The sequence below is a fragment of the Peribacillus sp. P4_B1 genome, assembly GCF_056402395.1.
Window position 1 is genome coordinate 1 of record NZ_JBFUHM010000011.1, and the last position, 57671, is coordinate 57671.

Annotated in this window: 59 protein-coding genes, 2 pseudogenes and 2 riboswitches (1 of these 63 running past the window's edge); of the genes and pseudogenes, 46 read left to right on the forward strand and 15 right to left on the reverse strand. The window is 39.1% G+C overall.

Annotated elements, in window-relative coordinates; all coding sequences use genetic code 11:
* Nucleotides 1-235: 235 nt before the first annotated feature.
* Together AC1DVK_RS08375 and AC1DVK_RS08380 are read left to right on the forward strand one after the other, a co-directional pair.
* Nucleotides 236-481, forward strand: coding sequence for a hypothetical protein (locus AC1DVK_RS08375; RefSeq protein ID WP_477626242.1), 246 nt, complete (start codon nucleotides 236-238; stop codon nucleotides 479-481).
* A 36-nt stretch (nucleotides 482-517) separates the two neighbouring features.
* Nucleotides 518-886, forward strand: coding sequence for a nuclear transport factor 2 family protein (locus AC1DVK_RS08380; protein WP_477626243.1), 369 nt, complete (start codon nucleotides 518-520; stop codon nucleotides 884-886).
* A gap of 181 nt (nucleotides 887-1067) precedes the next feature.
* Here AC1DVK_RS08380 and AC1DVK_RS08385 read toward each other — a convergent pair whose 3' ends face one another.
* Together AC1DVK_RS08385 and AC1DVK_RS08390 are read right to left on the reverse strand one after the other, a co-directional pair.
* Entirely contained in the window at nucleotides 1068-1658 is a 591-nt protein-coding gene (locus tag AC1DVK_RS08385; protein ID WP_477626244.1) for a hypothetical protein, read from the reverse strand.
* Between the two features lie 53 nt (nucleotides 1659-1711).
* A complete protein-coding gene (locus tag AC1DVK_RS08390) occupies nucleotides 1712-2239 on the reverse strand; it encodes a hypothetical protein (protein ID WP_477626245.1) in 528 nt (175 codons plus the stop codon).
* Nucleotides 2240-2603: 364 nt separating this feature from the next.
* A riboswitch (SAM riboswitch) is annotated at nucleotides 2604-2715 on the forward strand.
* A gap of 102 nt (nucleotides 2716-2817) precedes the next feature.
* On the opposite strand from AC1DVK_RS08390, the gene AC1DVK_RS08395 reads away from it, so the two are divergent.
* The 7 genes from AC1DVK_RS08395 to AC1DVK_RS08425 all read left to right on the forward strand — a co-directional run bounded on the left by AC1DVK_RS08395 (nucleotide 2818) and on the right by AC1DVK_RS08425 (nucleotide 7626).
* Complete coding sequence (locus AC1DVK_RS08395) at nucleotides 2818-2952, forward strand: hypothetical protein (RefSeq protein ID WP_477626246.1); 135 nt, start codon at nucleotides 2818-2820, stop codon at nucleotides 2950-2952.
* A gap of 40 nt (nucleotides 2953-2992) precedes the next feature.
* Nucleotides 2993-4015 carry a methionine ABC transporter ATP-binding protein gene (locus AC1DVK_RS08400; RefSeq protein ID WP_477626247.1) on the forward strand — a complete coding sequence of 341 codons (1023 nt, stop codon included), beginning with the start codon at nucleotides 2993-2995 and terminating at the stop codon, nucleotides 4013-4015.
* A gap of 13 nt (nucleotides 4016-4028) precedes the next feature.
* The gene (locus AC1DVK_RS08405; protein ID WP_410861586.1) at nucleotides 4029-4679 is read left to right on the forward strand and encodes a methionine ABC transporter permease; all 651 of its coding nucleotides are present in this window, start codon (nucleotides 4029-4031) and stop codon (nucleotides 4677-4679) included.
* A gap of 21 nt (nucleotides 4680-4700) precedes the next feature.
* Nucleotides 4701-5573 carry a MetQ/NlpA family ABC transporter substrate-binding protein gene (locus AC1DVK_RS08410; RefSeq protein WP_410861533.1) on the forward strand — a complete coding sequence of 291 codons (873 nt, stop codon included), beginning with the start codon at nucleotides 4701-4703 and terminating at the stop codon, nucleotides 5571-5573.
* A gap of 88 nt (nucleotides 5574-5661) precedes the next feature.
* Nucleotides 5662-6870: a M20 family metallopeptidase gene (locus AC1DVK_RS08415; RefSeq protein WP_477626248.1), complete on the forward strand. Its 1209-nt coding sequence runs from the start codon at nucleotides 5662-5664 to the stop codon at nucleotides 6868-6870.
* Nucleotides 6871-7149: 279 nt separating this feature from the next.
* Nucleotides 7150-7353, forward strand: coding sequence for a Fur-regulated basic protein FbpA (locus AC1DVK_RS08420; protein WP_410861531.1), 204 nt, complete (start codon nucleotides 7150-7152; stop codon nucleotides 7351-7353).
* A 78-nt stretch (nucleotides 7354-7431) separates the two neighbouring features.
* Nucleotides 7432-7626 (forward strand): hypothetical protein, encoded by a 195-nt coding sequence (locus AC1DVK_RS08425; protein WP_089363010.1) that lies wholly within the window; start codon nucleotides 7432-7434, stop codon nucleotides 7624-7626.
* 22 nt (nucleotides 7627-7648) lie between these two features.
* Here the strand turns inward: AC1DVK_RS08425 and AC1DVK_RS08430 are convergent, their stop codons facing one another.
* Nucleotides 7649-8242 carry a dienelactone hydrolase family protein gene (locus AC1DVK_RS08430; RefSeq protein WP_477626249.1) on the reverse strand — a complete coding sequence of 198 codons (594 nt, stop codon included), beginning with the start codon at nucleotides 8240-8242 and terminating at the stop codon, nucleotides 7649-7651.
* A gap of 513 nt (nucleotides 8243-8755) precedes the next feature.
* Between AC1DVK_RS08430 and AC1DVK_RS08435 the strand changes: the two genes are divergently transcribed.
* On the forward strand, nucleotides 8756-9370 hold the full coding sequence (locus AC1DVK_RS08435; RefSeq protein ID WP_477626250.1) for an undecaprenyl-diphosphatase: 615 nt from the start codon (nucleotides 8756-8758) through the stop codon (nucleotides 9368-9370).
* A gap of 139 nt (nucleotides 9371-9509) precedes the next feature.
* Entirely contained in the window at nucleotides 9510-9935 is a 426-nt protein-coding gene (fabZ, locus tag AC1DVK_RS08440) for a 3-hydroxyacyl-ACP dehydratase FabZ (RefSeq protein ID WP_477626251.1), read from the forward strand.
* A gap of 58 nt (nucleotides 9936-9993) precedes the next feature.
* Here fabZ and AC1DVK_RS08445 read toward each other — a convergent pair whose 3' ends face one another.
* A complete protein-coding gene (locus tag AC1DVK_RS08445) occupies nucleotides 9994-10575 on the reverse strand; it encodes an LOG family protein (RefSeq protein ID WP_477626252.1) in 582 nt (193 codons plus the stop codon).
* 97 nt (nucleotides 10576-10672) lie between these two features.
* Between AC1DVK_RS08445 and AC1DVK_RS08450 the strand changes: the two genes are divergently transcribed.
* The 3 genes from AC1DVK_RS08450 to AC1DVK_RS08460 all read left to right on the forward strand — a co-directional run bounded on the left by AC1DVK_RS08450 (nucleotide 10673) and on the right by AC1DVK_RS08460 (nucleotide 14804).
* On the forward strand, nucleotides 10673-10993 hold the full coding sequence (locus AC1DVK_RS08450; RefSeq protein ID WP_477626329.1) for a MazG nucleotide pyrophosphohydrolase domain-containing protein: 321 nt from the start codon (nucleotides 10673-10675) through the stop codon (nucleotides 10991-10993).
* A gap of 401 nt (nucleotides 10994-11394) precedes the next feature.
* Nucleotides 11395-11562 (forward strand): TetR family transcriptional regulator C-terminal domain-containing protein, encoded by a 168-nt coding sequence (locus tag AC1DVK_RS08455; RefSeq protein ID WP_477626253.1) that lies wholly within the window; start codon nucleotides 11395-11397, stop codon nucleotides 11560-11562.
* A 71-nt stretch (nucleotides 11563-11633) separates the two neighbouring features.
* Nucleotides 11634-14804 carry a bifunctional cytochrome P450/NADPH--P450 reductase gene (locus AC1DVK_RS08460; protein ID WP_477626254.1) on the forward strand — a complete coding sequence of 1057 codons (3171 nt, stop codon included), beginning with the start codon at nucleotides 11634-11636 and terminating at the stop codon, nucleotides 14802-14804.
* A gap of 88 nt (nucleotides 14805-14892) precedes the next feature.
* Here the strand turns inward: AC1DVK_RS08460 and AC1DVK_RS08465 are convergent, their stop codons facing one another.
* Together AC1DVK_RS08465 and AC1DVK_RS08470 are read right to left on the reverse strand one after the other, a co-directional pair.
* Nucleotides 14893-15075 (reverse strand): hypothetical protein, encoded by a 183-nt coding sequence (locus AC1DVK_RS08465; protein WP_477626255.1) that lies wholly within the window; start codon nucleotides 15073-15075, stop codon nucleotides 14893-14895.
* Complete coding sequence (locus tag AC1DVK_RS08470) at nucleotides 15075-15347, reverse strand: hypothetical protein (protein ID WP_477626256.1); 273 nt, start codon at nucleotides 15345-15347, stop codon at nucleotides 15075-15077. Before AC1DVK_RS08470 ends, AC1DVK_RS08465 begins: the two co-directional genes overlap by 1 nt.
* A 372-nt stretch (nucleotides 15348-15719) precedes the next feature.
* Here AC1DVK_RS08470 and AC1DVK_RS08475 point away from each other — a divergent pair, with 372 nt between their 5' ends.
* From AC1DVK_RS08475 to AC1DVK_RS08515, 9 genes are all read left to right on the forward strand, one after another.
* Complete coding sequence (locus tag AC1DVK_RS08475; protein WP_477626257.1) at nucleotides 15720-16175, forward strand: NUDIX hydrolase; 456 nt, start codon at nucleotides 15720-15722, stop codon at nucleotides 16173-16175.
* Between the two features lie 218 nt (nucleotides 16176-16393).
* Nucleotides 16394-16624, forward strand: a complete 231-nt coding sequence (locus AC1DVK_RS08480; protein WP_477626258.1) for a DUF3953 domain-containing protein — start codon at nucleotides 16394-16396, stop codon at nucleotides 16622-16624.
* A gap of 172 nt (nucleotides 16625-16796) precedes the next feature.
* A complete protein-coding gene (locus AC1DVK_RS08485; protein ID WP_477626259.1) occupies nucleotides 16797-17066 on the forward strand; it encodes an EamA family transporter in 270 nt (89 codons plus the stop codon).
* Between the two features lie 167 nt (nucleotides 17067-17233).
* Nucleotides 17234-18115 (forward strand): PhzF family phenazine biosynthesis protein, encoded by an 882-nt coding sequence (locus tag AC1DVK_RS08490; RefSeq protein ID WP_430153114.1) that lies wholly within the window; start codon nucleotides 17234-17236, stop codon nucleotides 18113-18115.
* A 182-nt stretch (nucleotides 18116-18297) separates the two neighbouring features.
* Nucleotides 18298-18999, forward strand: a complete 702-nt coding sequence (locus AC1DVK_RS08495; RefSeq protein ID WP_477626260.1) for a response regulator transcription factor — start codon at nucleotides 18298-18300, stop codon at nucleotides 18997-18999.
* A gap of 59 nt (nucleotides 19000-19058) precedes the next feature.
* Nucleotides 19059-20363, forward strand: a complete 1305-nt coding sequence (locus AC1DVK_RS08500) for a sensor histidine kinase (protein ID WP_477626261.1) — start codon at nucleotides 19059-19061, stop codon at nucleotides 20361-20363.
* A gap of 127 nt (nucleotides 20364-20490) precedes the next feature.
* The gene (locus tag AC1DVK_RS08505; protein ID WP_410861518.1) at nucleotides 20491-21234 is read left to right on the forward strand and encodes a PepSY domain-containing protein; all 744 of its coding nucleotides are present in this window, start codon (nucleotides 20491-20493) and stop codon (nucleotides 21232-21234) included.
* A gap of 359 nt (nucleotides 21235-21593) precedes the next feature.
* Nucleotides 21594-22172: a beta-class carbonic anhydrase gene (locus AC1DVK_RS08510; RefSeq protein WP_477626262.1), complete on the forward strand. Its 579-nt coding sequence runs from the start codon at nucleotides 21594-21596 to the stop codon at nucleotides 22170-22172.
* 31 nt (nucleotides 22173-22203) lie between these two features.
* Entirely contained in the window at nucleotides 22204-23961 is a 1758-nt protein-coding gene (locus tag AC1DVK_RS08515) for a SulP family inorganic anion transporter (protein WP_477626263.1), read from the forward strand.
* Between the two features lie 352 nt (nucleotides 23962-24313).
* Here AC1DVK_RS08515 and AC1DVK_RS08520 read toward each other — a convergent pair whose 3' ends face one another.
* Together AC1DVK_RS08520 and blaOXA are read right to left on the reverse strand one after the other, a co-directional pair.
* Nucleotides 24314-24964: a DUF1796 family putative cysteine peptidase gene (locus AC1DVK_RS08520; RefSeq protein ID WP_477626264.1), complete on the reverse strand. Its 651-nt coding sequence runs from the start codon at nucleotides 24962-24964 to the stop codon at nucleotides 24314-24316.
* Nucleotides 24965-25194: 230 nt separating this feature from the next.
* A complete protein-coding gene (gene blaOXA / locus AC1DVK_RS08525; RefSeq protein WP_477626265.1) occupies nucleotides 25195-25986 on the reverse strand; it encodes a class D beta-lactamase in 792 nt (263 codons plus the stop codon).
* A gap of 226 nt (nucleotides 25987-26212) precedes the next feature.
* On the opposite strand from blaOXA, the gene AC1DVK_RS08530 reads away from it, so the two are divergent.
* The 4 genes from AC1DVK_RS08530 to AC1DVK_RS08545 all read left to right on the forward strand — a co-directional run bounded on the left by AC1DVK_RS08530 (nucleotide 26213) and on the right by AC1DVK_RS08545 (nucleotide 28640).
* Entirely contained in the window at nucleotides 26213-26860 is a 648-nt protein-coding gene (locus tag AC1DVK_RS08530) for an alpha/beta hydrolase (RefSeq protein ID WP_477626266.1), read from the forward strand.
* Nucleotides 26861-26995: 135 nt separating this feature from the next.
* Nucleotides 26996-27421 carry an iron chaperone gene (locus tag AC1DVK_RS08535; RefSeq protein WP_477626267.1) on the forward strand — a complete coding sequence of 142 codons (426 nt, stop codon included), beginning with the start codon at nucleotides 26996-26998 and terminating at the stop codon, nucleotides 27419-27421.
* Between the two features lie 61 nt (nucleotides 27422-27482).
* Complete coding sequence (locus AC1DVK_RS08540) at nucleotides 27483-27974, forward strand: PTS sugar transporter subunit IIA (RefSeq protein WP_477626268.1); 492 nt, start codon at nucleotides 27483-27485, stop codon at nucleotides 27972-27974.
* 249 nt (nucleotides 27975-28223) lie between these two features.
* Nucleotides 28224-28640, forward strand: coding sequence for a VOC family protein (locus AC1DVK_RS08545; RefSeq protein WP_089362993.1), 417 nt, complete (start codon nucleotides 28224-28226; stop codon nucleotides 28638-28640).
* 348 nt (nucleotides 28641-28988) lie between these two features.
* Here the strand turns inward: AC1DVK_RS08545 and AC1DVK_RS08550 are convergent, their stop codons facing one another.
* Together AC1DVK_RS08550 and AC1DVK_RS08555 are read right to left on the reverse strand one after the other, a co-directional pair.
* Nucleotides 28989-29504 (reverse strand): N-acetyltransferase family protein, encoded by a 516-nt coding sequence (locus AC1DVK_RS08550; protein ID WP_477626269.1) that lies wholly within the window; start codon nucleotides 29502-29504, stop codon nucleotides 28989-28991.
* A gap of 39 nt (nucleotides 29505-29543) precedes the next feature.
* Nucleotides 29544-30322 (reverse strand): annotated as a pseudogene (locus AC1DVK_RS08555) (VOC family protein).
* A 189-nt stretch (nucleotides 30323-30511) separates the two neighbouring features.
* On the opposite strand from AC1DVK_RS08555, the gene AC1DVK_RS08560 reads away from it, so the two are divergent.
* The 3 genes from AC1DVK_RS08560 to AC1DVK_RS08570 all read left to right on the forward strand — a co-directional run bounded on the left by AC1DVK_RS08560 (nucleotide 30512) and on the right by AC1DVK_RS08570 (nucleotide 33762).
* Nucleotides 30512-30949, forward strand: coding sequence for an ATP-dependent metallopeptidase FtsH/Yme1/Tma family protein (locus AC1DVK_RS08560; RefSeq protein ID WP_477626270.1), 438 nt, complete (start codon nucleotides 30512-30514; stop codon nucleotides 30947-30949).
* 196 nt (nucleotides 30950-31145) lie between these two features.
* Nucleotides 31146-31224, forward strand: a riboswitch (ZMP/ZTP riboswitch).
* A gap of 142 nt (nucleotides 31225-31366) precedes the next feature.
* Nucleotides 31367-32566, forward strand: a complete 1200-nt coding sequence (locus tag AC1DVK_RS08565; RefSeq protein ID WP_089362989.1) for a phosphoglycerate dehydrogenase — start codon at nucleotides 31367-31369, stop codon at nucleotides 32564-32566.
* Between the two features lie 293 nt (nucleotides 32567-32859).
* A complete protein-coding gene (locus AC1DVK_RS08570) occupies nucleotides 32860-33762 on the forward strand; it encodes a DUF4405 domain-containing protein (protein ID WP_477626271.1) in 903 nt (300 codons plus the stop codon).
* Between the two features lie 457 nt (nucleotides 33763-34219).
* On the opposite strand, the gene AC1DVK_RS08575 is transcribed toward AC1DVK_RS08570, so the two are convergent.
* Entirely contained in the window at nucleotides 34220-34690 is a 471-nt protein-coding gene (locus AC1DVK_RS08575) for a FixH family protein (RefSeq protein ID WP_477626272.1), read from the reverse strand.
* Between the two features lie 27 nt (nucleotides 34691-34717).
* Nucleotides 34718-36085 (reverse strand): PepSY-associated TM helix domain-containing protein, encoded by a 1368-nt coding sequence (locus AC1DVK_RS08580; protein ID WP_289337092.1) that lies wholly within the window; start codon nucleotides 36083-36085, stop codon nucleotides 34718-34720.
* A 502-nt stretch (nucleotides 36086-36587) separates the two neighbouring features.
* Between AC1DVK_RS08580 and AC1DVK_RS08585 the strand changes: the two genes are divergently transcribed.
* The 10 genes and pseudogenes from AC1DVK_RS08585 to AC1DVK_RS08630 form a co-directional block, all read left to right on the forward strand.
* Nucleotides 36588-37646 (forward strand): M4 family metallopeptidase, encoded by a 1059-nt coding sequence (locus AC1DVK_RS08585; protein ID WP_410861507.1) that lies wholly within the window; start codon nucleotides 36588-36590, stop codon nucleotides 37644-37646.
* A 32-nt stretch (nucleotides 37647-37678) separates the two neighbouring features.
* On the forward strand, nucleotides 37679-37996 hold the full coding sequence (locus AC1DVK_RS08590) for a protealysin inhibitor emfourin (protein ID WP_061464759.1): 318 nt from the start codon (nucleotides 37679-37681) through the stop codon (nucleotides 37994-37996).
* A gap of 342 nt (nucleotides 37997-38338) precedes the next feature.
* The gene (locus AC1DVK_RS08595) at nucleotides 38339-39445 is read left to right on the forward strand and encodes a DNA sulfur modification protein DndB (protein ID WP_477626273.1); all 1107 of its coding nucleotides are present in this window, start codon (nucleotides 38339-38341) and stop codon (nucleotides 39443-39445) included.
* Nucleotides 39432-40463, forward strand: a complete 1032-nt coding sequence (locus AC1DVK_RS08600) for a DNA sulfur modification protein DndB (RefSeq protein WP_477626274.1) — start codon at nucleotides 39432-39434, stop codon at nucleotides 40461-40463. The genes AC1DVK_RS08595 and AC1DVK_RS08600 overlap by 14 nt, the downstream gene beginning before the upstream one ends.
* 155 nt (nucleotides 40464-40618) lie before the next feature.
* Nucleotides 40619-41176, forward strand: coding sequence for a competence protein ComK (locus tag AC1DVK_RS08605; protein ID WP_061464751.1), 558 nt, complete (start codon nucleotides 40619-40621; stop codon nucleotides 41174-41176).
* 393 nt (nucleotides 41177-41569) lie between these two features.
* The gene (locus AC1DVK_RS08610) at nucleotides 41570-43318 is read left to right on the forward strand and encodes a LytS/YhcK type 5TM receptor domain-containing protein (protein WP_410861584.1); all 1749 of its coding nucleotides are present in this window, start codon (nucleotides 41570-41572) and stop codon (nucleotides 43316-43318) included.
* 4 nt (nucleotides 43319-43322) lie between these two features.
* On the forward strand, nucleotides 43323-44054 hold the full coding sequence (locus AC1DVK_RS08615; protein WP_477626275.1) for a LytR/AlgR family response regulator transcription factor: 732 nt from the start codon (nucleotides 43323-43325) through the stop codon (nucleotides 44052-44054).
* A 150-nt stretch (nucleotides 44055-44204) separates the two neighbouring features.
* Nucleotides 44205-45656, forward strand: a complete 1452-nt coding sequence (locus AC1DVK_RS08620) for a carbon starvation CstA family protein (RefSeq protein ID WP_477626276.1) — start codon at nucleotides 44205-44207, stop codon at nucleotides 45654-45656.
* Between the two features lie 205 nt (nucleotides 45657-45861).
* Nucleotides 45862-46131, forward strand: coding sequence for an excalibur calcium-binding domain-containing protein (locus AC1DVK_RS08625; RefSeq protein ID WP_089362980.1), 270 nt, complete (start codon nucleotides 45862-45864; stop codon nucleotides 46129-46131).
* Between the two features lie 709 nt (nucleotides 46132-46840).
* A pseudogene (locus AC1DVK_RS08630) lies at nucleotides 46841-47002 on the forward strand (winged helix-turn-helix transcriptional regulator); the annotation flags it as partial.
* Nucleotides 47003-47061: 59 nt separating this feature from the next.
* Here the strand turns inward: AC1DVK_RS08630 and AC1DVK_RS08635 are convergent.
* Entirely contained in the window at nucleotides 47062-47376 is a 315-nt protein-coding gene (locus AC1DVK_RS08635) for a hypothetical protein (protein ID WP_477626277.1), read from the reverse strand.
* 434 nt (nucleotides 47377-47810) lie between these two features.
* Between AC1DVK_RS08635 and AC1DVK_RS08640 the strand changes: the two genes are divergently transcribed.
* The 4 genes from AC1DVK_RS08640 (at nucleotide 47811) to AC1DVK_RS08655 (ending at nucleotide 53218) form a co-directional block, all read left to right on the forward strand.
* Nucleotides 47811-49133 (forward strand): Nramp family divalent metal transporter, encoded by a 1323-nt coding sequence (locus AC1DVK_RS08640; protein ID WP_477626278.1) that lies wholly within the window; start codon nucleotides 47811-47813, stop codon nucleotides 49131-49133.
* Between the two features lie 95 nt (nucleotides 49134-49228).
* A complete protein-coding gene (locus AC1DVK_RS08645; protein ID WP_477626279.1) occupies nucleotides 49229-50206 on the forward strand; it encodes a 2-hydroxyacid dehydrogenase in 978 nt (325 codons plus the stop codon).
* Nucleotides 50207-50586: 380 nt separating this feature from the next.
* Nucleotides 50587-52923 (forward strand): RNA polymerase recycling motor HelD, encoded by a 2337-nt coding sequence (gene helD / locus AC1DVK_RS08650; RefSeq protein WP_477626280.1) that lies wholly within the window; start codon nucleotides 50587-50589, stop codon nucleotides 52921-52923.
* A 79-nt stretch (nucleotides 52924-53002) separates the two neighbouring features.
* Nucleotides 53003-53218, forward strand: a complete 216-nt coding sequence (locus AC1DVK_RS08655; RefSeq protein WP_089362975.1) for a hypothetical protein — start codon at nucleotides 53003-53005, stop codon at nucleotides 53216-53218.
* Between the two features lie 592 nt (nucleotides 53219-53810).
* Here the strand turns inward: AC1DVK_RS08655 and AC1DVK_RS08660 are convergent.
* Nucleotides 53811-55082, reverse strand: a complete 1272-nt coding sequence (locus AC1DVK_RS08660) for a cation:dicarboxylate symporter family transporter (RefSeq protein WP_477626281.1) — start codon at nucleotides 55080-55082, stop codon at nucleotides 53811-53813.
* Nucleotides 55083-55282: 200 nt separating this feature from the next.
* Here AC1DVK_RS08660 and AC1DVK_RS08665 point away from each other — a divergent pair, with 200 nt between their 5' ends.
* Together AC1DVK_RS08665 and AC1DVK_RS08670 are read left to right on the forward strand one after the other, a co-directional pair.
* A complete protein-coding gene (locus tag AC1DVK_RS08665; protein ID WP_477626282.1) occupies nucleotides 55283-56554 on the forward strand; it encodes a sensor histidine kinase in 1272 nt (423 codons plus the stop codon).
* Complete coding sequence (locus AC1DVK_RS08670) at nucleotides 56551-57468, forward strand: response regulator (protein ID WP_477626283.1); 918 nt, start codon at nucleotides 56551-56553, stop codon at nucleotides 57466-57468. Before AC1DVK_RS08665 ends, AC1DVK_RS08670 begins: the two co-directional genes overlap by 4 nt.
* A gap of 105 nt (nucleotides 57469-57573) precedes the next feature.
* On the opposite strand, the gene AC1DVK_RS08675 is transcribed toward AC1DVK_RS08670, so the two are convergent.
* A protein-coding gene (locus AC1DVK_RS08675) for a DUF3951 domain-containing protein (protein ID WP_477626284.1) crosses the window boundary here: on the reverse strand, nucleotides 57574-57671 show its 3' portion. It continues 118 nt past the right edge of the window; 98 of the gene's 216 nt are visible here — the last part of the coding sequence; the start codon falls outside the window, past its right edge — the gene reads right to left on this strand; its stop codon occupies nucleotides 57574-57576.

Below are 57671 nucleotides of genomic sequence, written 5' to 3' on the forward strand. Positions count from 1 at the left end.
CGTTTTGGAGGGTCGTTTTGGAGGGTTTGTACTACAACCGTTCCAATCCACTGCAGGCGCTCGCTTCGACCAAATTTAAATTAATTCGACCTCCAGTTTCGACCTATTCCTGTATAATTCGGCCAACCAAGATCTAAAACCACTGGATCATAGTAAAAAGACTGTAGGCATTAACAACTTAACGTAAAGTATTCTAATCCCTTTTTAGTTTGAGGTCTGTCTCCAGTCCAGTTTCTTGGAAATAGAGAAGCAAAGTAACCCTGTTAAAAATAACAAGAGAAATATAGGTATGGCAAAGATGGTTAAAAAAGAAAAAATGAAAAAAATGCTGCTGACCGCAAATATAAGCCAGCTGATAATTAACAATGAACTGGATAAAAAATCTTTGATAGCATCGATCATTAATTTCACCACCATCTGGGATATATTGTTAGTATGTATTATATATGATTTTACAATTAGCTTGGGAAGTAGTTCATAGTCCATGCACATATAAGTGTAAAAGGGGATGGAATGAATGGAAAACGAATGGTCTTCGTTAAAAGCGCATGTGCAGCAGCTGGAGGAGAAATTATTAAAATCTGAAATCCGTACATCTCCAGAAGAGCTTTCATCATTATTGAAAGATGATTTCTTTGAGTTCGGCAGTTCGGGTCGAATATGGACTAAAAGTGATTGTATCGGAGAAGAAGGAATAGGAGCGGTGACCATGATCTTAAGCGATTTTGACATGCACCAATTGTCCGAAGATACCGTATTAACGACATATCGGATTTTTGATGAAGGTAGAGGGGAGCATACCTTAAGAAGTTCAATCTGGAAATATGCGAATGGCAGATGGCAAATGTTTTTTCATCAAGGAACGAAAACGAAAGGGCCTCTTTAAGCCTACCCATGACATCCTATTTATCATAAATAGGTAAAAAAAAGGCTCCAGAATAACTGGAGCAAGGGGATGTCAACGTAGTAATTAACAAATGGGGATTAACAACTAAATTCTGATGATCTCTGCATGTAATACTTCAATTTATTAGCTTATGTAATTCATTAGGGCCTATGTTAGAGTATTAGTTTTTAGTTGTATCATCTATATGAGTAGAATTTGAAGTATCAGGATCAAAGGTATTAAAACCATTTAAATCAATAAAATGAGCAATTGCATCCTTATCTTTGTCAGCTATTATAAGGTTAAAGCCAGATAAGTTATTTTTTATTTTCTCTAATTCTTTTGTCGTTAAATCGATGCTTATTTTGAATTGAGTTTGATATTTAGTTTTATAGCCTTTAGGTTGCTCTGCTAACAATAATTCACTATTTTTATTATGAAAAATATCGTACACTGCTTCAGGGTACTCAAGTGAAAAGTAAATTTTTTGAGTGTTTTCTTGTAAGATTTCGTATATGTCTACATCGATTTCGTAATTCATAAGAAAAGTTAATTCCTTATTCTTAGGAATATAATTCATTTCGAAATTTGTTATGCTAAATTTAGGGGGGCGCAACTTGTTTTCTAATGATTTGTTTTTCTGAATAGATGAATTATTCTGTTCAGATTCAATTGGATTATTGGCACTTCTTTCACTTGTCTTTTCTGAAGAATTACACCCCATTAGAAGGGACATACAAATGATAAAAGGACAAATATATTTTAAAAGCATATTTTAACACCTCTGTTTATTAGTAAAAAAAATCTTCAAATCTCGAAATATCATTATTGTTTAACTTTATCGCTCCATGTTGCATAAGTATAATTAGCAGTTGTAGTAGTTCCGTTTGTTAAATTACAAGGTGCAACAACTTTATAACGAGTTCCAGTGGCTTTTACCCATTTACTTCCTGCAGTTAATTTCCATTTTCCCTTCGGAATAGACCAAGTTGTAGAAAGAGTTTTTGTACTATTATATCCATACCCAACATTAGCTGTTATTTTTGCCCCTGTTTGTAGTACTTTAAATGATGCTTCTCCTCCTATACTTACTGTAGCAGCATGAGAAATTTGAACAGATCTAGTAACACTATCAGTAACACTACTATTATTTGTTGCATAATGTGTAAATTCAGTTTTTGTTGAAGTTGTTTTAGATTTATAAGATGTTGTGTAAGTCCCTACTTCTGTACAAGCAAATGGTTCTATTGCAATAGGGTCTTCACTTGTTTCTGCTTTTGCCTCTGATAATGAAAAACCTGAAAATAACGTGAAGCATAGACTTGTTGATAATAATATTTTTGAAAATCCCAAGAATCCCACCTCATTTTATGTATTTAACTTCTTTGTTAATGATATTTTGAATTATATGAATAATCAATATTTAATTAACATTTTTTTCATAATTAGTTAATTAAAGTTGAGGCTCTCCAGAGATATTATCCCCTCTAAGTAGACAGTGTAAAAGGCTACAGATAATCTGTAGCTGTTATAACTGAGCGACTTCTATGTTGTGGAGAATGAGCAAATCATTATAAAATAGAGAAAGAATTATATTTATATAATAAAAAAAACGTCAATTGACTATACTGTGAAAATGTTTAGAATGATGGAAAATATGGTTGACTTTAGGGAAATTAGAATATATAGTGAAGGACATAATTAAATATAACGTTAATTCTTATCAAGAGATGTGGAGGGACTTGGCCCTATGATACCTCGGCAGCGGGTTTTTACTTTTGTAAAAATACTGTGCTAATTCCAACGGACGAAAGTTTGAAAGATAAGAAGGAGCTTTTCTTAGATAATTAATTTAAGAGTTTACTCTTTTTTATGTCTAAAAGAGGCCTCTTCTGTCTGATGACGGAGGAGGCCTCTTTTGTTTATTCAGAATGTATATGGTTATTTGGAGAATTGGTGCATTTACTCGTGAGTTTCGTGCATTTACTCGTGAGTTTCGTGCATTTACTCGTGAGTTTCGAAAATTTAACCCGATCATTATGAAACTTTGCAAAGCTCTTTTCTGATAATGAATTTGTACAAATAAACAGCATGGGGGGAGATTGGATGATAGAGTTTCAAAATGTTAAAAAGGTTTATCAAACAAAGAAACAGACTGTCGAGGCTTTGAAGGGCATTAATTTGACAGTGGAAAAGGGGGATATATTCGGTGTAGTCGGTTATAGCGGAGCCGGGAAGAGTACATTGATCAGGTTGGTCAATTTGCTGGAACACCCTTCAGATGGTCAGGTGATTGTTGGCGGCAAGGATTTAACCAAATTGAACCCAAAGGAATTACGGGCTGAAAAGAAAAAAATCGGGATGATCTTTCAGCATTTCAATTTGCTTAACTCAAAGACCGTTTTTGATAATATCGCCATGCCGCTCGTTTTGTCCGGAACCCCTGGTAAAGAAATCAAAAAGCGGGTAGGCGAGCTGTTAGAGTTCGTTGGCTTATCAAGCAAGTCAAAGAGTTATCCGGAACAATTATCCGGCGGTCAAAAGCAGCGGATCGGAATTGCGAGGGCATTGGCTACCAATCCATCGATCTTATTGTGTGATGAAGCTACATCTGCATTAGATCCACAAACAACGAGTGCAGTACTGCAGCTCTTAAAAAAAATTAATAAAGAATACAATATTACCATTCTGCTAATCACTCATGAAATGTCTGTCATCAGGGAAATTTGCAATAAGGTAGCGGTCATGGAGGGCGGATGCGTCGTTGAACAAGGTTCGGTTTTCGAAGTTTTTGCGAAGCCGCAAACGGATATTTCAAAAAACTTCGTGAGAACGGTCATACATGACGAGATTCCACAAAGTTTCCTGAAAAGTATAGGGTCCCATATCCCGATTATTTGGAAAATTAATTTTATTGAGACTACTTCGGGTACTCCTTTACTTTCAACCATCTCGAAGAAATATGATGTTCATTTAAGTGTATTATCAGCCAATATTTCTGAAATTCAAGAAACGCCTTTTGGGAATTTGATCATCGAAGTGACAGGTGACAAAAAAGAGGTGGGCAAGGCTTATCAATATATTAAAGATGAGGGGATTCTCGTCCAGGAGGTGCAGGTAAATGGGTAATACGCTTTGGGGAATGGAAATAACGGCAGAGCAGCTGTCGACCGCTTTCGGTGACACACTTTATATGGTAGCCATCTCATTGGTATTTTCCGGATTGATTGGGCTCCCGCTAGGTATCCTGCTTGTCATTACTAGAAAGGGTCATATCCTGGAGAATAAATGGATCTTTAATGTATTGAATCCGATCATCAATATATTGCGGTCGGTTCCTTTCATCATCTTGCTTGTAGCACTGATTCCGTTTACTAGAATGATTGTAGGCAGTGCGATCGGAACGAATGCAGCCATTGTTCCGCTTATCTTTTACGCGGCTCCTTATATTGCCCGGCTTGTGGAGAACTCCCTGTTGGAAGTGGACAAAGGGATCATCGAGGCAGCTCAGGCAATGGGGGCGACGACATGGCAAATCATTTATCGCTTTTTGATTCCCGAGGGACTTAGTTCGTTGATCCTTACATTTACAACAGCGACAATCGGGCTGGTTGGTTCTACAGCCATGGCAGGTGCTGTCGGTGCAGGCGGGGTAGGAGATTTAGCCTTGGCTTACGGTTATCAAAGGTTCGATACGATGACGATGGTCGTCACAGTGGCGGCGCTCGTGATCATCGTTCAATTATTGCAAACCACCGGGAATTTCGTTTCAAAAAAAATCAGAAGAAGATAAAAATAACAGGAGGTTGGGGAAATGAAGAAAATCTTATTAACGATCATAGTATTGGCATTGGCCATCGTGTCAGCAGCATGTGGGAACGAAGAGGGTGCATCAGGCAGTTCGGATGATGTGAAAACAGTGAAAGTGGGTGTCAGCAACGGGGATACGAGAACGTGGGAATACATTGTCAGCTTAGCGAAAAAGAAGGGGCTGAATATCGAACTGGTCACGTTTAATGATTATATCCAACCGAACCTTGCGTTAAGTGAAGGTGAAATTGATGCGAATTCATTCCAAACGGTCGCCTACTTCGATGAATTCATCCAAGATCAAAATTTGAAATTAGAGGCCATCGGGTCGACTGTAATTGCACCAATGGGCCTTTATTCGAAAAAACATAAAAGTCTTAAAAGTCTTCCAGATGGCGCGACTATAGCCGTTCCTAATGAAGCAACAAACTTTGGCCGTTCCTTACTCCTTCTTCAAGAAGCTGGATTGATTACATTGAAAGAGGAATTCAATGGATCGGGCTCTTTGGAAGTCATTAAGGATAATCCGAAAAAATTGAAAATCCAACCTGTTGCTGCCGGCAATACACCGCGTCTTTTGGATGATGCCGATGCTTCAGCCATTAATAATAACTTTGCCGTCGAAGCAGGACTTACATTAAAAGATTCTTTATTCCATGAAAGTAAAACGGCGAAACCATATATTAATATCATTGCAGTTAAAAAGGGAAATGCCGATCGTCCTGAGCTGAAAAAATTAGTGGAACTTTATCACTCGAAAGAAGTGGAGGCATTCATTAAAAAAACGTTTAAAGGAAACACCATTCCTGCATATGTTTCTGTAGATGAATTATTGAATTACCAGGATGCTTGGACAAAACCAGCCATTGAAAAATGATGATGAGGACAAAGTGAAGGGATGCCGGATGGATTGAAGGATGCCTATCCGGCTCTTTAAACCAATAAATGAAAAGGGAGATAAGAATATGGCGAGAGAATTAGTACGGGAGCAGCATCAGAAAATCATTGAAGATCAAATCGACCTTCATTCCGAATTATATATCGGAACGAGTCAAGCCATTCATTCCAAACCCGAAATTGGGAATCAGGAGTTCTTCGCTTCCGACACGTTAACCGGAATACTCCAACATGAAGGATTTGAAGTGACTCGCAATATAGCTGGACATGAAACAGGATTCATCGCCAAAAAAACCTCTTCAAAGGAAGGACCCACAATTGCCTTTTTAGCCGAGTATGATGCATTGCCGGGTTTAGGTCATGCTTGCGGTCATAATATCATCGGCACAACGAGTGTTGCAGCAGGCATTTCCCTGGCTCAAGTGCTGGAGGAAACAGGCGGAGAGGTGATTGTTTTCGGTACACCGGCTGAAGAGGGAGGACCGAATGGAAGCGCAAAAGGCAGCTTTGTGAAGCACGGTCTATTTGATGGTGTGGATGCAGCCATCATCATCCATCCTGCAGGAAAAACGGGTATAACCAGTCCATTTTTGGCTGTCGATCCCCTTGATTTTCATTTTTACGGAAAATCAGCACATGCAGCTGCTGCTCCTGAACAAGGCGTGAATGCGCTTGACGGGGTGATTCAGCTGTTCAATGGCATTAATGCTTTGCGTCAGCAGCTTCCAAGCGAGGTCAAAATCCACGGAATCATCACCAATGGCGGGGAAGCGCCTAACATCATTCCTGAATATGCATCTGCCAGATTTTACATTAGAGCAACAACTTGGAAACTATGCCAAGAAGTATCCCGTAAAATACGTACTGTTGCTGAAGGGGCAGCACTTGCCACAGGAAGCACGGTTAAAGTCGAACGTTTCCAAAATGAAGTACTTGATTTTGTCATTAATCCAGTCCTGGATGAATTGTTAAAAGAAGAACTGGCTCAATTGGGGGAAACGGTGGCTCCACGAAAAGAGAGTGGTTTTGGCTCGACGGATGCGGGTAATGTAAGCCATGTAGTGCCGACAGCCCATCCTTATATAAAAATTGGACCGGATGAGTTGATTGCCCATACGAATGAATTCCGCGACTGTGCTAAGTCTCAAGCTGGGGACAAAGCCATCCTGACTGGTGCAAAAGCACTTGCGCTTACAGGTTATCGATTGATTTCGGATAAAGATCTGTTGGATAAGGTGAAAACTGCTTTTGATGAAGCGAAACAAACAGAAAAATAAAAAAGTGCTTACCCAAAAGCAGAATCAAAAAATATTAAATTCAAGAAAATCAAAACTTTGTGTTGACTACGGAGCACAGAGTTTGTAGTATAGGTAACAACAATACTTAGTAATTCAATAGGAATTATAGGTTAATTGACCGGAAAACCGGAGACTTTTCTTTAATGTAAAGAGATGTCACCGGTTTTTTTGTGAATGAGCCAGCCGGCAAATTCCGATTGAACTTATTTCAAGGCTGTTCCAATCCGTAGAAGTTCATATAATAAAGGAGGATTTATTATGGGGATTTTATTACGTAATGCAATTGAGAAGAAAAGAGACTTCCTAATCAACAAGTTGATTAACGAGGGTGTCTATAAAAAGAATGACATACATCTATTTGAATTAACCTTAACCGATTTAGAGAAGGAATATATTAAAATACGTAAAATTGAAGAGAAGGAATCCTCTTCCGATGACAGTTCCCCCTGTCTGAAGATATAAATCATTTCAGTTAACTTCAGAAAATGCGGGTGAGGCGGTTATTCCTCTAATACCAAGTAATTAAAAGGAGAGGGTGCAATGAGAAAAGGTGTGGAAGAAAGACGGAAGGAATTAATCCATAAGCTTATGGTCCATCATGTAAATATGACTGTGGAAAAGCTTATGAAGTTATCCTTAAAAGAATTGGAAATAGAGTACAAAAAGGTTCAAACGGACTGTCATCCCCATAGTGATGCTGGTTCGATACATTGGATCAATACAAAACGATGTTAGGTTGAACGTTCAGTTCATTCATTTACTGTTCCAGAATATATTTCATCATTTTGCTAAATGCCTTATGCGCTGATTCTACATGATATTTTGAATTGTAAGGGTCACTGAATCCATGTTTTCCGTTGAATTTATGCACTTCGATATTCTTTATTTCTAAAGCTGAAATTAACTCGTCCACATCAAACGATGGCTCGTCTTGCGGAAAGAATAGCAGTGCAGGGCATTGTGGCGTTAATTCTACATAATTTCTAATACGGGAACCGTAGTATCCAACTATTCCATCGACGCATTCTTCCTCACTGCACAGCCAAGCTACAGTTGCCCCTGCACTAAATCCAATGATGAATATTTTTTTGTATTCATCTTTAACATCCGATATTATATCCCTTATTTTATGTAAAGCTTCTTTAAAACCTACGTTCTCCATAAAATGACGATATGCAGCTTCCTCTTGGGAATAATCAAAAGGCGTTTCGCGACCTAACAAATTCGGACAGATGACATCAAAGTCCTGTTTTGATAATGCCTCACAAAAGCCCTGCATATGTTCGTTCAATCCATAAATTTCGTGAATGACCATGATTACAGTATCTGAATTGTTCTCTATGTGCAGCATTTTTTACCCCCGTATACAAGTGTGCTAGAGTTTTCAATATATCACATCTCTCATTGAGAATCCTATCGCGCAAGGCACTAACGTAAGATAACCATCTTCTCCATCAGAAGCTGTCGCTACAACAAAGCCCTCTTTTGTTAGAAAGCTTTTTACTTTAACATATATTTACACACGTAATTATTCCCCCAAGATAGATTTTATAGGAAAAAGAGGTGGAATCTCTTTTTTCTGGTACAAAGGATAAGTAAAATCCTAACCTCCAAAAATCTTTGATAAAAGGGGGTGCTTGCCGGCAGCTCTTTTTTGTATGAAGAAAAGAAGTCAGATTTAAGAAGTTAATACAGACTTAATATGGATCATGGGATAATTTTTACAGTTTTCGAAATTCTTGATCTGTTAGTACGACCACGTGACAATATTGTAAGATGACAGCTTAAACTGTTAGGGAAATCGATGGAGATTTACCCCCTTTCTCTTTTAATATGAAAGAAAAAGAGGAAAGGCGGGTATGAAATGAGTTTTTTTGAACTGAATATTCATGTATTTAGAATGATAAATGACTTAGGGAAACAATACACTTATTTAAATCCTTCTGCCATTTTCATTGCCGAGTACATGGTATTTTTTTTGGCTTTAGGAGTCATCGTAATTTGGTTCACTCGAAATGAACAGAGTAGAATGATGGTTGTTTGTGGGATGATTACGTTTGTAATTGCTGAAGTGATGGGGAAAATGGYAGGGGGATTGCATTCGAATAATCAACCATTCGCTGAGCTGGCAAATGTTAATAAGTTAATTGAAAAAGCAGTGGATAATTCATTTCCAAGCGATCATACCATTTTGTTTTTCTCGTTTTGTGTATCCTTTTGGCTTTTCAAAAGAGGATGGTGGTTGTTATGGATCATGCTGGCTTTCCTTGTTGGCATTTCCCGTATTTGGGTAGGTGTCCACTTTCCGGCGGATGTGCTGGCAGGAGCTATTATAAGTACCATTTCAGGCTTGGTGGTTTACCTTGTTGTTCCGAAAATAAGCTTGATTCATAAATTTTTAGGTGGTTATGAGAGGTATGAACAATTGGTTCTATCCCCGTTAACTAAATCGAAGGAAAAAAAATCAAAGGATTTGTAAGAGAAATCAACAAACAGGGTTGCTCAGGCAGCCTTTTTTTGTTGAACGAAGAGCAGTGAGATAGATACAAAAATATCCATATGATGATACTGATGGTAAAATAAAGTGAAAACAATTCATCGCAATGGGGGACTTACTATTGATTGATATACAAAAAATCAAAGATATTATCATGCATCGCTATCCATTTCTTTTAGTTGATAGGGTTTTGGAATTGGAAGAAGGAAAGAGAGCGGTGGCCATTAAAAATGTAACAGCAAATGAAGAGTTTTTTAATGGGCATTTTCCAAATCACCCAGTGATGCCAGGTGTATTGATCGTTGAGGCTTTAGCACAAGTAAGTGCTGTTATTATGCTTACAAAAGAAGAAAATCAAGGGCGTATGGGGCTATTGGCTGGGATCGATAATTGTCGCTTTAAAAAGCAAGTAAGACCAGGGGACCAATTACGTTTAGAAGTGGAGATTACTCGCTTAAAAGGTCCTATCGGCAAAGGACAAGGAAGGGCTACTGTTGATGGAGAAACTGTATGCGAGACAGAGCTCATATTTGCTTTTGGCGATTGATCTTTCAATAGGAGAAAAGCCAAGGCACTATTGACCTTGGCCTGTTGCTTTTGAACGATCAGGTCTGTTTTTCAGTAATGAAGGTTTTTACGGTTGGCGGTTCATATGTATTGAATTGATCAAGGAGTCCATTTGGTTCAACATCTACCAGCGCCATGGAACGGAATTTTTCATGAAGGAACTTTTCGTCGGACATATGATTGAATAAAGCGACCAAAGGATCATAATAATGATTAATATTTAAGAGCCCGCAAGGTTTTTGATGAAGTCCCAGCTGAGCCCAAGTGAAGATCTCAAAGAATTCTTCTAATGTTCCTGGTCCGCCTGGCAAAGCCATAAACCCATCTGCAAGCTCAGCCATTTTTGCTTTTCTTTCATGCATGGATTCCACGACAATCAGTTCGGTCAGGCTCTTATGCGCTATTTCTTTTTTTTCTAGAAAATCTGGCATGACTCCAATTACATTTCCGCCTGCTTCCAAAACGGAATCTGCAACTGCACCCATGATTCCTACACTTGAGCCCCCATAAACAAGGGTAATATTACGTTTTGCCAGTTCCGCACCCAGGTTTTTAGCCTCTTCTACATAGACAGCAGATGCACCAATGCTTGATCCACAAAATACAGCTAGACTTTTCAAAATATCACAGCTCCCATTCAGTAATCTTCCTTTCTTATCATACAAAATTCAGGGGGATTTGTTAAACTTGAATCATCTGAATGAAAGGTGGATGAATATGGACGTCACTGAATTTCAACAATGGGTAAAAGATTATTATGAAGCACGAGGATGGTCAAAATTGGACATCTTCATTCGCATTGGCTTTTTGGCAGAAGAAACTGGCGAGGTTGCACGCGCCATTCGCTCCCTTGAGATTGGCAGGGATAGACCTGATGAAGTAAGCGGTACGTTTGAAGAGAATAAACAGGAGTTAACAGAAGAATTGGGAGATGTACTAGGTAACTTGATTGTGATTGCGAATAAGTACGATATCCCATTGGAAGAAGTGTTTAATGCACATAAAAAGAAACTATCTGAACGCTATAATCATGCGTAAGCTCTTTTCATTTAATGGGTAAACATGAAGTTTAACTTAATAAAGGGCATGAGCCTTACTTTAGCTAACCAATACAAGAGCTGTGGCGATCAGCTCTTTTTTTTATGAGTCAAAAGATGTTGTTTAGTGACAGTTTGAATCGTTTAAATAAGATGAATAGGTCTTTTGTCTCTGTTTGTTTATAAAGAATTCACAAAATATGGGTACTATGCGCGATTGAGATGGAATTTTAATGAGTATACACTTACATTAACAGAAATGAACATTCATTCCGCATCTAAAAAGGGTGAATCATGATGATTCGATTCCCAATCAGTTCCACCATATTTTCAAATCAATGGTTCATTCTACGACAGGGCAGGATCTAGCTCTTTATAAAGATTCATAGTGGAGCCCATTTTTTGAATATATTTAAAACTTTCTTTGATTCAGGAAAAGAGAAAAAAGAAATTAAGGAGCATTTTCTTGAGCTTGCGCAGCTTGTCCGCATTGGGGAGCTAGAACCTGAATCAAAGCTTTTGGCAGATGTGGAAGAAAGTTTTTGGGATTCTGTCCGGTTGCACGTTTGAGACATTTTCAATAATTAAGCGGAATGAACGTTCATTTCGCATTTTAATCTAATAAAAGAGGTGCTAATAAAATGGAAAATACAACTCAGTTTCCACAGCCAAAGTCATATGGCCCCCTAGGCAGCCTGCCTATAATAGATAAGGATAAACCGCTTCAGTCATATATGAAGCTGGCACGAGAACTTGGACCGGTTTTTCAATTCCAATTTCCTGGTCGCATCTCTACATTCGTATCCAGTGCTGCCCTCGCTAAAGAAATTTGTGATGAAACAAGGTTTGATAAGAAAGTCGGTCCTTCACTGCAAAAAGTGCGAGCATTTGGTGGCGATGGTCTCTTCACAAGTGAAACGGCCGAGCCGAATTGGAAAAAGGCCCATAACATCCTGCTGCCCAGCTTTAGCCAGCAGGCAATGAAGGGGTATCATGCTAAAATGGTGGATCTTGCAACCCAACTCATTCAGAAATGGGCTCGCGTGAATCCGGCTGATGTGATTGATGTTCCTGAAGATATGACACGTTTGACCTTGGATACGATCGGTCTCTGCGGGTTCAATTACCGCTTTAACAGTTTTTATCGGGAGACCACCCATCCTTTTGTCACCAGTATGGTGCGTGCGTTGGATGAAGCGATGAGCCAAACGCAGCGACTTGGCATTCAAGATAAACTGATGGTCAAGTCTAAAAAACAATTCAGGGAAGACATTCAATATATGTTCTCTCTAGTGGATGAAATGATTACTGACCGAAAACAAAATGGTGATCAGGGAGAAGATGACCTTCTTTCACATATGTTGAAAGGAGTCGATCCTGAAACGGGCGTATCACTGGATGATGAAAATATTCGTTTTCAAATCATTACCTTTTTAATAGCTGGACATGAAACGACGAGCGGCCTCCTATCGTTCGCCATCTATTTCCTCATGAATAATAGAGACAAGTTAAAAAAAGCACAGCAGGAAGTCGATGAAGTGCTGGGTGATGATGTTCCTGATTACAAACAAGTGAAAAAGCTGAAATATGTCCGTATGGTGCTGAATGAAGTGCTTCGTCTGTGGCCGACAGCTCCGGCGTTTTCCGTTTATGCGAAAGAAGATACCATTTTGGCCGAAAAATACACCGTGAATAAAGGGGATGTGTTCACGCTGCTTATTCCTGAGCTTCACCGTGATCCATCCGTTTGGGGTGATGACGTTGAATCATTCATTCCTGAGCGGTTCGAGAATTTGGATTCCATCCCTTATCATGCTTATAAACCGTTTGGAAACGGGCAGCGAGCCTGTATCGGACAGCAGTTTGCCCTTCATGAAGCGACATTGGTGCTCGGAATGGTTTTACAGCACTTTGACTTGATTGATCATGAAGATTATCAATTGGATGTTAAAGAAACCTTGACTCTCAAACCGGACGGGTTGACCATGCGCGTTTCACCTAGAAAGCCGGCGATGTCGTTTACCGTTGCTTCTCCAGAACCAAAGTCTGCGGACAAAGGAGCCACGGCATCTTCCATCGAATCTGCGCATGGCACACCATTACTCGTCCTGTTTGGATCAAACATGGGAACTGCTGAAGGGATTGCTCGTGATCTTGCTGAAACAGGGAAGCTACAAGGCTTCAATGCCAGGGTTGCCCCTTTGAATGATTACACCAATCGACTTCCTCAAGAAGGGGCCGTTCTCATAGTTTCGGCATCTTATAATGGAAATCCCACTGATAATGCGGATGACTTTGTTTCATGGCTGAAGGAAAGTCATGATGCCACTTTGGATGGTGTTCACTATGCGGTCTTTGGCTGCGGAGACCGCAATTGGGCCAATACGTACCAACGCATTCCGATTTTCATTGATGAACGGCTGGAACAAAAAGGAGCAGTGAGGCTGTCAGAAACAGGCTATGGAGATGCAAGCGATGATTTTGAAGGGGATTATGAGAAATGGACAGAAGCACTTTGGCCAAATCTTGCCGAAACCCTGAACATCGAAGTGAATATGAATGATCGGGTAGTCAGCTCGATTACGATGAACTTCGTAAGTAATGTGAGCGGCACGCCACTCGCCCGCACCCATCATGCATTTACATCGATTGTAAAAAGGAATCTCGAATTACAACATGTAGAAAGCGGAAGAAGTACACGGCATATAGAGCTAACTGTGCCAGAGGGCATTCACTATCAGGAAGGTGACCATCTCGGGGTTCTTCCTCAAAATCCATCTGAACTTGTCGAGCGAGTGCTCAGTCGATTCAACCTGAATGGCCAGGATTATGTCAATCTGACTGGAGATTCGGGAAAAGCTGCCCATCTTCCTACAGGAAAACCTATAAAACTCGAGGAGTTACTATCCAATCATGTGGAGTTCCAAGAACCAGCCACCCGGTCTCAGATTCGGGCGCTTGCCACTCACACGGTATGTCCTCCACATGTAAAAGAACTTGAAAATCTTCTTGAGGACAACAGTACCTATAAACGAGAAATCCTGAACAAGCGCATGACCATGCTTGATCTGACAGAAAAGTACCTTGCATGTGAAATCCCATTTGAACGTTTCCTGGCTTTACTGCCACCTTTAAAAGCAAGATACTACTCTATTTCAAGCTCACCGCTCCACAAGGAAGGAGAAGCAAGCATCACGGTCAGCGTCGTCCGTGGGAATGCTTTAAGCGGCAACGGGGAATACAAAGGAATTGCATCGAATTATTTGGCAGAACGCTCCGAGGGCGACAAGGTAGCCTGCTTTATCAATACGCCGCAATCCAATTTTCAGCTTCCGGAGCAAACAGAGAAACCAATCATCATGATTGGCCCAGGAACAGGAATTGCACCATTCAGAGGCTTCATTCAGGCCCGTCGCGCTCTTAAGAAAAAAGGTGAAACCCTAGGGTCGGCCCACCTTTACTTTGGATGCCGTAATCCTGAACACGATTTCCTCTATCAAGAAGAACTCGTGGAAGCCGAACAAGAGGGACTTGTAACACTGCACACCGCTTTCTCAAGATGTCCCGGTCAAGAAAAAACATATGTCCAAAACCGGTTAGCGGAAAACGCTCAAGACATTCTTCCTTTATTAAAAGAAGGAGGACACCTATACATCTGCGGAGACGGAAGCAAAATGGCACCCGATGTTGAACGAACATTAATCGACAGCTATATGCATTTCTATCAAACTACTAAAGAAGAAGCCACAGAATGGCTGCAATCCTTAGAGGAGAATGGCAGATATGCCAAGGATGTTTGGGCAGGAGCATAAATAACAGGGAGCAGCGATTCCAAGAGGATCGCTGCTTTTTTTGCACAAGTAATGATTAAGATACGAATTCACGAGTAAAGTGCATATTTCATGAGTAAAGCACGAATTCACGAGTAAAACAGCAAAACTCACGAGTAAAGAGCGGAAACTCACGAGTAAAACAACAAAACTCACGAGTAAAGTGCGGAAACTCACGAGTAAAACAGAAAAACTCACGAGTAAAGTGCGGAAACTCACGAGTAAAACAACAAAACTCACGAGTAAAGAGCATTAATTCACGAGTAAACAGTAAATTTCATGAGTAAAGCACGAATTCACGAGTAAAACAGCAAAATTCACGAGTAAAACAGCAAAACTCACGAGTAAAACAACAAAACTCACGAGTAAAGAGCGGAAACTCACGAGTAAAACAGGAAAACTCACGAGTAAACAGCAAATTTCATGAGTAAAGCACGAATTCACGAGTAAAACAGCAAAATTCACGAGTAAACAGCGGAAACTCACGAGTAAACAGCAAATTTCATGAGTAAAGCACGAATTCACGAGTAAAACAGCGGAAATTCACGAGTAAAGAGCAAATTTCATGAGTAAACAGCAAACCTCACGAGTAAACAGCGGAAACTCACGAGTAAAGAGCATTAATTCACGAGTAAACAGCAAGTTTCATGAATAAATAGCGCAACCTCACCAGTAAACAGCGAAATATAGGATTAAATAGCGAAATATACGAGTTAAATAACTATTTTGCGCAAAAATAGAAGCCATGAAACTTATATCTAATGGGGGAGTTCATTGATTCTTCGACGCAGGACGTTTACGGATTCTTTATTCATTGTTAATATTTGAGAGTGTGTTGGAGGCAGATGACAAGCCAATGTTTTAATGAAACTAACGGTAAAGGGGTCACTTTATATAATGTTTAAGTATACAGTTTGTTTTGTAAAGAAAAATAATGAAATACTTATGCTTAATCGGGAGAAAGCTCCAATTATGGGTGTTTGGAACGGAGTGGGGGGCAAAATCGAGAAAGGTGAAACCCCTGATATAGGTGCACTGCGTGAGGTATTGGAGGAAACGGGCATTGAGTTAAAGACCTTTTTTTCTAAAGGAACGTTAACATGGGAGACCCCGGAAGGTGAACTGGATGGAATATATGTATATTTGTATGAAGCGGATGAACATTTAATATATGAAACACCGAAAAAAACGCGGGAAGGTATTCTGGAATGGAAATCGATTGATTGGATACTCCATCCACATAACCTTGGAATTGCTGAAATGGTTGCACAGTACTTGCCGTTTTTATTGAAAAAAGAAGGAAACTACACATTCACTTACAAAAATGGGCAAACGTATAATTCATGTTTTTGATCTGACAATTGAATGTTGATTGAATCGAAAAATTAAAACTCGAACGCGAACATCGAAAATGTAAGCGAAGTAATGACATAGGTTGGCGGAATAATATTGACCGCAATCGCACCTAAGGTCAATTGGGTGAACAGATAAAATGTAACTAACGAAAAAGTCTAAAAGCAACTTTATACAAAATGGTATAATTAGTGGATTAGGATAAGGGGGAATATTTCTTGAAAATAGTTAGAATCATCTTAGGGATCATTGTTATTGCTTTATCAGCAACTCAGTTAATTACTGGGAATTCTGGGTTATTACCGTATACCATGTTGTTCCTGGGGTTAATGATGCTGGTGATAGGATTTATCGAACTTCAAAAGGATCGAAAAGGATTTGGGGGGTATATGTGTCTTGCTGTCTCGTTATTTGTTTTCTATGTCGCCGCCCAAGGTTTCTTAATATAGAATTCTATGGTTTTTTATGAAATTTTTATATGGTCTTTATTCATCATTGGGGATTTAGAATTAACAAGGGAGTTGCTCTGGCAGCTCTCTTTCTTATGCGCTTAAATATTATGGTGAAAGATAGATAAAATGGTTGTGAAGAGGATGTTCCTTAGTTTCATCAACATATGCTGTGATTTATTTAGGTCTTTTTCCAACGTTTATTCCGTATTTTGCTCTTGCTTATGTTACTTCAAAAGTTGGGGCATCGGAAGCGACAAGTTCGCTGTATTTGACACCTGCTGTAGCACTTATTATTTCATGGCTTTTGTTAGGGGAATTTCCAACCATGCTAGCTTTAGGAGGAGGGGGATTAACTTTAGTTGGTGTGAGTTTATCGAACCTAAATATAAAATCAAAAACGAATGTGAAAAATAAAAGACAGGATTATGTTGATTTATAAGAGTAATATTGTACTAAAAGTATATAGGGCTTTTAACATGAGAGTTGCTCTGGCAGCTCTTTTTTTTATGGAGCTAACTGGGTAAATAGCGTCTTCTTTTTTAAAATTTTACATGCAATAATTTGTACATTCGTTAAAATAACTAAAATGTAAACGAGGGGAAGTTTATGGAGAGAGTTAATTATTCTATTGTTGATGTGTTTTCTAATGGAAAATATACAGGAAATCAACTCGCTGTTTTTAAGAACGCTGGAAATATTCCGGAAAATGAAATGCAACAAATAGCCAAAGAAATTAATTTTTCCGAAACTACCTTTATCTTGTCTGATTCAAAAAATGATGGCGGCTATGATGTTCGGATTTTTACACCTAATGAAGAGGTTCCTTTTGCTGGACATCCGACTTTAGGAACTGCATATATCATTCAAAACGAAGTATTAGAAGCAACATTGGAAAACATTATCTTAAACTTTAAAGGTGGACAGATAACAGTAATATTCAATAATCAAGAAGAGCTTCTATGGATGAAACAAAATGAACCAACTTTTGGCCGGATTTTAGATACAGATAAAATTTCTGAAATTTTAAATATACATAAAAAAAACATAGATGATAGATTTCCCATTCAAGAAGTTTCGACGGGACTTCCAGTGCTTGTTGTCCCATTGAAATCATTGGAAGCCGTTAAAAAAGTAAAGATTAATAAAGAAAAATATTTTGAGTTAATCGAACATACGGATGCAAAAGCCATTATGGTTTTTTCTCCAGAAACGTATGATTCGAAAAATGATTTGAATGTTCGCGACTTTGCGGACTATTATGGTATTCCCGAAGATGCAGCAACTGGCAGTTCTAATGGATGTTTAGCTGCTTACTTAGTTAAATACCGGTATTTTGAAAAAAGTGAAATAGACATTCGCGTAGAACAAGGATGCGAAATCGAAAGACCTTCTTTATTGTTTTTAAAAGCAGGTGATGTTAACGGGGAAATCGACGTTCATGTAGGAGGTAAAGTAGTGAAAATTGCTCAAGGTGAATGGTTTCTTTAATAACCTGACCTTTTCAACTGACAAGTGCTTTACTTCAAAACAAGTAAGGTTGCTGAGGCAGCCTTTTTCTTCTTGAACTTCGCTTCCCTATCAATCTCGTGATCAGGAAAACAAACAATGTTTTGAATGAATTTTCCTGACAGAATACCACAAAAAAATCCCCACAAAAGGAGGCATTCCAAATGAATAAAGAATCAATATTAATCGTGGAAGACGAAGAGAAAATTTTGAGATTGCTTGAATTAGAGCTCGAAATCGAAGGCTATCAAACCGGAAGGGCAATGGACGGATATGAAGCCCTTGAAGCATTTCAATCAAAAAAGTGGGAATTGATCTTATTGGATGTCATGCTTCCAGGCATAAGCGGAATCGAGCTGCTTCGTAAAATTCGTACGAAAAACACCGTCACTCCTGTCATCCTGTTAAYGGCAAAGGGTTCGGTTGAAGATAAGGTTTCCGGTCTTGATCTCGGCGCGAATGACTACATCACAAAACCCTTCCAAATTGAAGAATTGCTTGCTCGAATTCGTGCGGTTTTAAGAATGCGAACTGGCGCACCTTCAAGGGAAAATGAAGATGGTGAATGGCTAAATACTGCTGATTTAAAGGTAAATGTCAAAACGCGCGAAGTCATTAGAGGAGAAAATGAAATTGACCTAACCCCGAAGGAGTATGATTTACTTCTATATTTACTGAAGAATAAGCGTCAAGTGCTAAACCGGGATCAAATTCTGGAAGCAGTTTGGGGGTACGATTTCTATGGAGAAACAAACGTAGTGGATGTGTATATCCGATATGTTCGAAAAAAGCTCGAATATGGCTTTGATACGCCACTCATTCATACTGTAAGAGGCGTTGGCTACGTCATGAAGGAAGCAAAATGAGACTTCGAAAGAAAATAAATTTATATACAACGGTGTTATTCATTTTCCTGCTGCTTTTGATGAATGTTTCCATTTATTTTGTTTTCAATAACCTGATAATGGTGAATGAACTTAATCATGCAAAAGCGGAGACAGAGAAAATTGCATTTGATGTTAGTAAAAACGTTAATCAAATTTCACCAAATGATTTACTTCGTGCATATCTGCCTATAGATGGCATGGTTGGTATTGTAAAAGAGGATCAAAGAAAAGAAACATTTGTTACATCCAATTCCGAAAAGCAGTTAAGCAATCGAAATAGCAGGTTTTACCCAGGTGAGAGGAGCGTGATCATCACTTTTCATCAGAAAAAGTATGTGTTCGTTTCAAACCCGATCGTTTGGGGGGATGGAAGTGTTGTTAATCTTCAAATCACCAAAAGCATTCAAGCAACAGAAGAAATGCTCTCTGTTCTTCGCATTGTATTAATTGCCGTAACTGTCATTGCCATGATACCTGTTCTGATATCAAGCAGTATTCTTAGTAACTTCATCGCTCGTCCGATTCGATCGATGATTGATACGATGAAGGAGATTCAAACAAGTGGCCAATTTAAGCGACTTAGCCTAGAAGAAGAATCAAAAGATGAACTTGTGGAAATGGGGAAAACCTTTAACCACATGATCGATTTGCTGCAGGCTAACTTCGAAAAACAGGAGCAATTCGTATCAAATGCTTCACATGAATTAAAAACACCGCTAACTGTCATCGAAAGCTATGCAAGTCTTTTGAAAAGAAGAGGGATGAAGCGTCCTGATTTGTTTGATGAATCAATAGAGGCCATTCATTCGGAAGCCATTAGAATGAGAGAGATGACAGAGCAATTGCTCCAGCTTGCAAAGCATCAGGAAAAATGGAACATAGAGAAGGAAAACGTAAATCTGACCGATATCGTAACAGAGTTAGCCAAAGTGTATAAAAATGCGTATCAACGAACAGTGGAGATTTATAGTCGCGATGAAATTGAAGCATTAACGGACGTTCAAAAGTTAAAACAGCTTTTGTTTATTTTTTTGGACAATGCAAGAAAGTATAGTGACGGGCCTATCTCAGTCTACATAGGAAAATCAAGTAATGAAGCATATATCCGCATCGAGGACAGTGGGGATGGAATCCCAAAGGCTGAATTGCCAAAAGTGTTCGATCGCTTTTATCGTGTAGATGAAGCAAGAAGCCGAAATCAAGGCGGATCAGGATTAGGGCTTTCCATGGCAAAGGAAATTGCTGATGCAATTGATGTACGGATTGAAATGGATAGTCTCGAAGGCAGGGGAACAATAGTTACTCTTTTATTTACTCAAGTCTCTAAAAGAATGCTGCTTTAAACATAAAAAGAGACGTTTAAATAAAAGTAACCGGTGAGTTGCCGATTGATCCCAGTATCAAAGGTAAATTCTTATCGGGGTCTGCCAAGATATTATAAAGCCAGAATGACGTTGGATGGGTGATACGATGAAGAAGCATAGAAAATGGCTGGTACCAGCTGGTTTAACTCTTGTTTTTGGTCTGCTTTTATTTGTCGGATTTCAATGGTGGGCTCCATCATTATCCGCGGAAAGCTTAACTATAGAAGAAGTGAACCAGACGGCAAAGGATAAATATCCTGGAACCATTATAAAGACAACGAAAAATGAAGGTGAAGAATATCAGATTGAAATGCAGCTTGAAACTGGGGTATATCAAATTAGGATTGATGCAAAAAGCGGTGAAGTTAATTCGATAAAAAGGCGAAAAGTGACTAAAGAAACTTCAGATAATACAACTGAAGATTCGACGGAAAAAACACCCCAAAAGCAACTGACCCAAAAAGAAATAAAGGAGCGTATTTCCTCCCAAGGTGATCTGGAACAAATTGATTTTGTGAAGGAAATAGACAACTCCGATTATTATAAAGCAGTTGTCAATAAGAATAACGAGAAAATCACATTAATACTCGACGCATATACAGGAACCATTATTGACTCAACAAAGGTAGCGGATAGTATCATTACAGAAAGCGAAGCAATTGCGATTGCGGAAAAACATGTAAAAGGAACAGGTGATGATACAGAATTTTATCAACCCTCTGGTCAGACACCCTACTATTTGGTCGAAGTTGAATTAGAAGACGATAGGGACGCAGTTGTTCAAGTGGACGGTTATACAAAGGAAGTAAAAACAGTCACATGGGAAGATGATGAGGATGACTCTGAATAGATGTTTTCCATCAAATTTTAATGTTTCTTTCCTCAAAAAAAAGGGTGATGCATATTAGATATCTAATATGCATCACCCTTTTTTTGTTTATTGATCTTAATGAGTAAGGAAAATGCAAAAAGAAAGAGAAGAAATTGTAATAATTCTCACTGATTTCTAATCCTTCTATCATTTAACTCTAATTTAATAACTCTAACATGGAATTAGCTTAAAAAAAGGTTTTATCCATGGATTCGCCTTAAATCATTGGTGAAGGCACCAAATGATAAAAAGGAGGCAAATAAGTTGGATGAAAGGCATCTGGATTATTGTACATAGAACATTTCCACATATTTCAACATGAGAAGGGAGAATGAGTAATGTCTATCATTTCTAGAATTCTGGATTATAACAAGAAGTTTGTCGATCAAAATAAATATGAAGAGTTTCAAACCACAAAGTATCCAAATAAAAAGATCGTCATCATTACGTGCATGGATACCCGTCTGTTGGAGCTGCTTCCAAAAGCGATGGGTTTAAAAAATGGTGATGCGAAAATCATTAAAAACGCTGGAGCTATTGTTTCGCACCCTTTTGGCAGCATTATGCGCAGTATCCTTGTCGCTATTTATGAACTGAAAGTGGAGGAAGTGTGTGTGATTGGACATCACGGATGCGGTATGGTGGGGCTTCAATCATCTTCACTTCTTGATGCCGCAAAGCAGAAGAAAGTAAGTCAGGAGCAAATTGATGTCCTTACAAACTCTGGTATTGATCTATCAAAGTGGCTGTCGGGATTTCAATGTGTTGAGGAGAGTGTAACAAATAGTGTCCATTTGATCAAAAATCACCCATTATTACCAGATTCCATTGCCGTTCACGGTATGGTCATCCATCCCGAAACGGGTAAATTAGAGCGAATCATAGATGGATATAGCAAGGTTGCAAGCAACGACTAAATACACATTTAATAAAAGAAGGAGTGATAGAATGATTCGTTCTAGCAGGCTTGAAGGATACAACTTAGGCCATCTTCAAAAAGACCTGGTTGCCGGGGTGGTAGTTGGGATTGTAGCAATTCCTTTAGCGATGGCTTTTGCCATTGCTTCAGGAGTAAGACCAGAATACGGACTTTACACATCAATTATTGCTGGAATTATGGTCTCCCTTTTGGGAGGGTCCAAATATCAAATTGCAGGACCGACTGGAGCCTTTGTCCCGATCTTGTTGGGAGTGGTGATGCAATACGGATATGAAAAACTGTTAATCGCCGGTTTCTTGGCAGGCATCATGATTTTTCTTTTAGGTGTGTTCAAATTGGGAAGATTCATCAAGTTTATTCCCCGTCCAGTTACCATCGGCTTTACTGCTGGAATTGCTGTAATTATCTTCTCTGGCCAGATTGCCAATTTCTTTGGACTCAGTAACTTAAAAAAGGAAGAATCATTTCTTTTAAATATGAAAGAAATCATATTGAATTTTAATACAGTGAACATCTACAGTGTACTGGTGGCTATCATTAGTTTAGCACTCGTCATATTAACTCCAAAGTATATACCAAAAATCCCTGGAGCATTGCTGGGATTGATGGTATCAACTCTAGTCGCTGCCTTTTTCTTTCCTGATCAGGTAGCGACCATTGGATCGACCTATGGTGCCATTCCTAATGAATTGCCCCATTTTCAGTTTCCCCAGATCACCGGCAGCCTAGTGATTGAACTCCTGCCGGCTGCTTTAGTCATTGCCATGCTTGGAGGAGTTGAATCACTATTATCTGCTGTAGTGGCAGACGGCATGACCGGCAGTAAACATAACAGTAATAAAGAGCTAATTGGGCAAGGATTGACCAATATGATTACGCCTTTATTTGGAGGCATTCCGGCTACAGGTGCCATCGCGCGTACCGCAACGAATATTAAAAACGGTGCAGTTTCCCCTATATCTGGTGTGGTACATGGGTTGGTGGTATTACTGGTGCTAGTTAGTTTAGCTCCTTATGCTTCGGCCATTCCATTGGCCAGTATGGCCCCCATTCTTATGTTTGTCGCATGGAACATGAGTGAACGCAAAGAATTTTCGCATATCTTAAAAGCAAAAACCATGGACTCGGTCGTATTAATCGTGACCTTCTTGTTAACGGTTTTGATTGACCTGACAACAGGTGTTGGGATCGGTTTACTATTAGCTATTCTATCTTTTGTTAAACTAATGAGCGGTACATTGAAATTATCAAGGGTTTTACCAGATCCAACTGATAAACTAGTTAAACCGGAAATGGTTCAACACGGTTCAAATTGTCCACAGATTCACATTTATACAATAGAAGGACCTTTATTCTTTGGTTCAATCGAAAGGCTGCAAGAAGAAATCGAACAAATCATGCGTTCTAAACCAAAAGTCCTCCTATTAAGAATGAGCAATGTGTCATTTATTGATACATCGGGAGAAGCACTTCTCACCGACATTGTGAAGCAATTCAAGTTTCACCAACTACAAGTGTTGATTTCCGGGATTCCACAGGAACCTAAAGAAATGCTCGAAAAAACAGGTTTTAATAAACTAGTAGGTGAGGAACAGTTCTTTTCCAGTACGGGTGATGCCATTAATAAAGCTTTATCAAAACTAGATGTTAATCGTTGTAAAGGGTGTAAACAGTTTTCTTTTGTTGAATGTACGGCACTCTCCCAGCAGGCTCCAAAGCCTGCGGTATTAAAACAGAAAAGAAAACAAGAGATGGGATTAACATGACTCCTGTCAACAAGATAAAGATAAGGCATCTGCTTTTGGCAGATGCCTTTCTCTTAAACCTTTAATACACCAATTCCCTTTTGAAGTATTTTCACAAGCAGTTCGTATATCTAAGAATATAACAAAAAATAATTATTACTGCCTTTAAGGGGAATGAATGTGATATATGATAGCCTAAATTAGTCTTAAGACTGTCAAACAAGTTGACTTACTTGAACGAAAAAAAGAAAGAAGCGCAAAAGCGTTGATTATTTTTGGCTTGATAAAAAACCTAAAACAATAACTAAAATCGTCAAAATTGAAATCATTAACATATAAGCATGGTTTGCACAGCGATTAATCAAGACAGAAGTTAATTTAATTGTATGCCGCTATAAGCATGATTCCAAATGGCCTCATCTTCAATCTGGTTAGGAACTTTTAAAACACAAACATTTTCTAGGTTCCATTCCAATTCGGAAATACTTGTTGCATCATCCGAGGGGATTAATATTAATACATTAAAATTTTTTTCTTTTAACATGTCTTGCATAGCGTGTTGAAACAAATAGGCATGGTCATAAATTGTTGACCATCTAACAAATAGGATTGAATCACTATTGTTAATTGTTTCATTGAATCTTGCTATTCTTTTATTTAAATTTTCTTTGAAATCAGGATATGTTTCAAACCACTTTTTATCAGGGAGGATGGGGAAATCGTGAACTGAAGTAACTTTATAATGGTTATCTCTGATCAAATAGGTATTTACAGCATTTATAACTATGTCATCATCAAAATAAGTAGCTGATCCTTCCACTAAAGTAAGATTCCTCAATTTCATATATTCTTTGAACTGATTTCTATATAGATTAGCCACTTCTGCAAATGACTCAGTATAGACCCAGTCAAGAGGCAAAGAAAATCTTCTTAAACGAAGTCTTCTTAGGTGCAAAGTGGGAGAGCAAGAGCTGCCACAAGGAATGATTACATCATAAGTTTTCTTGATTTCGTTTAATTTCAATATTAATCCCCCTTTCCAAATTATCAATACTATTGTAGATGAGAATTTTTTTATTTTGATTGGACAATCCCACAAAAGGCTTCAGAGTCTTGGTGAACAGACAATTGCCAAGGCTAGCTATCTTTCAATGCACGTTGAGAACTACCTTTTTCAAAGATATGTGAAAACGGATGATATCCTCTTTAAGACAAAGCAAAACGCATGCCCAAGTTTGAGGCACGCGTTAACTATTATTCTTTTATGATATACAGGTCTTTCAGGACATCCAGTGTAATCGCCTTGGCTTTGCTGCCGCTGCCGTCCGTGTTCGTTGCGAAAGCCCATTTCCCTTTGTCCGTTTCGATGTAACCCACATACCAGCCCAATCCCATATCGGAAAGGCGTGTACCTGTTTTTCCATGGAGGACATATGAGTCTGCTTCTTCGTTAATCATGATTCTCTTTACGGTTCTCATATGTTGCTTATCGATAGGCAGTGTTTCCTCTACAAGGTTTTCGATGAATTGTACTTGTTCCCGGGCAGATATTTTTATGCTGCTGTCCAGCCAGAAATGATCGATTCCACCGGATATATCGCGATTGCCGTAGTCGATCAGGTTTATATATTGCTGCATTTTTTCAGCCCCTATGTCGCGGGCCATTTCTTGATAATACCAGATCACTGAATACCTCATGCCTGAAGCCAGAGTATGATCCCTGTTCCAATCTTCAAATTCCCTGATTACACCATCCCATCGCTTCAACTCATATTCATCGCTCACCGCTTTTGTCTGTAAGCCAATTAATGCATTCGCGACTTTAAATGTCGATTCTGGAGTGTAGCGTACGTTACTTCTCTGTTTGTTATAGATATATACTTTATCATTTTTTAAGTTTTGGATGACCGTCGTGCCCTCCACACCAGCGAAAGATTCCCCGATATGCAGTTCTTTCACCTTTTGATTGTTTGCACTTGCATCAATCGTGCTCATAGAACCAGTGACTAGCAGGACAAGAATGAAACATAACGTTTTAATTTTCATTACACACTCTCCTTTAAGGCATGGATTGATCGATCATATGAAATACAGGTCTTCATTTTTTCCATAAAATAGGTTGATAGTTAAAGTATACATATTTCCGGTTAGAAACAAAACCTTATTTGGGGATTCAGTAAATGTACAAAACTAGATAATATCAATCAAGGAGGATTGCAGCGGGTAGCTAATGAATATATATAACAAACGAATTCAATGGGAGGAGTCTATCATGAAGGTTAATCAAAGAAAAATAAATAATAATGAAAAAGAAGTTTCATACACACATATTGAAAATGGAAGTCGGGCCGTTTGTTTTATGTTTTCAGGTGCGGGTTACACGTATGAGAAGCCGTTATTTTATTATTCGACAATGCTCATGCTTCAAAATCAGTTTGATGTCGTGCATATTCATTACTCTTACGACCAGGATATATTCAAGCATCCTTTGGTGGATATCACAAAAGTGATCGTTAATGATATGAATCCCGTCCTTACTGAAATAATTCAAAATAATGAATATCAAGAAACTGTGTTTCTGGGAAAATCACTTGGCACCATTCCGATCATCAACGGAATTATGAAAAGTGAGCGGTTCATGAATTCCAAAATGATTTTGCTTACGCCGCTATTGAAGTTCGATTCTATTGTTGAAGGGCTATTGAGCAGCAATCATTCAGTACATATAGTAATAGGAGAAAAAGATCATCATTATATTCCAGGTAAAATTCAAATGATAGAAAATAAAACGAATATAAGCATGGATCAAGTCCCTAATGCTAATCATTCTTTGGATATTGAACCTTTGCATGCTTCAAGGTCGATTACGATGCTAGAAGATGTAATGAAAAGAATGGAAGAGTTCTTAAAGATAGGATAGAACTAACGAACTTGAGCGGATAGCCAGTTATGTTGAATCTGAATGCATGGTTTTGATCATTCATTAAGCCTGCAATCAACTCACGGGTGCCCGGCCTTTAGCAGGGAGTTCTTTTTTTAAGAGTGAAGGGGGATAATGATAACTAATCATGGATTTATGAAAGGAGAAATCATGGAGGGAACCAATAGATTTAATTCAATTGATGAGTACATTATACAATTTCCCGAAGAAGTTCAGGAGATACTTAAAACGATAAGAACAGTCATAAAGAATGCAGCACCGGATGCAGAAGAAAAGATAAGCTATCAAATGCCTACTTTTGCTTTATACGGAAATCTGGTACATTTCGCTGCCTATAAAAAACATATAGGACTTTATCCAACTTCAAGCGCGATCTCTGCTTTTGAATATGATTTATCTGATTATAAACGTTCAAAAGGGGCCGTTCAGTTTCCACTGAACAAGCCAATTCCTTATGAATTAATAACCGAAATCGTTACATTTAGAGTGGAAGAGAATAAAAAGAAGAAAGCGGAAGGGAAATTGAAAAAGAAAAAATAACAAAAACTATTATCTATGTAACATTGTGAGATTCAAAAAGATAGAGAAGGGTGGAAATAGTATGTTCAAAAAATTATTCGGTAAAAAAGAAAATGTGGAACATCTGCTTGCTCCTATAAATGGACAAGTTATAAATATTGAAAATGTTCCCGATCCAGTGTTTTCCGGGAAGTTAATGGGGGATGGAATAGCGTTTCTTCCTGAGGAGGGGGTGGTTGTATCTCCTATTGATGCAGAAGTGATCCAGGTTTTTCCTACTAAACATGCTTTAGGCCTCCGCACAAAGCATGGCATAGAATTGTTAATTCATATAGGTTTAGATACAGTTAACCTTAAAGGTGAGGGATTTGAAGTCCATGTCGCAGAAGGGAAAAGTGTAAAAGCAGGAGACAAGCTTGTTACATTTGATATCGAATTTCTAAAATCCAAAGTTCCCAGTATCATAACTCCGATTATTATCATGAATGGCGAGCTAGTTGAAAAACTGGAAAAAACAAATATCAGCCAAGCAAATAGTAACGAAACAACGATTATGAGTGTTCATTTGAAGTAAGGTAATAGGTGCCTAATGTAGAATCGTTTTTTTGAGAATGATAAGGCATTAAACCCCGGTTCATTCATTGATTCTACAAGTTTAGCCGGCGGAGTCATTAGCCCCATGGGTGTTTACGGGCGGCGATGGTTCTTGAATTGGTTTTGTTATGCATACATCCATTCTTTTTTTGTTGCGGGCAGGATTATCGGAAAATGGAGCGAATAGTAGGTGAATGAACATAAAATAAATCAAGTGAGGGTGAATTTGATGGGAGTTCAAGCAGAGAAGATCTTTGTAAACTTGCCTGTTAAAGATTTGGATGCCTCAATAGAATTTTTCACAAAGGTGGGCTTTAAGTTTAACGAGCAAATGACCAATGAAAATGCAACATGCATGGTTATCAGTGAGTCTATATATGTCATGTTATTGGTTGAAGATTACTTTAAAACGTTTACCAAGAAGGAAATCCCGGATCCAGCAGCAAGTACTGAAGCCATCGTGGCCCTATCGGTTAAAAGTAAGGAAGATGTGGATGAGGTCGTGAATAGGGCACTCGATGCTGGCGGAAAGCCTTTTAATGAAGCCATCGATCATGGGTTCATGTACGGGTGGAGTTTTCTGGATATCGATGGGCATTCTTGGGAAGTTTTTTACATGGATGAAAGCGGGTTTAATCAAAATTAAATCAAACGCAAGGCACACTCCTCACTTAAGGGCTGTGTCTTTTTTTTGAAGTCAACATGAATGCCTGCTAGAAGTAGGAACCCGTAAGTTGGAGTGTATAACATCACATTTAACAAGTAAGACAAAGCAGGGGAAGGTGAGAAGAACTGAATTTCCCAACAAAAATCGGCACTGATATGAAGGATAACAATATAAAAACCCTTCCCACATAGAAGGGTTTTCCAGTTTATGGACGCAAAACTTTGCACTATTATTCTATCGGTTTAATTCGAGCAGGATGACATAGAAAACTGCTAGAAATAAAAGGACCCTTCGCATCCAGCAGCATTCATCTTAAATGAAGTTTAATCATAACAATACAGGGCTAATGTCTTTCCACTCATAAACCAATATATTTAATTCAGCACCAGACATTTTGATTTTTTCGGTTTTAAGCAATTCAGCACCAAAAGCCTCATAGAAAAATCGAGAGTTATTATCTTCAAGCACCTCAACAAAAATTGTATGGAAGCCCAGTTTTTTAAATATAAAAAATAATTCTTTGATGAGTTTCTTTCCTATCCCCATTCTTTGAAAATCTTCGAGGATATATATCGCAGTTAGATCACCCGAATCTTCAACTTCATTCGTTTCCCTTTTTCCTCCGCTTATAAATCCGACTATTTTTCCCTCATTATTTTCTGCTACATAAACATGGTTTCCATCTTTAGATATATTCTCTATCCATACGTCTTTCCTTTTCCCATAAGACAGTTTATCTAAAAAATCACTTGGCATTATATTTTTATATGTGGTACGCCAGCAATCGACATGGACTATTGCTATACCTTCAGCATCAGCAACGTTTGCCTTTCTTATTAACAAATTGATTTCCCCCTTTACAGGTTAAATGAAAAACGCGGTTCAAATAGGTAAATTCAAATTTTTCACCATTGACGCACTGAATTCAGGAGTATGTTCCATATAAAAAGGATAACCATCACTAAGTATAAATCGTTTCTTAGAGTCATCTAAAAAAGTGTGATCCATTTGTTTTGTCAGTTCATCAATAAACCTTTTATCGGGTGTACCGAACGTCACCGCCATTTTTGGCGGTAAGGCCTTCATGGCAATAGGGATCCAAGGCCTTTGTTTTGAAACCACTATTGCATGTGCTGTCCCGCTAATTACGAAATTAAATATATCTTGATCTTGTTCCGTTTTCATACCAAGGTTACTTTTCAGCCAATCGCGTAAGCTTGGTACCGAATCCACAGGGAAGCCAATCTCTCTTAAATAAAGTGTTCTTAACATTCCGGATGCCTTCAGTTCATCTTCATTTACATAATCATGGGCAATGATTTCGAGAAGGTGGCCATCTCCATCACGAAAATATAGATTTTTTCTTCCGTTCGTTTCGTCGATATACTGACCATGTTCTTGTCTTAGGACCAATAATCCGGATTGTTGGATAAATGATGCCGCTTCATCAAATTGAGAATATGGGACTTGAAATGCAAAGTGTGCTGGAGAAATGGGCTCAAACGCTTCTTAAAACTCAACGTAGTAAAGGGCGTCAGCTGAAACTGAATGAACTCTTTAGATTCTGATAGAATGGGGAGCTGCAGGCGGTTAGCGTAGCATTGCTTTACACCTTCAATAGATACTGTCAGTAATTCTAAATCTGCGAAATGAGTAATCAAAATTATCACCCCTTATCTACTAGTTTGCTATACCTCCTATTTTTTACTAATATTATCCATTTTGCAACTAACCTGCCCGAGTCCAAGAAATCAACAGGGCCTTCTTTTTAAATGAACATGGAATAATTGTTAATGATTACTATTATATGATACTATTGACCTAGTTTGTTTCGTGGGGGAAGGTGTAGGATGAAGCGGATTTTCCGTAATAAAATATTTTATTTACTAATCTTCTTGGTTACCTTGGGGATTGTGTTTATTTTTAATAATGACAATGAACCGACTGAGGAATTAACTGAAGATGAATTTTTCACAACTTTAGAGGATGGCAAAGTAACATATTTGGAGTTGGAGCCCCAAAAAAGAGTTTTTGAAATAAGCGGGCGGCTGAAAGGTTATGAAAAGGATCAATATTTTATCGCCACTGTCCCAAATAGTGAAATTTCGATGAATAGAATGAATGACGCTGCAGAAGAACATGATATAGAAAAAATTGTGGTCATGCCACAAGACACAGAGACAAGCGGATGGGTCAATTTTTTTACAACGTCCATTCCGATCATGATCATTTTCACCCTATTTTCCGTTATTTTACTATTGGTCAAAAGAATGAACCATTCTAAATGATGAAAAAACTTGCTTTTCCAATTGGATGGTTTGAAATGAAAGGGAATACTGGCGTGACATGATTTGGCAAAGGCTATTAAACCTGCTTAAGTTAGCCATTCGCAAGCGGTCATGCTGAGTGTTGACTTCTTCCATATAAAACTTTTAAATTGATATTGAAATTTGCTGAATAATTTGATAGAATAAAATCAATCAAAAGACTATGTGCAACTGGCGAAACACGGATAACCGTGAGGGAACACATAGTGTCGTAGCCGTTCGCCTGGGCAGAGGTAAGGGATTTTATCCCTTGCCTCTTTCTGTTTACTAACAGAGGATAGTGAAGTTTTAAAGAATGCAGATTTTCATGGGCAAAAAATATTGTCAATATTCCGAAATTTGAAAAAAAACTATCATAACCAAAAGGGGACAAACAAGATGAGCACAATTCTTTTAGAAAAAGTGAAAACGATCAAAACATTAAATAATATTGCTGAAAGCGGGCTAAATGTATTCAATAAAGGCGAATTTACGGTCGACAACGACAGTGAAAACCCTGATGCGATCGTTGTACGAAGCTTTAACATGCATACAACGGAATTCGGAGATCAATTAAAAGCAATCGCAAGGGCAGGGGCGGGAGTCAATAATATTCCGGTCGACAAATGTACCGAGCAAGGAATCGTTGTTTTTAATACACCTGGTGCTAACGCTAACGCTGTAAAAGAAATGGTACTGACATCATTAATGGCTTCATCTCGTAACCTTTTTGCCGGTGTGGCATGGACAAAGACATTAGAAGGCGAAGGAGAACAAATTCCGAAGCTTGTAGAAGCAGGAAAGAAACAATTCGTTGGAAAAGAAATCAAGGGAAAAACTCTGGGTGTAATAGGCTTAGGTGCGATCGGTGCGCTTGTGGCGAATGATGCCCTGGATTTAGACATGGATGTAATTGGATTTGACCCGTTCATCTCTGTCGATACAGCTTGGAATTTATCTCGCAATGTACAGCGCGCCATGACGATTGAAGAATTGTTTGCAGAATCTGATTACATTACTGTACATGTTCCATTAACGGATGACACAAGAGGAATGTTTAACCAAGAAACATTTGGCATCATGAAACCAGGCGTTCATATTTTGAACTTCTCACGCGGTGAGCTAGTGAATGAAAATGATATGGAAGCTGCACTTGAAAGCGGGAAAGTTGGCAAGTTCATTACAGACTTCCCGAATGAAAACGTGCTGAAAATGAAAAATGTCGTTCCAATTCCGCATCTTGGTGCCTCTACGCAAGAATCAGAGGAAAACTGTGCCATCATGGCAGCACGTCAGGTGAAAGGATTTTTAGAAACAGGGAACATCAAGAACTCAGTGAATTTCCCAAATACTTCACTTCCTTTTACAGGAAATCGTCGTGTGGCAACATTCCATGAAAACGTTCCGAACATGGTTGGGCAAATCACACTGGCTGTATCAGGCTTTAATTTGAACATCGCTGATATGGTTAACAGAAGCCGTGGGGGATATGCGTATACGATCATCGACATTGACGGTGAAGTAAACGGCGATATCATTCCTAGCTTGGAAGAAAAAATCAAACAAATCGAAGGCATCGTTACAACCCGTATTATTTAATTGGAACAGGAAGAAAGCATGAAGGAACGCCCTGATGCTTTCTTGCCCAAATGATAAATAGCAGTGCAAGCCTCAATTCCTTTAAGGAGTTGAGGCTTTTTAATTTGCATGGGTTTAGCGTTATAAAGGAATTGTTGGTAAGTTCATTGTCTTCAAGATGCAATTCCTCCAGTTAATTCTCCTTAAACTCCCTTAATAAAAAATTAAGAAAAACTATTCATAATAAGTTTCACCAATATGAATAGGGAGTTAGTTAAAAAAATTCAAGGACAAACTACTTAGGAGGATAAGATATGAAAAAGCTGATGTTCGTGAAGCTTGGATTAGATATTTTAATGGCCGTTACGTTCGTATTATTTTTCAATAAACGAGTATTAGGAGGATTAACGTTTCATGAAATTGCCGGGTTAGTAATTGCCGTATTATTTTTCATCCATGTATTGCTCAATTGGCGATGGGTAAAAAAAGTCACGGTTAAATTGTTTGACCTTAATTTACCTATTAAAACAAAATTTGGTTATTTTTTAAACGTAATGTTATTAATTACAATGACCTTTATTATGATCAGTGGTATTTTTATTTCAAGAGTTGTATTCCCAAATATCAACGTTGGTAATGAACAATGGTTTAAAATTTCTCATATATCCATTTCGTTTTTAGTGCTTATTTTAGTTGCAGCTCATATTGGATTACATTGGAAATGGGTAATGAATGTTTTTAAAAATATGATGAAGTTCAGAACCCCCAAACCATTCATAGGGATTTTAGCAAGAGCAGCAACAATTGCTTTATTAGTGTTTGGGGGCTATCAAATGTACTCAACAAATTTCATCATGCAGCTGCAAGGAGTTGCGAACGTGTTTAATTTTTCTTCCTCACAAATGCCAGAAGGCGGCTTCGAAAGGGGAGAAAAACCGAACTTTCAAGGGGATTTCAAAAGGGGAGAAAGACCAAATCCTCCGGAAGGCGGCTTCGAAGCGGGAGAAGGCCAATTTGAAAAACCAATGTCAGAAGGCAGCCTAAGAGGGGAAAAAGGCCAATTCGAGAATTCGAACGCTTTAGGTGTTATCATATCGTATTTTGGCATTATGTCTGTATTTATAATTATCATTTATTATATGGAAAAATTTATAATGAGAAATAAAAGTAAAAAGAAAAAAACTAACTCCAGTAATGGGGATTTAACGAGTGTATAAAAAGTAACTCTATAATGGGGATATTGGTTGAACCAGTATGTTCCCTTGATTTTTTAAATAGGCTTTGGAAAGGTGTATTTTACTTCTTGCTAATCCAGCTAGGTTTAGGGACAAGTGGGATTTTTTCCTTTTTCTCAGGCAGGTTGAAACAAAGCGAAAGGTAATAACCAAGAAAAGCGGTATCCCCCAAAATTCTGACGATGCTGTTGATGGAGTATATTCGATGTTAAAAAGACTCCAACAGGAAGCAATTGCTCGATATTGCCTTCATTCCAAAATCCATTAATCGTAATAGGTATACCATTCTCTCCAATCCATAAAATATTGGTTATTTATTAAAATAACAAAAATAAAAACTAAAATTCTTACCCTATTATTATCATTACTAACAAAAACGGGGTAGCAAATATCCATAGAAAATCCGGTCTTCAAATGAAAACCGGATTTTCGAATAGATTTAATGATGATGTTCATGACTTTCTTCTTGTTTATGCATACCTTTTTGCAAGATTTTTAAATCGCTTTTAGAAAGTTTTCCTACGATAAACTGTTTTTGAGGCATAATTATTGAACCATCGTTACTTGCATGTACTTTTATATAGTATAGACCATCACTATCAAAGTTTTTACTTAAACTATAAGTACCGTTTCCCTCTGCCTCAGCTTGTTCCATACTATATTTGAGAGATCCATCTTGTTTCCATATCTCAAAGTGAACATAATCTGCGCTTCTAACCCTTTTACCACCTTGAGTAAGAACAACCTTTATCGTCTCCTGTTTATTAGCAGTAAAGGATTCTGGTATGATTATTTCTGATTCAAGAGGCGTCTCTTCTTTGTATTGATTAGCGGCATCTTTTTCAAGTGAACATGCACTTAGCAATAGGATGAAAATAAAGATTAAAAAAATACATATATTTTTTTTCACGGCAAAAGCCACCCTTTACATTTCGAATTATGCATTCATAACTTTCTTAACTGCAGATCTTCTTTTAATAATTAACCAGTCAATTAGCCACACAACAATAAGCGACAAACCAACCAAAGGAAACAAAATTCCTAGACCTATTAACAGAATTAGAAAGGATTTCATGTTCTTTATATGAGGAGCTTTTGGTGCACCTAATCCTTTTTTCGGCTTTCGCTTCCACCATAAATAAAAACCACTAACGGCAACAAGAATTATTCCTAAACAAATAAGAAGGCTGATTATTTGATTAATCAAACCAAATTGGGTCCCTTTGTGCAATGTAATTCCCCATGCAACTATTTTTCCTATTAAACCGTAATGATCATAACGATAATCAGCTAGAACTGCACCGGAATATTGGTCGATATGCATAGTTGCTTCATCTTGTGCTTTCGGTGGAAAAGCTGATAATGTATAAACGCCATCTGTTTCATTTGGAATATTTATGCTATAACTTGGATGCATACCCTCACGATTCGCAATTGTAACTACATCATCAATGGACAGTGGGATAAAACCTTGAATACCTGAGATAGGTACATCTAAATTTTCTGCTGCCCAAGGAACATCTGCAATATCTTTTGTTTTAATTGAGGATGTTGGAGCACTTCCTGACCATATAGATGGAGGATACCCAGATCCAGAATTGGTAGCTAACGATTGAAAATTACTTCCCCAAAAACCTGACCAAGGCAATCCTGTCATAATTAAAAATAGCATACCTGTAGTTATCCAAAAGGCAGGTACTGCATGTAAATCTCTTCTGAAAATATTTTTTCCTTTATTTAATCTTGGAAAAAGTACACCAGAAAGACCTTGCTTCTTTTTTGGATACCATAAATAAAGACCGGAGACAATTAACACAACTGCCCAGCACGCAGCTAACTCTACAATTCTATCACCTAAGGTGCCAGCCATTAGTTCACCATGAATTTCTTCAATTTTATCCATAATTCTGTCTTCATCATTCAACTCTCCAATAGATTTACCTGTATAGGGGTCTATAAAAATTGTAAGGGACTCCTTATTAGAAGTAATGCTTACTTCACTTGAACGAGAGGCATTTTCTCCTGGATGATATTTTGTCACCACTGCATTAGGGTAAAGTTTCTTCACTTGCTCAATCTGCCGGGATGCCGGTATTTTATCTTCTTGCGGAGTAACCTCGTTGTAGTCTTGATAAAGTACTTGTTCAATTTGTGGCTTAAATAAATAGATTGAGCCAGTGGCTGCTAGAATAATAAGTAAGGGTGCGAAAATAATTCCAGCATAAAAATGCCATCTCCATACTGTTCTATACAAAGAGGTGTTTGTTTGATTTTGTATAGTAGTTTTTGTTATACCCGCTTCCATATACAGGACCTCCTATTTTTTTGAATAGTATTTTAAATTCACCTATATTGATGATAAATAATATTTGTGAGTAAAATATGAAGTTTGTAAAAAAAGGAAATTTAAATTTGCATAAGTTATTCACCGCGAATTATCATTATTTGATATATTTCCCATTTTACTAAACTCCATTGTTCATTCAACAAGAAAATCAACAACTTCCTATAGCAGAGGCATTTTTAAGAGGAAATGAAAATGAGTTATCAAACCGAAAAATAAGAACAACTGTAACTAAGGAGTGAATTTGCTGAGAAAGAGTTTGCAAATAGAAGAGTGGGAAGGAATGGAGGAAAATGGGGGTAGTCCGGCGAAAGTAATCTATAGAAATGTGTTGAATATAGGAAAAGCATCAAACACTTGTTGAACGGATAAGTACCATGAAGGATGTTGAGGACAGACGCGTTGGCATTATTGTATAACGAAAATGTAATGGATCGAAAAAAAACATGAAGGAGTGTTGAATATGCACAAAAGAGATTGTTCCAAAAAGTGTCAGTGTTTCATCGTACCTAACTATATTCTTGAGAATTTGGCACAAAATGATGTGGAAGAAGCACGGGTCAGTTTAGCGAAAAGCCGTCATATGCGCAGGCGCAGAATCTTGAAGGAATATGATATTGATGGTGTTGTCGCTTTAACTGATGCAGGAGCTGGTCCTCGTGGAGAATCTGCCCGTCATGTTTATGATTGCAAGGGAGGAACGAAACTCCGGGAGAATGAGGCCAGGAAAGAAGGGGATCGATCAAATGCAGACCCAGTAGTTAACGCTGCATATGATTATAGCGGAGTTGTGCGTGACTATTTCAAGGATGTCTTGCATCGTAATTCAATTGATAACAAAGGCCTTGATCTCATTCTGAACGTTCATTATGGGAATAAATTCACGAATGCCTATTGGGACGGGGATGAAATGGTATTTGGTGACGGCGATGGGGTCATCTTTAGCAATTTTGCCAATTCACTCGATGTTATTGGACACGAACTTACACATGGGGTTACGCAGTTCACAAGTGGATTGGAGTATGATGGTCAGTCTGGGGCCTTGAATGAACATCTTTCGGATGCGTTTGGAATTGCCATAAAACAATTTCATTTAAAGCAAACAGCGGGAGATGCAGATTGGCTAATCGGTGCTGATATAATGGGACCATCACTGAAAGGACAGGCCCTCCGTTCGATGAAAGCACCAGGTACTGCATTTGACAATAAGTTAATGGGGAAAGATTTGCAGCCTGATCACATGAGGAACTTCTATAAAGGAGATCGGGATAATCATGGTGTCCATATCAATAGCGGCATACCAAACAAGGCCTTTTATCTAGTATCGATGGAGATCGGAACGGACAAAGCGGCTTTGATCTGGTTCAATGCGATGCAGAATTTATTTGCAACGGCAAATTTCAATCAATTCGTACAGATTGTCATCAAGTCAGCGCAAAAACTTGTTGATAGTGGAGAAGTTCCGAAAACGGCTGTAGGGACAATTGAAAATGCTTTTAAAGCGGTTGGACTGCCTGAGTAGTCATAATCCATGAATAGGAGGCTTCATTTAACATGCATATCCAATTTAGCTGCATAGGGGGATTTGCCAACCTCGACTTGAACTTTAAGATAGACACAGATGAATTGCCAGAGGGAAAAAATGAGGAATTACTGAATTTACTGAAGACAGCTGACCTTCCTAATGCCCACCTAAGTAAAATGGCTGGAGCCAAAGCCCAAGGAGCGGACTCGTTTTCATACAAGCTGGATATAGCCGATGAAAAGCAGAAACAGTCCTTCTCATTTACTGACACAACAGCCCCGGAGGAAATACGGCCCTTATTGGATTACTTACGTAACTTAGCCATTGAAATAAAGATGGCAGAATAGATTAACTTAAATTAAATTTAAAGAAAAAAGTCTATCATTCAGATAGACTTTTTTTACGTGTTCTTAAAACTTCACAAAAATGTCATTTCATTTCACTTTTTACATGGATTTTGGCTGTTTGTTCTCTAAATTGACACAAAATAACAAGGAAATATCAATCTAGAGTAGCAGATTTGAAAAGGAAATTGGAAAGTATAGCTCTTTAATGAGGGCTTGTAAAGAGTTAGCCAGTCAAACAGGTAATTGAGTCACAATAGGGAACGAATTTTGATAGAGGTACAAACAGAGCGGTTTTACAAAAAATGCATAAAATAGGATAATGGTCACAGAGAGGTGAAGTGAATGACATATCAAGAAATGAAAGTGACGATACCCGGAAACAGCTGTACCCAATTCGGGAAGGGCATATTGATCTCGCAAATCCAATTCTCCACATTGGAGGCAATATTCGAGGTCGATGAGGCGGTTCAAAGAAAGCTTGATCTCAATAGAAGGACTGAAATCAGGGAGTTCATCATTGATTCTGTATCGGAAGGGGACTTTTACTTTTCCCCGTTCATCTTCTCGAGCAGGGGAGCGATCAAAGAAGTGACCGATGGCGGAGAACTGCCACCAGGAAGCAAAATATACATACTTGATGGTCAGCACAGGACCTACGCCCTAATTTCAGCCATCAGTCACTTAAGGGCGCGGAAGGAAGCGGAAGAAGAAATCGGTAACTTTAAGCAAGCTGAAAAGCTCCAAAGTCAAATTGATAAGTTAAAGACCTACCCCGTCACCATTCAAATCTATTTAAATCTGGAAACGCATGAAGAAAGACAGCTATTCAATGATATTAATACGAAGCGAAAAGAGCCGCATATAGGATTGGTGATGAAGTACGATCAGCGGGATGAATATGCAGAACTGACACGGGACATTGCCAGGATATTAGAAAGTGAGATGGAGATAGAAGCCACCCTTTCGAGGATAACCGTGAACTGTACGGCGTTGACTTCGCTGACGATCATGAGGCGCTGCCTTATCGCTTTATTTGAAGGAAACGTCTCCGTGAAAACGGGCAAAGCCAATTATGGTGATGTAACCAAAGACGAAATCATCAGCATCGCAACCGCATTTTTCGAATCATGGCTGGAAATCTTTCCGAAGAAGATGGCAGATCGGAAAACATTCACATCCGGCTATTCCGGCATTCAAATTGCCCTTGCCCAAACGATCCACCAACTTCACAAACATCATGAAATCCCCTATGAAGAAGCAATCGATCACATGCTGCCATTGAAAGAAGCCTGCACATGGAAGCATGAGGATCCCTTGTTTTCACACATCTACGATCCCTTAAAAAAAAGAGTCAAAAACCATTCGACTACAAACGCCATCCAGAAAACGGCTCTTGTGTTCAAACGAAAAATAGAACAGGAAGGAGGATGGCTGCATGATTCTAGGTGAATTGGATCGGAAAAGAAGGAAAATGGTTTCCTACTCAATCATGGAACTGGTCCACATGTATCGCAATGGACAAATCGCCACTAGGGAAATCAACCAGCTGCGGGTCCGGTCGATCAAGAATTATCTGTTGGACAATGCTTTAACTAAAAATATCTATCTGCCACCACTCGTTGCCAACAGCAGGGAAGGAACCATCCTTAATGGAGAAGCGTTCGAATTATCGATCATCGATGGAACCCAACGAATTGCGGCTTTCGCACAATTGGAGGACAGTATCCTTAAAGCGTTAAAGAAGGATGAAGAAAAAGTGAAACAGGCTTACGAACTGGATTCACTCATGAAGGAAAGCTCGATTGCCATCCAAGTATTTGAAGGGCTTACACAAGCGGAAGAATCCCAGCTCTATCTGGATCTCAATCTAAAAGGCAAGAAAGTGGCCCTTTCCAAACGGATTTCATTCGACTCGCGAAACAACCTCAACGTCATTACCAATCAGGTGCTTCAAACTCATCAATCGTTAAAAACAGCCGGTGTCGAACTTGAAAAGCGTTCCATCAATCGACCAGGTAATAAAAACCTGCTATCGCTATCGCAATTGAGGCAGGTCATCGGCATCTTCATGACTGGGAAGGTACACGTAAACATCGAAGAGAAAGTTTCATCAAGTCCGCTTTCTAACAGTGAATATATCACACTCATTCATTTATATCTTAATGAACTATTCGACATATACCCGGCCGAACAGATGGGAGACTACACAAAATGCATGCTTGCCAGCTACCCTCTTTTCGTTGCCGTTGCGCTTTATGCCAATGACAATATGGAAAACCAGCATATCGAACAAAGACAACAGCTGATTTCCACGAGAATGTCAAAATTGAAAGAGGTGGACTGGAGCCCTGCCAATCCCATTTGGAAGGAGTTTAAAGGAACGTACAAAGGACGGCCGCCATTATTTCACCTAAGCAAAGATAAAAACAATAACGAAGAGCTAGTGCGTTGGCTGTATAGCTGTTGAGGAGGTGAGGGAAATGTGATTTTGAAAACAGTAAAAAACCCCTAGGTGAGTACGTCCGGTCAGACAATCACCTAAGGGCTTGCGAGCAGGAGTATACCTGCCTCTTTAACCAGTATACTCCTAAAAAATGAATAGTGAAATGGGGAGTGAATGGAATGATGATACGAAAAAACTATTTATTGAATATGGAAACGGTGGGAATGATGGAGCGTTACGATTCAAATGGTGTCGAGATGACCACAGTAGTGGAGGGAGAGAACACATTCCATGTTGCACAACCGCGCCAGGAAATCCTGAATAACACGCTAAACCACTTTGGCTTGGATCTGGATGGCGGTCTTGCAGCAGCCAAATCCGTACTTGGCGGTAAATACAGGCTGCCCGTCTGCATAAATGCCCAGCTGGGAATGGTCTGGTTCTCCTCCCGCTCATTCCGGAAAAGAGGAGGGGTCTGGTTTTCCTACATTCACATTAGTGACCTCGAGGAAATGAACGAAAAAGAAACATTGGTCCACACAGACTATGGCCATTGCCTTCCTGTATCCTTAAGCAAAAATCAGCTTGCCTTCAAAAGGGACCAAGCATCCTATCTGCATACGACCTTCCATGGACGCTCTTTGGGCAAAAAAACCTTTTATTACGAGCCGGGAAGCGGAATCACCTTTTGCAAAGAACCTGGGGAGGTTCATTACAGGGTGAAAGGGAAGGGATAATAATTGTGATTTAAGAGCATGGTTTCTTCTGAAATCATGCTTTTAAATGTGTCTACTACGATCAAACAGAAGGAACTCTTCCGTCTGCATAATGCAAATATTGGATCATTTCCTTTTTGTTTTGAACGGATTCTTTAAGGTTTCAATGTCTTCTCAGTTGGTAGATTAAAGTCTTTCTTCAAGGGCATCAACATGTTATCATCCTTTTGACGATCTTAGCTTCATTCTAACCTGAACTTTTTATATATTGTTATAAAAATCACCCTGAATTCCAAGGTACATGTGAAAAGAGATGTGGAGAACAAATGCATCCAGAGTATAATAAAGAAGTGCATTGCGCAGAGTACAAGCTACCAGACAATAGAGTTATATAGAGTTATTGGGGGTGACATCATCTTTGAATTATTGATCATCATGACAGAGCGACTCGGTATTATCGTGACGATCGCTTTTATCGTGACACGTTTTCGCTTTTTTCGGCAAATGTTAAATGAAGATAATTTAAATAGAAAACAGCGTGTTAAGGCAATCCTGTTTTTTGGTGTATTTGGCATTATAGGCACCTATACAGGTCTTACAATAAACTTTGATTCACTTGAAACGGGTCGATGGGTCAATACGGTCGGGGAAGATGAAGCCATTGCCAATTCTCGTGTCATCGGTGTCGTTCTTGCCGGTTTATTCGGCGGCTGGCCCATTGGATTGGGGGCCGGTTTGGTGGCGGGTATCCACAGATTTATGTTAGGTGGATTCACGGCGTTAGCATGCGGGTTTGCAACAATCGTGGCGGGGCTGCTTGCTGGACTTTTCTTCAAAATAAATAAGCATGTCAAGCTTTTGACTGCTTTCATGATTGGGGCAGCGGCAGAGTCGATTCAGATGATCATTATCGTTCTAATGTCCAAGCCATTCGATAAGGCACTCTCCATTGTAGAGCATATTGGCATTCCGATGATCATTGCAAACGGCTTAGGCAGTGCTTTATTTTTATTAATCATAAAAAGTGTCGTAAACGAAGAGGAAAAGGCAGCCGCCCTGCAGGCACAGAAATCGTTGAGAATTGCGAGGAAAACACTCGGTTATATGCGCCAAGGAATGAATGAACAGTCTGCGACAGCCGTATGCAGGATTTTATTCGAAGAAGTGAAGGCAAGTGCGATTGCCATTACCAATGAAACGAAAATCCTCGCCCATATCGGGTTAGGGGGCGACCATCACTCTCCGGGGCGTCCGCTGCAGACAGAGATTACACGCCAAGTGATTGAAGGTGGGGACTTAATTGTTGTAGGTAAGCGGGATATTCATTGCCAAGTATCAAATTGTCCGCTTCAAGCTGTAATTATAGGGCCACTTAAACAAGGGAACAAGACAGTCGGTACATTAAAATTATATTTCCGTAATGAAAAAGAAATTAATAATGTAGATATAGAGCTAATGTCAGGACTTAGCATGCTGCTTAGTTATCAATTGGAAGTGTCACAGCTTGATGAAGCACATGAACTGGCACGGGAGGCCGAAATTAGGGCCCTTCAAGCTCAAATCAATCCGCATTTCCTTTTCAATGCCTTGAATACTGTCATATCATTAACGAGAATTGATCAGAACAAAGCCAGGAAAATGCTGCTGAGTTTATCTCAGTATTTTAGACAGAACCTTGCAGGAACAACGAAGGAATGGACTACATTATCAGAAGAGATTCAGCATGTCCAGTCTTATGCGAATATTGAAAAAATGCGGTTCGTCGATAAATTGCAGATTACGTATAGCGTTGATGAAGAAGTGTTATCGGCCAAAATTCCCCCACTTACGCTGCAGCCATTAATCGAAAATGCCATACACCATGGATTTAAGAACAAAACGGAAGACTGCTTGATTACTGTTAAAGCAAAAAACGAATCTGCTTCACATGTTCGGATTGTCATCAAAGATAATGGTACCGGAATCGATCCTGAACAATTACCGAAGCTAGGTCATGAAATGATTGTATCGAAAAGCGGTACAGGCATAGCACTTTATAATGTTAATAAACGTCTTACGATGATGTTGGGTCAGGACTCCGCTTTACATATAAAAAGTGAGCATGAAAAGGGAACGGAAATATCCTTTATGATTCCAAAGGGAATAATGGAAGAAAGCAGGTGAGAATATGAATGCAGCCATTCGAACACTGGTCATCGATGATGAACGCTATAGCCGGGAGGAATTGATTCATCTATTGAAGCAACATCCGTCCATTGACGTAATTGGTGAGGGGGAATCGGGAGAACAAGCAATCCTAAAGACGATGCAAATGCAGCCGGACGCGATCTTCATCGATGTTGAAATGCCGATCATGAATGGCATGGATGCAGCGAAGGCTTTACGCGGATTGAAAAATGTCCCGAAACTAGTCTTTGCAACCGCATATCCTCAGTTTGGAGTAGAGGCTTTTCGGTTGGATGCAGTAGACTATTTATTAAAGCCTTATGATGAAGATCAACTAGCAGAAACGATAAGGCGTCTTGAGAAATTGTGTCTTAAGCCAGAGGATAACAAGCCGGTCAAATCAGCAGGGAGACTGGCAGTCGAGGTGGAGGGAGAAATTCTATACATCCATCCAAATGACATCATTTACATTTCACGCGAAGATAAAGTTTCGAAAATCGTTACGACAGAACAAGAATATGAAGTGAAAACGACGGTTAAAGAACTTGAAGAAAGGTTGAGGGAATTTCCATTTTTTCGGATCCATAAAAGCCACTTGGTGCATTTAGACTATGTAAAGCGTCTTACTCCATGGTTTAACGGTGCTTACCAGCTGGAGCTGAATGGACGCGATGAGTTGCTTCCCGTAAGCCGAAACTATGCGAAAGCTTTCCGAGCTACATTAGAACTATAAGTAAATGTGACTAATTTGCGAACTTTTTACATCTTAATTAGCAAAATGAACATCTTAACTTACTAAATCGACATGATACAAAGAATTCGCTCTTTTCTGTCTATTCCTCCTTTATACTACTTGTAAGCGATTACAAAGGAGGTTATATAGATGTATACATTTATAGCCGGAGTCATTCTATTAATACTCGGATATTTCACATATGGTAAATTCATCGAAAAAATGTTTGGAGTCAAATCGGAAAGGCCAACACCGGCTTATGCGAATCAGGATGGTGTCGATTACTTGCCTATGAGCACAAGTAAAAATTCATTGATTCAATTATTGAACATCGCAGGCGTTGGACCAATCTTCGGTCCGATCATGGGTGCCTTATACGGTCCTGTCGCCTTTATCTGGATCGTAATTGGCTGTATCTTTGCTGGAGCGGTTCACGATTATCTTACAGGGATGATTTCCATCAGGAATCGTGGAGCACATTTACCAGAACTTGCAGGAAAGTTCTTAGGAAAAGTGATGAAGCACGTCGTAAATGCATTCGCTATTCTATTATTGATTCTGGTGGGTACAGTGTTCGTCACGTCACCAGCAGCATTGCTTCATAACTTAATGAACGGAACGGTCAGCTTAACGCTGATCACGGTTGCGATTTTCCTATATTATATTTTAGCGACACTATTGCCTATCGATAAAATCATCGGTAGATTTTATCCAATTTTCGGTGCCTTACTTTTAATCAGTTCAGTTGGAGTGGGCGGAGCCTTAATTTTTCAACAAGCACCAATTCCAGAACTAACATTATCCAACTTACATCCTGACAATATTCCCATCTTCCCACTATTATTTCTAACGATCTCATGTGGAGCACTATCGGGCTTCCATGCGACGCAATCGCCAATCATCTCACGTACGACCCAAAATGAACAACAAGGCCGGAAAATTTTCTATGGAATGATGATTGCTGAAGGAATCATCGCCATGATCTGGGCCGCAGCTGCCATGAGCTTATTTGATGGACCAGTTGGTCTGAACGAACTTCTTGCAACAGGCGGAACTGGACTGATCGTAAGTGAAGCAGCAACAGTAACACTTGGAGCCAGTGTCGGAACCATTGCAGTACTTGGTGTTATCGTCCTGCCAATCACTTCAGGAGACACCGCTTTCCGAAGTGCGCGAATGATCATTGCCGATTACGTTAACTTCCCGCAACTGAAAATGAGCAGCCGCCTAATCATCGCCGTCCCGCTGTTCATCATCTCAATTGCCCTAACACAAATCGACTTCAACATCCTATGGCGCTACTTCTCATGGGCCAATCAATCAACAGCTGTCATAGCCCTATTCGTTGGAGCCATGTACCTATATATCGCCAAGAAAAACTACTGGGTATCCTTACTGCCAGGAATATTCATGCTCTACACAGTACTTGTCTACATCCTAAACGCACAAATCGGATTCAGACTATCGATGGACATCTCCTATATCATAGGAGCCATCATTAGCGCCGCACTAGTCGCCACCTTCTTCGTAGCAGCCAAGAAGCAACGGGCAGCGAATATCCCGCTTGAAGTAGATATAGGGCATTATAAGAAACCAGCTTAAGGGAGAAGCCACCGGGGATCGGTGGCTTTTTCGTTTGGTCTGGCGGATGATATAGCGATGAACTTTAAAGCTGATGGAATAGCATCTGAAGTGAACTAGTACATAGATAAAAATATAAAAAAATTGGAAACATTGTTATTGTAAAAAGTGGAATGATACATTATGATTAGTGAAAAGTTAATATTTAGGAAAGGGTGTATATATTTTGAAAAAATTATTTGCTATTTTACTATCTTTTGGACTAGTTTTGGGTCTCTCGTTTGGCGCGAATGATGTTGCCGGTGCCAAAACAAAGGTGAAGACGTATAAAAACTGTACGGAATTGAATAAAGACTACAAAGGAGGAGTAGCTCGTACATCTTCCGTTAAAAATAAAGGAGGAAAAACGAAATACAAACCTCACGTTTCAAAGGCCCTATATGATGCCAATAAAAAAAGCGATCGTGACAAAGACTTGATCGCTTGTGAAAAATAAAGCTTATACAAAGAGACCTTTTAAAAGAAAGGTCTCTTTGTATTTAGATTGCTACTTTACATAAAAGGTGCAGCAGCCATCACTGGTGAAGAAATCGGCGTTACAGGCGGGATTGTTACTCATAGTATACCCCCTCCCCAGGGATCTTGTGGGCACCAGCGGTCTTTTTCAATGGAGAAGGTAGAGAAACATTTTATCCATACCGTTTCATTTTCGCAACGGTAATATTCATTTTTTTCTTGCGCTTCATTTTAAAGACTTAGACAAACCCTTCTATTATCTTCTTTTTAACAGAATAGCTACTATTAATGACACTTGTAGGAAAATTATAATTAAAAAAGACAACATATAATCACTATCTAAAGATGCATTATAGCTAAGTATAAAAAATAAAATTACTGATATTACTAGAATAAAAATAAAATTAATAATGATTTGCCTCATAGCCCCTCCCATTCTAACAACAGATCAATAAGACAGAGTTAATGCATATGACCTAGTATCTGTAGTTTGAGTTGGTGTAATAGATAAACCGGCCGGATAAACTGACACAGAAGGTGTACCAGAACCTATTTCTCTTAGACTCATTTTCAACGATCCAGAAGTTGATTGTCCAAAACAATGTGTAAAACTTCACTCTTATTTATCACAGCACTTGCACCAACTTTTTATAAAAAGTTTAACTTATATACGGTAAATAATCTAATAAGTAAAGCAATTGGAAGAAGACCAAATGGTTCACAGAGAAGTATATAAAGAAGTCCCCCCAAAGGTAGAATACTCGTTAACACCTATAGGGAAAAGCTTTATTCCGATACTGGCTAGTATGGGAGAGTGGGGAAAAAAATATGAAAAATTAATAAAAAGCTAAAGCCTATAAAGGTCTTTAGCTTTTTCTCGCGGTTAATCTTCCACTAAAAGATATACTTTTTATCTTTCATACCGTCCAGTATGTGTATTTTCTCGATTTATTAGTGCATCACCAAGATTGATTCTGCTCATAAGTCTCTCATGGTCCGAAGGAAAACGTTCTCTAATGTTTGCAACTCCCTCTATTGTTAGGATATCACGATTAGGGCTAGGACGTTCTTCCCTTTGAAATCCTGGGTTCAAACCATCATTAATCATTACAGGTCTGTCAATTGTATCGTTGTCATCATTATTATTATTAGTTGGATTATTAGTTGGATCTCTATCAAGGTTCCCGGCATTATTAAATGGATCATTGTTATTATCTTGTGGCATATATTTCACTCCTTCGCTTATATTATCCGCTTATGGCTTTAATCTATTCGCACGTCCTTATCCGTATGGCAATGATCTTGTTTTTTTCTAACCCGCAACAACGCCAATTCTCTTGATTTGTCATCTAGTACGAAGTGTCTAAAGTTTTTTAATGCGTTAAAAAACTTCTAAACATTATGATTGACTTACATTTTAATTTGTCTTACAATTTCAATGTAAATAGTCAAAACATTCAATTAAATGAAAGGGGAGCTTTTTTAACGAGCTGATTCACTTCAGCATGAAGCATGACAACATACTGCAGCGTACACTTTATGTCAATTCGGAAATGACATAAAGTCTTGGCATAATTTCAATATCTGTATGGCTAGGGTTAACAAAGTATTAATGCTTTAGAAAAAAATGAAAGCGAATACATTACTCGTTGGAATGGAGTGAATAACTTGAAAAATCAATCAAACCTTGCTGAATCCACTGTGATTGTTCCGGAGGCCGTCAGTAAGAAACCCAACTTCATCACGCAGTTTAAAACATCTTATGGTCCGGGGATTCTTGCCGTGTTGACGTGGCTTGGAGCCGGAGATCTGGTGACTTCATCGGTTGCCGGGGCAGATTATGGATATAGCTTAATGTGGATTTTAGCGCTGTCATTAATCCTTCGTTTTCTTATCGTTAATGTTATCGCCAGATTCCAGCTCTGTAACACAGAGGGGTTAACCATACTTGAAGGATATGGACGTATCCACCCATTCTTCGGTTACTTCATGTTTGGTTATGCATTAATAATGGGTCATCTTTTTAATGCATATATGATTAAGGGAGCGGGAGAGGTTTTATCGACCTTATTCCATGTTAACCAGCCATTCTTAGCTTCAATGGTAGTTGTAGGATTAGTTTTTATGCTTATTGGCAGAAATATTTATAATAGAATTGAAAGTGTAATGAAAGTTCTTTTGGCATTATTGACCATTGCCTTCTTGTTCCTGGCCATTCAAGCAACACCGGATGTGGGACAAATCATTAAGGGAACTGTTGGTTTTAGCATTCCAAGTGATACTGGCGTTCATGGAGCTTTATTGGTAGCGATTTCAATTATCGGTGCAGTGGCAGGATCGATTTCGAACTTTGTACATCCATATTTCATGAAGGAAAAGGGCTGGACGAAGCCGAGTCATGTCAAGGTTCAAAGAAATGACTTACTGTTTGCCATCGGAGTTTGCATCGTGATTAATTTAGCCATTTGGGTTGTTGGGGCAGAAATTTTAAAACCGAAGGGAATTCATGTGGAAACGATTGATGACTTGGCAATGGCATTACAAATGTCGTTAGGACAATTTGGCTGGTACATTTTCTATCTTGGTGTATTTGGCGTATTGTTCGCGAGTGTAGTAGGCAAGTCAACTGGTTTTCCTAGATTGATAGTAGATGCCTTTTACGTAATAAATAAGGATCGTCGCGAAAAGTACAATGGTAAATATGAAAAAGATCCAATGTATAAATGGGTTATGATTTTTGTATTGGTTACGCCAATCATTTGGTCCATCCCCGGCATGCCTGGTTTCATCGCATTGACAATTGGCGTAAATGCAATAAACATCATCGGTTTTCCTATTATCGCTATTGGGATGCTGGTGCTATCAAATAAAAAAAGCTTGATGGGAAAATATAAAAACAATTGGTTCGAAAATATCATTCTATCTTTAGCTTCCATTTTAGCGGTTTGGTCCGCCATTCAATTAGCTACAACCTTTTTTTAAATAATGGTAGATTATAGGTAGAGGTATTTCAAAATACATGTGTCTGCGTTTGATCCCGATGGGGTCCTACTTTATTGGAAGTGAGGGTACTAATGATGAAACCGAAAGTAATCATTTATAAGAAAGTGGATCAAGAAGTGTTGGATTATATTCAAAAGACTTGTGATGTCGTTTATTTTGAAGGTCTTGACTCACAAAATCACTCTGAATTCCTTCAAGAGCTGAAGAACGCACAAGGTATATTAGGGTCAGGATTAAAGGTGGATAAAGCTTTACTGGATCAAGCACCGCAATTAAAAATCGTCTGTAATTCGTCAGTTGGTTATGACAATTTGGATATAACGGAGCTGTCCAATCGAGGAATCATGGCCACGAACACGCCCGAGGTATTGAATGAAACAGTCGCAGATACAATTATGGGCTTGATGCTGTCCACAGCGAGAAGAATGCCAGAGATGGATCAAATGGTAAAGTCAGGGCAATGGACATCGAATATCGGAGAAAAATCGTTTGGGTTGGACGTCCATCATAAAGTATTAGGGATTATCGGGATGGGCGGAATAGGCTCTGCCGTTTCAAAAAGGGCCCGTTTTGGATTCGATATGAACATCCTATATCACAACAGATCTAGAAACGAAGAAGCAGAACAAAAGTATGGAGCTACATACTGTTCTCTGGAAGATCTGTTAAAGCAATCTGATTTTGTCTGCTTGATGACACCGCTGACTCCCCAAACTGAAAAGATGATGAGGGAAAAAGAATTCAAGCTCATGAAAGAGACTGCCATCTTCATCAATTGTTCAAGAGGGAAAACCGTTGATGAAGAAGCCTTGATCACTGCGCTAAAAACCGGTGAAATTCACGCGGCAGGACTGGATGTTTTTGTACAAGAGCCCGTCAAGGAGGACAATCCATTGCTTTCCATGAAGAATGTCGTCACTTTGCCTCATATCGGTTCCGCAACATATGAAACCCGCCTGAAAATGGCGATGCTGGCAGCAACCAACCTTGTAGCCGGATTACAGGGAGAAACTCCGCCTACCTTGATTAAAGCTGGTGTAAAGGTGAAGTGATCTTTTAGACAGCATTTATAAATTAAGCTGGATAGCCTTATTTGGGGCTATCCATTTTTTTAGTTCCGGATTATTCATCGTTACAACGAATCAACCGTTGGTGTGAGTGTTGCAGCTATTATGAAAAACATGACTAACATGTAGATAGTCATAAAAAAATAACCAGTCAAGCTACTTGCTCAACTGGTTAATGACTTTAAAACGCCGATTCATTATGGAAACTGTTATGAAATATACATTGATATAATTCAGTAGTTATGATAAATTAGTATAGAAACACATTTATCAATATAATATAACAGTTTATCCCTTACTATAAGTATAAGGTAAAGCTCACCTCTAGTCAACCCCTATTTTTATTTTTTGAAGGAGTGTCTTATATGAACGATGAAATTCGGCAGGAGCAAGAACGTTTGGACGGGGTGATAAAAACAATTACGAAACAAATCAGCAAAATTGAAGGAGAAACTTCAAAGCGTAAAAAAGAAGTTGTTAATATCCGTAAGCATTTCTGGGATGACCTCAAGGTTAATATCGATACTTTCGATGATTACCTCGAGACCATCATTGGCTTAAGGCAGCAGGCTCAAGACTTGTCACAAAGCGAAGGCGCACATAGATATTCCTACAAGAGGCTATCTACACTGCGCCGCATGCAGGAAGTTCCTTATTTCGGCCGGATCGATATCACTGAAGAAGGGTCCGAACTTACGGAACAAATTTATATTGGGACCTCCACTCTTACTGATACAACAGGAGAAAACTTCATTATCTACGATTGGAGGGCTCCGATTTCGAGTGTTTATTATGACTATCCTCCCGGCCCCGTACAATACTCTACTCCCGGAGGCGTGATATCTGGGATGTTGGAGAAAAAGTGGCAATATATCATCAAGGGAGGCGTTATCGTATCAATGTTCGATACGAGTCTCACCATTGGAGATGAGATCCTGCAGCAGGTGCTTGGCAAGGGAACAGATAAGCATATGCACAGTATAGTTGCCACCATTCAACGGGAGCAAAATAGGATCATCCGGAACGATCGCGGACGTCTGCTCATTGTTCAAGGTGCCGCTGGCAGCGGCAAGACATCAGCTGCCCTCCAACGGATCGCTTACTTGCTCTACAAGAATCGGGAATGGCTAAAAGCCGACCAAATCATTCTATTCTCCCCTAACTCAATGTTTAATAACTACGTATCAAATGTGTTGCCCGAACTTGGCGAAGAGAATATGCAGCAGGTAACATTCCAGGAATACTTGGATCATCGTCTGACTGACTCGTTTCAAGTTGAGGATCCTTATGAGCAATTAGAATTTTTGTTGACTGCAGCGGATGATCCTTCCTATAGCACTAGGACAGCGAGTATCCAATTTAAGGCATCGATTCGCTTCTTTGAGATAATCAAAACATACAGACAATCACTAGAACTTTCTGGAATGATCTTTAGAGGGTTAAAGTTTCGGGGGGAAACGCTCGTCTCCGCCAAACAAATCTTAGAAAGATTTTATAACACAGACACCACACTAAGGTTTCACAATAGGGTTGAAAAGTTGAAAGACTGGTTATGTGAGTTACTTGATGAAACGGAAAAGTCTGAGTTGAAAAAACCTTGGGTTCAGGAGGAAATCGAGTACCTAAGCAAAGAAGACTATCAAAAGGTATACACCTACCTAGAGAAAAAACGCGGCATTAATGAAGATTCCTTTGACGATTATGAGAAAGAGCATAAAATGCTCACGCGTATGATTGTTCGCAAGAAATTGAAGACGTTACGCAAACGGGTAGAAGCCCTTCATTTTATCAATATTAAGGGAATATACAAGCAACTCTTTGACGAACAAATACGGAGTGAACTGTGGAATGAGGGTGAAACAGCTGTCGAAAGGGAAATATGTATATCAACGCAAAAAATGCTGGACGAAGGTAAACTGCATTACGAAGACGCGACTCCATTTTTGCTGCTGAAGGAGCTAATTGTAGGATTTCAGACGAATTCCTCAATAAAATACGTGCTTGTAGACGAAGCACAAGATTATTCTCCATTTCAATTCGAGTTTTTGAAACGGTTGTTTCCTTCTGCAAGGATGACTGTGCTCGGTGACTTTAACCAGGCGATATTTGCACATGCTAGCGAACGGGTGGATTTCCAGACTCTTACCAGTTTATACGGAGTAAGTGAAACCGAGAGTATAACCTTGGATCAAAGCTACAGATCCACTAAGCAGATTATAGAATTTACACGTGAACTAGTTCCAGAAGGCCATCGAATTAAGGCATTCGAACGTGAAGGTGAGAAGCCTGTACTGACTCAAGTGTCAAACCGTGATGAATTGCACCACAATATCGTGTCTAAAGTCAAAGACTTACAAAGCCGTGAATATAATACCATCGCAATAATATGTAAATCCGCTGCCGAAAGTGCCGCTGCATACGATGCCCTTAGTATCATTGGTGAAATTAAACTCGTACAGAAAGGCACAAATGAATATGAACAGGGTGTTGTTGTCATTCCGGCTTATTTGGCCAAGGGCATCGAGTTTGATGCTGTCATCATTTATGATGCATCTGTGCAAACATATGGTGATGAGAGCCTGCGAAGATTATTCTACACCGCATGCACCAGGGCTATGCATGACTTACAAATATATACGGTTGGCGAACCCAGTCCTTTCTTGCAAAACGATGCAACGAAGCATTTACTTCTGACATATTAGCGCTTCCTTTTTTTTTCTTTAATTTTATTATTCTTTTATCAAATACTATAAAAGAATCTTTAGAAAAGGAGGAGATGAATTGAATAACGAGAAAGAACAGGTGGAAACGGGAGGAAGCCAGGCGACTGGTGAATCAACAACTCAAACAGTTAATGATGGACATTATCATTATCCAGGGCCTGTGGAAGATGGCTATAGTGGAAATACAGGAAGAGCGGTACAGCCTGCCGGGAAAAAAGATCCTGATGTTCCTCAAAACAAAGACACATTTAATTACACTCGCGCTTTAAAGTAGATTCTCCAACTTAGTAGGGTGTTTAAGGTAATTACATTATAGGATTATTGGTTTATGGTTATACAATATGGAAAACGGCTTTTTTGAAACCTGTGTAGACTTTGGTTCTATGCAGGTTTTTTTCGTGATCTTGATAAGTTCCTGGTATGAAGGACGGGCTCTTCAGGCTGTAGACAAACTCGATAATCGATTTTAGTTTTTTTGAGGGGTTTGTAAAGTTAGAACGTTCTTTCCAAACCAGGCACTCGCTTTCCGCGGGCGGTCCGGGAGCCTTCTTTGCGCTCTTTGCGCCTGTGGGGTCTCCCTTGGACGCGCTTTTCCCGGAGGAGTCTCGCACCTTATGTTTTAATCACTATTGTTTAAAATTTAGAAGCCCTCTATATAAAGGAGGTTTTTATATCAATTTCCCAGACTCCTGTTATTCATCAACCATATTTGCCAATCGGAAATTACGATCTATCAAACAGCTCAGCCCCAGAAATACCTGGGTTTGTCAACTAGTAAGGATTTAAAATAAGATCAAGCTCTTCCTCTGTTAACACATCATACTGCAGGTATAGTTCACGTACTGATTTTCCTTTTAAAATGTAGTTTATGCTACGTCTGATTGTTTAATTGAATCAACGTAATGGTTTGCTTTTTCCTGGTCAAATTCACCTTCCGCCTTCGATATGACAATCGCCGCCAATGAGTTCCCCACGACATTAACCGCTGATCTTCCCATATCCAAAATTCGATCGATACCGGCAATGAACGCAACACCTTCCACCGGCAGTCCCATAGAACCGAGTGTCGTTAAAATAACAACAAATGACGCACCCGGAACGCCAGCTATTCCTTTTGACGTTAACATCAATACTAGTAACAACGTAATCTGTTGTGTAATGGATAGATCAATCCCATACATTTGTGCCACGAAAAGCGAAGCAAGTGCTTGATAAATCGATGAGCCGTCCAAATTAAATGTATAGCCTGTTGGAATAACAAATGATGTAATGGATTTCGGGCAGCCAAACCTCTCCATTTTGTCCATAAGCCTTGGCAATACCGACTCTGAGCTTGCTGTAGTAAATGCCAATATCAGTTCATCCTTTAACACTTTCAGGATAACAAAAATGCTAGTCCCGGAAATTTTCGCAATAATTCCAAGAACGACGAACACGAAGAATATCATCGTCACATAAACAGCAACTACCAGGTTCCCTAAAGGAATTAATGTTGCAATACCAAATTTAGCAACGGTTACACCAATCAGCGCAAATACACCAAAGGGGGCAAATTTCATGACTAGATTCGTCACCCAAAACATGACTTCCAACACACCTTCAAAGAATCCAAGAATGGGCTTTCCTTTTTCTCCTACCGCAGCCACGCCTAAGCCGAATAACACAGAAAAGAAGATGATCGGTAATAAATCCGCTTGAGCCATTGATTCAAATACATTTTGAGGAACAATATGAGAAATTGTTTCCCCAAAGCCACCGCTTCCAGCCGTATTTGTTGTTTCTTCATATTTTGAAATATCACTTTTTTCAAGCTTGCTTGTATCTAAACCAGACCCCGGGTGGAACAAGTTTGCCGCCAGTATTCCAATAACGATGGCAATTGTAGTGACAATCTCAAAATAAAGAAGGGTCTTCCCACCTAATTTCCCTAGTTTTTTAATATCGCCCACTCCCGCTATTGAGACTACTAATGCAGCCATGACGATCGGGATGACAATCATTTTAATTAAATGAATAAAAATATCGCCAATCGGCTGCATGATGGACATGGCTGTTTCATTGCCATGGAATAAAGCACCGACACCGATACCCAGTACAAGTGCAACAAAAATTTGTGTAGCTAAGCCAAACCTTTTCATTTAAATTCCCCCAATTTAATTGTTTGTTAACGCTTTCAATATTTAGATTATTCTAAGTTTATAATCAACCTACTGAAAACTACTGGAACCTACTGATACTTACAAGTGATAGAAAAAATAAAAATTTCAGTCAAAACCCATCTCTCTTTTTTACCAGTTCATGTGTTATCTTTTTATAAAGTGACTGGGGAGGTACCATATTGAAAGAGAGAATAAGGATATTACTATTGATTATGATTGCAGTGCCTCTTGCGGGTGAATTCAAGTTTTATCCATTCGACGATACATTCAGAGTCAGTTTGGGAACCCCCGTTTTTTTCTTGTTTTTGCTGTGGGGGAGGGGAATCAACCCGAATATTGCAGGCATTTTAACGGGGATGAGTGTGTTTGTTTTTCGTTTTTCACTGGCAGTTGGAATACGGGACATATCTGTTGGGGAAGCGATGTATCTTCATTTGCCCGCCTTTTTCTATTACTTCATCTACGCGTTTGCCTTTCATAGGACGAAAATGAACGACCGGCACGACCAGCCGTTTGTGATCGGGATTTTAGGGGTATTGATCGAGCTTTCTGCAGGTGTATCGGAATTGGTGATCCGTTCCTTCTTGGCCAATCAGGACACACCATCGCTAGATATTGACCAACTCGTGTTAATCGCCTTCATTCGAAGCTTTTTCGTTCTCGGTTTTTTTAATATATTAAAGCTGAGAGAAGCAAAATTCGCAGAAAAAGAGCAGCGCATGCAAAAAGAACAAATGCTGCTTTTCATTTCAAGTTTGTATGAAGAAACGGTTCAACTGAAGAAAACGATGCAGGCTGCGGAAGAAATCACCCGCACATGTTATGATTTTTATCGTCGGTTAAAATCAGACGAGACGAACGGCCGGGATGCGCAAACGGCGCTGCAGATTGCCGGTCTTGTACATGAAATCAAAAAAGATAACCAGCGGATTTATGCGGGGTTATCCGAACTCATGTCTACCGAAAACCTGCAGGAATATATGAATATCGAACAGCTTTGTAACATAATGGTCGTGTCCAATCGACGATATGCAGAGTCCCTTCACAAAGATATTTCATTTTCCTTGCATATAGATGGGGATCATCCTTCCTACCATGTATTTATGGTATTATCATTAATAAATAATTTGTTGGCCAATGCAGTGGAAGCCATTAAAGAAGAGGGAAACGTATCGCTGCATGTGAAAAGGAAAGATCAATCCGTGGAGTTTTGCATCAGTGACAATGGACCCGGCATTGCACCGAGGCAGAAGGAAGTCATTTTTACGGCAGGATATACAAAGAAATTCGATGAGGCGGGAAACCCTTCGACGGGTATCGGTTTATCATATGTGAAACAAACTGTTGAAAAATTTGGAGGACATATCAGGCTTATGGATAACTATAAAGAAACCGTATTCAGCGTGGAACTTCCGATTGATGCGATTATGGAGAAAGGGTTAACGAGATGAATTATTTCATTATAGATGACGATCCTGCCATTCGAGGAATGCTGACAGAGATGATTGAAGACGAAGACTTAGGAAAAGTGGTGGGTGAAGCAGAAGACGGATCGTTAGTGAATAATGGCTTGTTGTTTTTAAAAAAAGCAGACGTTGTCCTAATTGATTTGCTCATGCCAATCAGGGACGGAATTGAAACGATCAGGGCTCTTGCTGATGGATTTCAAGGAAAGTTTGTGATGATTTCGCAAGTGGAGGCGAAGGACCTGATTGGAGAGGCGTATAAATTAGGGGCGGAATACTACATTACAAAACCGCTGAACCAAGTTGAAATTTCATGTATATTAAAAAAAGTAAACAAGCGGGTACTGGTGGATCAATCAATCCAGGGCATTCAACAATCGTTGAACTTATTTACAGCCCCGAAGTCAACGTTCGTGTCCCCACCACATACAAAAAATATAATGGAAGCCGGACGTTCCTTAATTTCCGATTTAGGTATGATTGGCGAAGTGGGAAGCGAAGATTTACTAAACATTTTACGATTCCTCCAAAATGAAAAGCAAAGACTCGGTTCTGCCTACACGTTCCCATATTTAAAGGAAATTTTTGCAGGAATCGCTGTTGATAAGCTGGGAGATCAAGCTGGAGAGGCCGAAATCCAGAAAGAAATGAAAGCCTCTGAGCAGCGTGTCCGCCGCGCTCTTCACCAGGCCCTCATCCATATCGCATCATTAGGATTGACGGATTATCTGAATCCAAAATTCGAAGCCTATTCTTCCACATTTTTTGATTTCTCGGAAGTCCGCAAGAAAATGCTGGAGCTAGAAGACAAAAGCAAAAAAGTAAGCAACCAGAGCCGCAATAACCTGAAAAAGTTTATCCAGGTGTTGTTTATGGAAGCGAGACAGATGGTAAAATAATAAACCCTAAATTAAACAACGAAAACGTGACCGAAACCCATAAACACAAGCTAAATAGATTGAAAATTTACAAAACAATTAATTGCTGGATAAAGACAAATTCGTTCAAATGTTTTTGTCTTTATCGCTTTTTTCTTCATATTCGATATAGTGTTTTGTATCTTGTTCATGGTAGTTTCTTTTAACATCATCTTTTTTCCCCA

Excerpts from the sequence above, each read along its gene's own strand:
- AC1DVK_RS08380 (WP_477626243.1), top strand. The coding sequence starts at position 518 with ATGGAAAACGAATGGTCTTCGTTAAAAGCGCATGTGCAGCAGCTGGAG.
- AC1DVK_RS08385 (WP_477626244.1), bottom strand. The coding sequence starts at position 1,658 with ATGCTTTTAAAATATATTTGTCCTTTTATCATTTGTATGTCCCTTCTA.
- AC1DVK_RS08395 (WP_477626246.1), top strand. The coding sequence starts at position 2,818 with ATGTATATGGTTATTTGGAGAATTGGTGCATTTACTCGTGAGTTTCGT.
- AC1DVK_RS08400 (WP_477626247.1), top strand. The coding sequence starts at position 2,993 with ATGATAGAGTTTCAAAATGTTAAAAAGGTTTATCAAACAAAGAAACAG.
- AC1DVK_RS08405 (WP_410861586.1), top strand. The coding sequence starts at position 4,029 with ATGGAAATAACGGCAGAGCAGCTGTCGACCGCTTTCGGTGACACACTT.
- AC1DVK_RS08410 (WP_410861533.1), top strand. The coding sequence starts at position 4,701 with ATGAAGAAAATCTTATTAACGATCATAGTATTGGCATTGGCCATCGTG.
- AC1DVK_RS08415 (WP_477626248.1), top strand. The coding sequence starts at position 5,662 with ATGGCGAGAGAATTAGTACGGGAGCAGCATCAGAAAATCATTGAAGAT.
- AC1DVK_RS08420 (WP_410861531.1), top strand. The coding sequence starts at position 7,150 with ATGGGGATTTTATTACGTAATGCAATTGAGAAGAAAAGAGACTTCCTA.
- AC1DVK_RS08425 (WP_089363010.1), top strand. The coding sequence starts at position 7,432 with ATGAGAAAAGGTGTGGAAGAAAGACGGAAGGAATTAATCCATAAGCTT.
- AC1DVK_RS08430 (WP_477626249.1), bottom strand. The coding sequence starts at position 8,242 with ATGCTGCACATAGAGAACAATTCAGATACTGTAATCATGGTCATTCAC.
- AC1DVK_RS08450 (WP_477626329.1), top strand. The coding sequence starts at position 10,673 with ATGGACGTCACTGAATTTCAACAATGGGTAAAAGATTATTATGAAGCA.
- AC1DVK_RS08460 (WP_477626254.1), top strand. The coding sequence starts at position 11,634 with ATGGAAAATACAACTCAGTTTCCACAGCCAAAGTCATATGGCCCCCTA.
- AC1DVK_RS08465 (WP_477626255.1), bottom strand. The coding sequence starts at position 15,075 with ATGCTCTTTACTCGTGAGTTTTGTTGTTTTACTCGTGAGTTTCCGCAC.
- AC1DVK_RS08475 (WP_477626257.1), top strand. The coding sequence starts at position 15,720 with ATGTTTAAGTATACAGTTTGTTTTGTAAAGAAAAATAATGAAATACTT.
- AC1DVK_RS08490 (WP_430153114.1), top strand. The coding sequence starts at position 17,234 with ATGGAGAGAGTTAATTATTCTATTGTTGATGTGTTTTCTAATGGAAAA.
- AC1DVK_RS08500 (WP_477626261.1), top strand. The coding sequence starts at position 19,059 with ATGAATGTTTCCATTTATTTTGTTTTCAATAACCTGATAATGGTGAAT.
- AC1DVK_RS08505 (WP_410861518.1), top strand. The coding sequence starts at position 20,491 with ATGAAGAAGCATAGAAAATGGCTGGTACCAGCTGGTTTAACTCTTGTT.
- AC1DVK_RS08510 (WP_477626262.1), top strand. The coding sequence starts at position 21,594 with ATGTCTATCATTTCTAGAATTCTGGATTATAACAAGAAGTTTGTCGAT.
- AC1DVK_RS08515 (WP_477626263.1), top strand. The coding sequence starts at position 22,204 with ATGATTCGTTCTAGCAGGCTTGAAGGATACAACTTAGGCCATCTTCAA.
- blaOXA (WP_477626265.1), bottom strand. The coding sequence starts at position 25,986 with ATGAAAATTAAAACGTTATGTTTCATTCTTGTCCTGCTAGTCACTGGT.
- AC1DVK_RS08530 (WP_477626266.1), top strand. The coding sequence starts at position 26,213 with ATGAAGGTTAATCAAAGAAAAATAAATAATAATGAAAAAGAAGTTTCA.
- AC1DVK_RS08535 (WP_477626267.1), top strand. The coding sequence starts at position 26,996 with ATGATAACTAATCATGGATTTATGAAAGGAGAAATCATGGAGGGAACC.
- AC1DVK_RS08540 (WP_477626268.1), top strand. The coding sequence starts at position 27,483 with ATGTTCAAAAAATTATTCGGTAAAAAAGAAAATGTGGAACATCTGCTT.
- AC1DVK_RS08545 (WP_089362993.1), top strand. The coding sequence starts at position 28,224 with ATGGGAGTTCAAGCAGAGAAGATCTTTGTAAACTTGCCTGTTAAAGAT.
- AC1DVK_RS08560 (WP_477626270.1), top strand. The coding sequence starts at position 30,512 with ATGAAGCGGATTTTCCGTAATAAAATATTTTATTTACTAATCTTCTTG.
- AC1DVK_RS08565 (WP_089362989.1), top strand. The coding sequence starts at position 31,367 with ATGAGCACAATTCTTTTAGAAAAAGTGAAAACGATCAAAACATTAAAT.
- AC1DVK_RS08570 (WP_477626271.1), top strand. The coding sequence starts at position 32,860 with ATGAAAAAGCTGATGTTCGTGAAGCTTGGATTAGATATTTTAATGGCC.
- AC1DVK_RS08580 (WP_289337092.1), bottom strand. The coding sequence starts at position 36,085 with ATGGAAGCGGGTATAACAAAAACTACTATACAAAATCAAACAAACACC.
- AC1DVK_RS08585 (WP_410861507.1), top strand. The coding sequence starts at position 36,588 with ATGCACAAAAGAGATTGTTCCAAAAAGTGTCAGTGTTTCATCGTACCT.
- AC1DVK_RS08590 (WP_061464759.1), top strand. The coding sequence starts at position 37,679 with ATGCATATCCAATTTAGCTGCATAGGGGGATTTGCCAACCTCGACTTG.
- AC1DVK_RS08595 (WP_477626273.1), top strand. The coding sequence starts at position 38,339 with ATGACATATCAAGAAATGAAAGTGACGATACCCGGAAACAGCTGTACC.
- AC1DVK_RS08600 (WP_477626274.1), top strand. The coding sequence starts at position 39,432 with ATGATTCTAGGTGAATTGGATCGGAAAAGAAGGAAAATGGTTTCCTAC.
- AC1DVK_RS08605 (WP_061464751.1), top strand. The coding sequence starts at position 40,619 with ATGATGATACGAAAAAACTATTTATTGAATATGGAAACGGTGGGAATG.
- AC1DVK_RS08615 (WP_477626275.1), top strand. The coding sequence starts at position 43,323 with ATGAATGCAGCCATTCGAACACTGGTCATCGATGATGAACGCTATAGC.
- AC1DVK_RS08620 (WP_477626276.1), top strand. The coding sequence starts at position 44,205 with ATGTATACATTTATAGCCGGAGTCATTCTATTAATACTCGGATATTTC.
- AC1DVK_RS08635 (WP_477626277.1), bottom strand. The coding sequence starts at position 47,376 with ATGCCACAAGATAATAACAATGATCCATTTAATAATGCCGGGAACCTT.
- AC1DVK_RS08645 (WP_477626279.1), top strand. The coding sequence starts at position 49,229 with ATGAAACCGAAAGTAATCATTTATAAGAAAGTGGATCAAGAAGTGTTG.
- helD (WP_477626280.1), top strand. The coding sequence starts at position 50,587 with ATGAACGATGAAATTCGGCAGGAGCAAGAACGTTTGGACGGGGTGATA.
- AC1DVK_RS08660 (WP_477626281.1), bottom strand. The coding sequence starts at position 55,082 with ATGAAAAGGTTTGGCTTAGCTACACAAATTTTTGTTGCACTTGTACTG.
- AC1DVK_RS08670 (WP_477626283.1), top strand. The coding sequence starts at position 56,551 with ATGAATTATTTCATTATAGATGACGATCCTGCCATTCGAGGAATGCTG.